Raw genomic sequence first — 57,671 nt, 5'->3', positions numbered from 1 at the left:
GTTGCAAGGCATTCACATCGCAGCCAGCCTTTCGTATGTCTGCTTCAGTGACACCATCAGGCAAGCCGCTTGCCTTGTTGATCTCGGCATCCGAAAATCCAGCTCCTTTTAACTCGCCATCGGAAAAACCGCCATCTTTCATTTGTTGCGCAGTAAATCCAGCATTTCTCAATTCGCAGGCATCGAAACCGCAAATGCGCAATTGCCCAGCTGAATAACCGTTGTCTTTTAACTGCCTGGCATTAAATCCTGCTGCTTTTAATTCCTGACAGGAACAGCTCTGCTGTAAATCTGCTAATTGATAACCATCTGCTTTTAACTGGACGCAGGAGCATGCTTGTTTGAGGAGGGAAATGTTTGCTCCTTCGCTAACGACTTTCTGCACTACGGACTTATTGCAATTCCCCTTTCTTAATTCATCCAGCCACAGGCTGCGTTGCGCCCCTGCTTCATCCTCCATGGCTAATGTCGAAAACCCGACGCCGCCCTGGCCGTTATCACCGGCCATGCCAACGCCGTCAACACCGCTTCCGATTTGTTGGGAACGGATCAATGTTGGAATAGCACTGCCTCCGGTTTTTAAGGCGTTCTGTGCCTGAGTAACATTCTGAGCTTCCTGTAGCTTGGCATATTGGGCAGTAGGATTTAGTGCGCCAGGAATGGATTGGATGGCTGGTGCGCCGGGAACATCTGCAGACGCGCCGGGACCGTCTGTTCCCGCACCCATAAATTTGATGACTCCAATCACTACGGCAATAACCAGCAGGATGGTTGTAAAAACAATGATGACCCGAGAACGGGTATTTGTAAAAAGTGCTTTAAGGTTTTCTTTTCTGCCTGCCATTTGCTATAACCCTTCTACCTTGAGCTGCATGACTTTGCCATGCCAGGAAACCAATAAAACAGGCGACTTCTGCATTTCATATGCATGCATTCCATCTGCACTGGTCATACTGCCGATCCATCCCGGCGACAGGATGGTAAGATTGGTTCGAACGTACATTTTATCGTTCAGCAACCAGGCTCTGGCGTCGCCGCCGCTTACTACGAGCCGTGTACTGCCATCCGGCGGGACACCATCTAAAACGTGCAATAAAATGTCACTGGCTGCCGGAGGTATGCCCTCTTCCATCGGCATGCTTTTGGCATTTGGGCCATAACCCTGAATGCGCAAATCAACTCGATAATCGACTGCTTTCTGCCCTGGGATCAAAGTCAGCATAACCGGTGTATTTAAGCCCCTTAATCTCACAGCCAGGTTGCCATAGTTGTACAATCTTAATGCCTGAATCATTAAGGTATTACTGGTTTTATCCCACTGAATATTGAAGGAAGCCGGATCACCTAAATCATAGGCACTGATAGGCCAGGGAGCTCCTGTGGAATCCAGGAACACCAGCGATGAAACAAAGCCTTGCGACAAACGAATAACGGGCGGGGTTGAGCCGGGAGACAAATTGACAAACTGGGAAGTCGCTGTCGGTTTAGGAGGTGTCCCAGCTGTAGATGTTTCAGCAAACTCATTTGATTGGTAGGCATGCCGCAAACGGATGATCTGTTCAGGCGTTAAAGGGAATTTTTGCCGCAATACGCCATCAAAAGCCTGTTTATCGATTAACTCATTATCATTTGGAGTTGGCGCCTGTTGTTGCTCAGGTCCGGCAGCTGTCTGCGGCGGGCCAGAAATCTGCTGTCCAGTTGTCGCATTTACCACAGTGGTATTCTGGACAGTTGTTGAACTTTGCTGCGTTTGCCCAGCCCCCTGGGCAGTTCCTAATGGAATATTGCCTAGCTGCGGATTGATGCTGGATGTGCCACCCTGCTGAGCAGATAATTTTTGCTGCAGCATACGTAACTGCTGTAGAGCCTGCTGCGCTGAGTCAGACTGCTCGGCAGCATAGGACACAGTAATGACTGAATGAAAAGCGACTACAGCAGTCAAACCATATTTAAATAATTTATGGGGTCTGGTTTTTTGCATCAGGTTACTCCACCACTAGCTGGTCCCACGACAAATTGAGAAATTCCTATTCCCCGAGGTGAATTCAAGGTAGACACTCGAGTAATTAACATTGTAACAATGTTATTCTGCTGTGAAAACTCACTAGCACTTTGATAAGTAACGAGAATCGGCATTTGGATGCGCCATGAAAACCGGCCATTGAGCAAGCCTTTCTGCAAAATGATTGGAGCTCGAGTTGCTACGGCTGAAACAATTAATTTTTTTGCCTTAACCGCATCCAGGTTATTCGATTGCTGTAAAGCAGTCAGGAACTGTTGCCAGCCCTCAGCTGTAAAGAACCCGGAGGATGCCTGTAACTCATCGCGATAGTTAACGAAATTATAGGTAAAAGCAGCAATCGCAGCCTGATTCGCCCATTGTAGAACGGCTGAATCCGATTGGTTTGGTTCGTTCAAGGGAAACAATGGCGTTATCCGCCCACTGATACTTGTTGCAAAATATTTTGGGGCAGGCGGATGGGTAAGCACATAGACAAGCAAACCTGCCATCATAAAGTTAACAATAAATGACAGTATCAATGCCACCATTAATTTTCTTTGTCCATCACGGTAAAACTCGTTTCGAAGTGTTACCACTGCTAAAGCATCGTCAGCCATTTTTTCCTCTTTCACTCTGGAATTGGTTTTTCATTATCATCATTTACGGGATCAGGCGGCAGCAAAGCCTCATTTGAATAATTAGGCGTATCCATTGAAGCCAGCTTAACCGGGGGTGTAATACCATTCGTTGCATAAAAATCCGGCGGCGGTTGATGAAATCGGCTGTATGTAACGGCAATAAAAAGTAATACGTTTACGCCTAGCATACACAAAATCCAGTTTCCGATCCGCCGATAGGTCGTGACGTAAAACGATTTGGATTCTTTAATTAAATTCCAAGCCTCGCGACTCATTTTAACCCCTGTTAAACGATAGCTTCTCTAAACGTAATTTCAATTCTGGAGTTAGGCGACTGGTCTCCACCCTGCGTGATTCCTACAATAGGTTTATCGCTCCCCGCCCCTTCAACAAATACAAAGCGGCTATCGATGCACTGTGACCATAAGTAATCAGCAACTGATCTTGCACGTGTTAATGTAAGCGCCTGCTCGCGTTTACAAGACAAATATTTATTACTGTAGGCGGTTACTGTCACTGAAACTTTTCTAAACAGCTTCATAAACCGGGCAACTTCATTGAGAACAGCATAAGATTGCCAGGTTAAACGAGGCGATTGATCAGCAAATAATGCTGCAGATGGAATACTAATCAGATAATCAGATCCGATAGTAACGACTTTAACTCCTATATTTTTAAATTTACTTTGCATGGTCATTACAGCGGAGTCAGAGCCATTCTGAACCTTTCCCGGTAATTTGATTCCCTCATCATCGATTGGATAGGAACCACCCTTATTGCAGCCCAGCAAAGCAACAGACGCCAGCAAACTGGCCGGAAGCGCTATTGATCTTATTAGGTCAGAAAACGTTCGTCTCACTTATACTCTCTTGTCAAAATTATTCACAGCTTATCAGGATGATAAACGCTGTTGTGACCTTCGGTAATTTCATTATCAAATAAAAACATACAAATCATTGCGTTACAAGCAGTTCATGAAAATTCAATCCAGAAATAAGCAGTGATGGGCAAGTAATATGCAAAATAGATTTTAAATTATCACAAACGAGAGGAAAGCTTATCGAGGAAATTTTTTCTGTAATTTTACAATTAGGAGGAATAGTTAGGCGGCTAATTTTTTGCGCTGGGCTTTATAGCCCAGCCTACGAGGGATACTAGCTTTCTTCTGATGCTTTTTCATTTGCCTTACGCCGCTCTTCCACGATTCTATCGGTGAGCGTTCTAACTATTTCTGTTAACTCATAAGGCTCTACTACATCCCTTTCCATCGGCGGATAGGTGGTGGCCATCTGGAAGTCTTTTATAAGCTCGTTGGCAACTGAGCCTGAATACTTATCCTTCGCGCCGCTATTTCTTTCAATAGAAGCCAGATAGTTCCTGGTTTCATTAATGGCAAGAATCGGTAAGGAGAATTGCTCCACATCCTTGACCAGTAATGGAAGTGCATTAAATGGAGTGCGTAGTTTACTGAATATAGTCAGAACCCCTTCTTCCTCTTCTTCAATAATTTCTTCGACAGGCTCAGGCTCATTATGCCCATGGTATGCCAGCAATGCAGCCACACCCCGCTCAATCGGTTCAACCACAGTCGATTCGCGCAACACTTTAGTAATTAGGCTGATCTCTTCACTTTCCACCAGCTTATCAATACTGAGGTCACCGCTTTCAAGCACTTTCTGGAAACCGGAAAGTTGTTTTTGCAGTTTTGACAGATAATCGTCCGGCGGTGCTTCGACTTTAAGGAACTGATTAAGCTTCAACTGTTTAACTGGTTTAGGGTTCGCATAAAACATGCGGGCACGAACGATTTTTGACTTGAAGAAAATATGAGCTTCACCTTCTGTCTGCTCTTTTAGGTCCAAGAGGTCAATACGGGATCTCTTTTCAAAAGATGAACTCTTGGTATCGAGATAGCTATTGGTCATGCTGCTATCTTTTGTCTGGAAAGAATCTACTTTGGTAACATAGGCTTCACCAGCCGTTTTGGTAAAGAAATCCCATGTCTCCGTAGGATCCTCAAGCTTCATACAGATTTTAATGTTTGTATTTGCACCAATTGACGCGGCTTCTTCTTTGGATGCTTTCTGGAATGCCGGTAAATCCTGCCCGGCAAAGATGGCTGAAAATCCTAATGAACGCGCCTGGGCTGGCACAACAGCAAAGCCTTGAACCGCATAATAACCATACTCGTCAAGGATACACATATAAGGTGTTGGTGAGTTGGTGGGTTTACGCTCAATCACATCACGGTAATCCCCTTCCACTTCCTCTCCCAGGCCAGCTGCCATCATCGCCTTGAGTGACGATACAATCACCTTTCCAAGGTTGGATAACTCGTCGGGTGATTTTTCCAGAGCGGGTAATAACACCACCAGAATGCGGCGATTAAGTACAACGTCCTTAAAATCAACTTCCGCAAGGTTAGTACGGATGATATGTCCATAGGTATCAGCTAATGACGAGAACACACGGACTAACTGCATGGTAATAAATCCATGTTGTTCCAGCACCTGGGAAACCTGTTTGCCTTTTTTCTCTTTATTATATCCAGGAAGATTGAATACATAGTTCCTTAAAGGGTCAGTCACCAGCTTTGGAACTGACTCTATATTAATACTTTCCTGTTCATCCCGCGGAAAAACCTTGTCAATAACAATTGCTTCCAGACGCTGTAAATCAAAATAATTCCGGATGGAATTGGCATCCAGCAATATGGCGCCCTCGTCACGCATATAAACCAATAGTTTCATTAGGGCTTCAACGAAGCTGATAGCTCTTCCCTTCCACATGTCGCCGTCTGAAGATTGTCCGGATGAGCCCATAAGACTGACGACAAGCTGCGTTAGCATACTTGACGAACCCTGACAAAACGGGTTTAACGTATTGGAAAGGCGCTTTTCCTGCGGGCCCACAATATCCCGGGCACCCGTCATGAAGTTGATTAAAAGTAAATCATCCTCCCGCCCCATGCTTCTGACCATTGAAAAGACTTTTGCATACAGGGAGTTATCCCCTTTTCCATCGACATAGATAAAACCGCTGCCCTGCACCAGGGCATTAAATGCCAGTGATACCAATGCTTCTGTTTTACCGCTACCGGTGGAACCAAATATTAATGCATGAGTCCGCAAATCCTCGTTTGCAAACCATAGTTCCTCGTTACTTTTGCGATCATTTCCAAAAAAAGCAATACCCCGCGCAGTATAGGGGGTCTTGATACCAGGCTTTAAATCATTATAGTCTTTAACCCGGGCGATTTTGGGCAAGCGAAAAGGCAGGACTTGTTTGCGGGTATAGGTATAAAGAAAAAAGAAAAAGCCTATGAGTAATAATAAGGTCGCTACTTCTGAAACATAGTAGGAAATACCTGCAAGTGAAACCAATATAATGGATACATTGGTAGGATCTGAAAAAAAATCACCCAAACGCTGGCCTACCGTTCGGGTATCCCTAAGTAACTGGGTTGGATCTATTTCATGACGTGAATCAATACCGCGCATCATGGCTGCAACTCCTGGACTTCACGAGGGGATAATTTCACTTCCTTGACAGCAATTTCCAAGGCTTTAATAGCTTCATCAATCATCGGCACCAGCGAACGTCTTTTCATAGCTCTTTCTGCTTTCCAGTGGGCAAAAGGCCCAGCTACTTCAGCGAAAGGCGTCTGTCTACCTATACAGTTAAGCATATACCATAATCGTCTATCCGTGGGCTTTAACCATAGAAATTCTGCACTGGCGACTACACCATCTTCTCGTGACGCCTGCAGCAAAGAAGCCATTACTGTAAGGAGGTAGGCATGCTGTGCCAAAATTTCCTGAACATTCTCAGCATCCTGATATTTTTTAATGACAGGCAGAGCTACCGAGTAGTCCGGCTTGCCTTCGCTGAAGGTTTTATCAAGCGTTTCCATTATCATGTTGGCCGAACCCCTATCTCTATTCATTCTGGCCATGAAGATCGCAGCCAGGGCACGGGCATGAGGGGGACAGCGATCAAAGTTGTCCCAATAAGGCCCTAACTGCAGGGTAAACACACGTTTGGCATCGCCGCGACGAATGCCGGCAGTCATCTCCATGCCTGGCACTGGATTATCCAGAATCGCATCGTCTTTTCTAAGCAAATGATATTTGCGTGCAAACTCCATGGGTGTCAGCGCCATTGCCCATGGACCCTTGTTAATATCCTGGCTAACCAGATCCTCTTTGACGACGGGCATTATAGCCGGCCAGTTGTATTGCTCCTGTGCCCTGAGGGTTTTCATATCATGGGCACGACGAAACTTGAGGACTACATTTGATTGGTAAAGATAAAAGGCCAAAGCAACGAGAATGACAATTACAGGATAGCGAATATAATCACCGACCGTACGGGTCAAGTCCAGAAACTGGTTCCAGCTGACAGTTGCAGGATCAATTGTTTGCATTAGATAAACATCATTTTCAAGCTTGGGGTTACTTATAAAAAGACTGACGAGCTTCGCTTGCAACACATTTAGTTTGAATACAAATGCAACAATATATTGATGTCCAGCGTACCAGATAAGCCAACCAATCAAAAACACCAGTACCATAATCCATACTGGGGCCATTGAATTATCGCCGCCGCCTTGCTGTTGAGATTGTTGAGCCATCCGGTCCGGTCAAATCAAAGAGTTATACCTAAGAGCAAGTATATACCTGCCCAACATAATTTTGCGAGATTACTTCGTTATTTTTTAAATTAAAAATGAAAACTGTACTTAAGCGGCGGCAGATTAAAGATTAGGAGCTTTCATTCGGTTGATTCTTGATCAGACGTCCTTTCATATATTTATAAGTACCGGAATAATGGACAAATCGATTAATATTCTCAAGATTGATGGCACGATCTTTCAGAGTTAGAAGAGGCTTGCCAAATTTATCCTGCGGGGTTTTATCGGCTGAGAGAAGTAAAATATCGCTCTGATTAATAAAAACACTAATATAAGCTTCATTCAGCTTATTTTCTTTCGACTTAATCATAAACTTTACATTTTCTTCATCCGTATATATCGGACGTGAAATGACCTGTCGGGGCAAATTGGCAAGAATTCTCTCCCAGCTTTGCAGATTATTCCCCTCTGAGGAATAAAGCGCTATAAATACTTCCTGTTGTCCGCTTCTTAGAGCGACTCTGTTTAATAATGTTGCATTAGAATTATTTTTAGCACTGGAACTGCTTAATGAACGTGAATAATTCTCACGGATTTCCCTCAAATTCTTTCCAATAACACGCAAAAAATTAGACTCTTCCCAGGGGCCTGATTCAATAGCCTCATCCAGAGCCTTCAAAATATCTTCAGCTTGTTTATCGCCTAAATTTTCTTTCATGCGTCAGAAATTTTCTCGAAATTAACAATGATAGAACGGAATTGTTCTATCATTTAGGGATATGTGGAGTATAACAGCATTCTAAAGCCAATGCAGACTATTGGGCGAAATTATTGAAATTAAAAGAACTTATATGCAGGCGTTTCAACTTCGGAAGAAGCAGCTTCCTCTGCGCGAACCGGTCGTGTGTGTTTCACTTCTTCAGCGTGGGCAGCCAAGACCCTCTCAATACATTTATCAAGGACACTAATCCCTCTTCCAATTTTCTCATCAGGTCGGGCACTGTTCAATTTTCTTGCTGTCGAAACAAGCTTTTTAACATCGGCCAGTACATCTTCCTGTGAGTAGGAAGAGCGAATTCTGGATAAGGGCGAAGCGTGGTTAGCAACGTCTGGGACTGATCTTTCAGGGTTTGTGGATGAACTGCGCCCAAAAGAACTTTGCATTAATTTAGTACTGTCTGGTATTTCTGCCATTCTTTACACCCCAACTCATTCAATTTACTACTTCAAGTTTAGCAGTCTTTTCTTAAGCTAAACTTAAGACATTTATCTTAAAGGTATTTTTTTTACACCAGGAAGAGAATAATTGACCCATCCTGAAATTTTGCTAAACAATATGCTTATATTCATTTAACCCTGAAGCGTTTAACTAATCAAGAGATTTAGCAAGTATTTTATGTTAGTCATACATTAACTCATCCAATGGCGTATAATCCCGGCTGGGACCGCCCTGGATCAATTCATTAATCACATCAGTCATACACAATAGGCGTAATGAGTTTGGCGTAACTTCATCAAACACGACCCGGATACCCAAGAGGGATCCCTCTGCTTCATCAAATGTAGCCCCCAGACCATACCCCAAACACAGTGAGCATAACTGATCCGCCCTTCTGGCAATTGCCGGCAGTAAGCCGGTATCAGAAAATACTTCATCAAAGCTTACAAAACGGTCATTTAAATAAAATTTGGCATTCATGCTTGCAGCAATTAAGGCCATGCTTTTTCGAATATCGACTTCCATTAGCGCCACCAGGGTTGAGATGATCTGATCCGCCCGGCCATAAAACCTCTGAGCCAGCGTAGAAAAACAGGAACAGTGAAACCATAATGCTCAATAATCCCGAAAAAAAAGGCCGAGACCAGAACTAACACGCCCGTCCATATTCGGATATGCATGAGAAAAAGGAAAATAGGAAATGCTGCTCTGGCATCTACCATAAAAAATCGCGCACTCCTGGCCGAGTCCCTCCAGTGAGTATTCTCGGAAAAAGTACCAGCCATTACAAACCTCGAATCATTTAACCATTATCAATTATATATAACATATTTAATTGTGCGAGATTTATTGTCAACTGTTTAAGAAGAAATTTTGAGAATATACAAGATGTGAAAATATAAAGTAATCAACTATAGGTAATCGATATACTATGGAGATGATGATCCTTTAGAATCCGCTTGGAGTATTCTGTGGTCCATCTTTCTTAATCATACAGTCCATAACCAACTGGCCCAGATCTTTAGTGTCAGCAGAATTTTGTACCCGTTGAGATTTCGCTTCAATTGAGATCGAGCTTGCTTTTTTAGCTGCTCCCAAGCTTCTTAAAATTGATGCAGTACTCTGTGATTGTTTGTTGGCCATAAAAACTCCAGCATTAAACCTATACCAATAATATCAACCGAAAATTAAGGTTTTATTAAGAAACTTTAATATTCAGTCTTTTCTTTTTTTCTTCAGCTGCTGGATCCTCCTAATTGGTAACTGATAATTCTGGGTACTTATTTATTTATATAGCTCTAAATTCAAATTAACACAATGATGCAAAGTCTTACAATAACTTAACAGTAGAATTTTTTAATTCGCGGTATGATTATTGAATAATTTTTAATCTTAATGAGATAATTATGCGTTCTTACAACCTGGAAGAAAAAAAATTATTCCTCTGGAAAGAGAAACTGCTGCACACTAAAACCAGAAAATATAAGGGCGTCAAAAAGAAGCTCCTGGATATACTGTCTTCAGAAGAAAGCTTATCCGTTAGAAAGCGTCTATTTACTGACTACCGTGATCAGTTAATCAGCAGCAGACATGGTCAAGGCTGGACCTGGACGGCTCATTTTACCTGGCTTTGGAAGTTTTTATCTTTATTTCTTATTGCCAATTATCCGCAAGGTTCCAGATTAAGAAAGGCATTACTTGATGATATCGATGTTTCTGAAACCACACTCACCCTGGAAGATTATCGACGAGCCGCAATAGGGCTTCTGGAGGAGCCTGATTTTGAAGAGGCAATTTTTATCCGTCCCCAAATGGCCTTGGGGGATTTAAAAACTCGTATTGAAAAATTAACAGCAGATAGTGATATTGAGGAAGTATTAAACCGCTTGGAGGCTATAAAATACGGTCTTGACTGTAATCTTTATCATTTGCTTCTGCAAAAAATTTATAAAGCATCGCCTGTACTGGTCTGCCACAGGCTTTATCAGCTTAGCCAGAAAGCGTTTGAATACCCAGATCCCCATCAATACATTGAAATCAATACACTGACAAAGGCATTATTGGAAACTTTTGTAACAGATAGTTCATACACTTCTATTCATTTGAATCTGGGAGCCGAATTACTGGTATTACTGAGTATGTCGGATGCTCAATACTGCCGGCAAATGAACATTACTGGAATTTCTCATTACCACCTGTCTTCAAAAACCAGTGCTGACCAGCCACAATCCCTATGCATCTACCTTGAATTAGCTGCTAACCATGAACTTCGATATCTTTCCAGCGATGGCCTGTTTGAAGGGAATATGTCAAAAACATTTTTGAAAAACTTTCTCTCCAACCATGCTGTAGATACATTGTTTGAATCCCTGGAAACAAATTCACCTATTTATCTTGGTCCATACCAGCGAAAAATCATGGACGCGATTGCAAAGCACAGCTCAATCAAATTGACTGATCCCTTGGAAGAACTCATAACAAGCATGACAAAGCCTCATGTCTCCATTTTTTCTGAAGACAGTCTGCGTCATGCCATGAAAAAAGAACTCGCAGATAAACTTTATGAAAGCCTCGATTCACAAGAACAGAAAAGCCGCGAGGCTCGCGCAATACTGACCGGTAAACCAGTCAACCGTGATACGCCTTTACAAATGTTAAAAGATATATTCATAAGCCATCGGGATAAATATCCGCCACCGCAGAACCCCCTGCTTTATTCCCTGGCAAAAAAGTTATGCGAGCAGCTCTTCATTGACTATCGTCAAAACAAAGAAGGAGGATACTGGAAAGAAAATGAGATTGGCTACGAAATGATTCAATTACTGCAGAGAGGCCTGATTAACCAAATACGGCCAAACACTTCATTCCAAACGCCAGCTGAACAGGAAAGCATTTTAAATCCACATAACTATCCCCCTATCATCCCCGTTTCTATCCGTGAAGCTGAATATGATGCCATTACCATTGTATTGAATAGCGGCTATTCAGACTCTGATTTACTGGATAGTATTAATACTGTTCGCCGTGAACGGAGGAAAGTAATGAGTCGATTTTCACAGGAGTGGATTCTTGCCCGTGTTAGTGAATCGTCCCCCTCACTGCTCCCAGCTGCCGAGCATCGATTAATCCATATTCATTTCTATGATCACGAAGATTGGCAAAAGCTGAAGGAAACATGCCCAAACACGAAAAATTCAGCCGAGTTATTAATGAAACAATTGAAAGAACTGCTTGAGATCTGCAGAATAAAAAGAGAGAGCATGGATTATGAAGAGGAAAATGCCAAGGTAAGAGAGGCACTCCTGCTTCTTTGCCAGCTATTGCAAGCTGATTCGCTTAATTCCGCCATCCTGGAGGAAGTCTATAATTATCAATTGGATAAATTGGCAAAATTCTATCTGACCCATTCACTGGGTGTTGAACTAAAAAATGAAATTAAAGAATGCCATTCCAGACGCTTAATTCGGGATGAAGGCTCTGTCAGTGCCATGGATGAGGAAAAAAATCCCGGTGTGACTTTTCTGGATAGAGCAGAACAACATCTGCTCGAAGCGGGACGCTTCCATCATTCAGGGGTTCTTTGTAACTTTGTTAATGAAGATAAAGAGTCGCAGCTGGCTATTTACTACTTTTCATTATATATGAAAGAAACTAAACCTGAGGATTGGGGAAGGGCCATTGAGACTCTTGATAAATTAAGGGTCTATCTTAGTGAGGATCAATATAAGCAATGGGCTATGCGATTATGCAAAACCGCTCCCAGCTCTGTGGTAAACGGGATGGGGATTTTCAGTCCGAAAAAAACCTCATCGCCATTAACCCGTCCTGATGTGAGTATAAAATTCTTGCCAGAATAAAAGACTGAATGCGCCAGTTAGCAGTCTGCTTCATCCACCTGTGCGAGCAGAGAAGACAATTGCAAAACAATGGGGTGCGCTGTATTTTTTTCAAGCCCATCAAACCGGGCAACGGGCTTGATTCGTTGAAGTACATTACTGGTAAACAGAGCCTCCGCTTCCACTATCATGCCGTGTGTAATCTGACTCTCCTGGCAGCTAATCTCATTGTTTTTACAAATTTGAAATAGACGCTCACGCAATACCCCCGGAATCAATCCATGTTCTTTGGCAGGTGTTTTTACTTGCCCATCGTGGATAATAAATACATTGGCAACGCTGGTTTCAGTGGCCAGATGGTCAGTGTTAAAAAACAATACATCGTCCGCCTGTTGGCTAAGAGCCCAGCGGCGCGCGATGATCTCTTCCAGATAACTGAGGGATTTAACCTGATAAATCGGGTTTCGGCTATCCCTAAACCATGGGCAACTTACCAGATTAACTGGACTCGAATCGTAAAGATAGCTAAACCCTTCCACAATAAGATGCGGGCTATTCCCCTTTTGCAGCAACCCCCTAGAAGCTGAGCCAGGCGTAAGAATAATTTTCAATCCGCCATCGCAAATACGCTGCTCTTTTATATATTGTTGAATTTCTTTTTGCCAATCATCCAAACTTAAATGGAAAGGAATATTTAATACAGAAGCTGTATTCTTTAAGCGTCCCCAGTGAAGGGCAGCATATAATGGCTTGAAGTGTTTAACCCTCAGTGTCTCAAATACCGCCTCACCAAGAAAGAGCCTGTCCGCCGAGGAAAGGCATAGGCTGGCCCCTGGCGGCTGGAATTGTATCTGGATTGAATGGCTCACTAATAATCCATGAAATCATCAAGTTCTTCGCGCAAGCGTTTTTCCTCCAGCATATTCTCCAAACGTCGACGCGCGTCAAGAATTGCAGATTCGCCCTCATCAATGTCAACTTCCTCATCGGTATTTACAAAACCCTCTTCGTCCAGCAACTCATCCTCATCAAACAGATCAGTCATTTTTGATTCACCTCTTTTTCAAATTTTATTGAATTTAGCAATAAAAAAAATGCTATATACCTTATTTTTCAAATTATGCATAGATTCCAGGAATAAATTTTTCTGAAGCAAAAACAGGAATAATTAAGATGTTGCTGCGTTGATTTGTGATAGATTTTCAGCGATTCTTATTCCACAATTATTTTATAAGCATTTTTCTTTAAATGAATGGAATTACCCATGAGCGATCACCTGAAACGAACACAAAGAGAAGTTTATCGAAATATTAGGGAACGCATTACTTATGAATACCGCAGAAACACATCGAGACGAATCTGTAATCGCATTAAGCAACTGGATATTTTCCGTAAAGCGAAACATATTGCCCTGTATCACGCAACGAACGGGGAAGTCGATTTGCATGATATCTGGCGCTCGGTTCCCCTGCACGGAAAATATTGTTATTTTCCGGTCATTCAAGCTGACAGGCAATTGCATTTTGTTCCTGCGACACCTGCAACGACTTTTACCAGAAACAAGTATAATATTGAAGAACCACAGGTTGATTTGAGCCATTCCATCGATCCCCAGCGCCTGGATATTATTCTAATGCCCCTAGTGGCTTTCGATGAATACGGAACTCGTCTGGGGATGGGAGGCGGCTACTATGATAAATCCCTGAGCACAGTTAATCATCCCGTTCTGATTGGTGTTGCCTACGAGTTCCAGCATACTGACTTTATTAATCCTGATACCTGGGATATAAAAATGTCTGCCGTTGTGACTGAACTTAAAACTTACTGGATAAAATAAGAATGAAATATTGGTTAATGAAATCTGAACCTTCCTGTTTTAGTATTGATGATTTACAAAAATCGCCCAATCAAACCAGTCATTGGGACGGTGTCCGCAATTATCAGGCAAGAAATTTTATAAAGGAAATGTCAGTAGGTGATCAAGTGCTATTTTACCACTCCAATTGCGCACCTCCAGGCATTATTGGCATTGCTGAAATAACCAGCGAAGCCTATCCTGATCACACCGCATTTGACCCGGACAGCGAACACCCTGATCCCAAAAGCACCCCGGAAAATCCCCGGTGGTTTATGGTAGATGTTCAGTTTAAAGAAAAATTTAATCACCTCATTTCGCTGGAAGAATTAAAAAATTACCCTCAGCTGGCAGGCATGCCATTACTACGCAAGGGCAATCGCCTGTCCGTAATGCCGGTGAGTTCAGAGGAGTGGCGTTTCATTAAGGAGTTGGCTATATAGCATCCTCACCCATTTCCCCGGTACGTATGCGAATAACCTGCTGCAAATCATAAACAAAAATCTTTCCGTCGCCGATTTTTCCGGTGTAGGCCGATTTACAGATAGCATCAATAGCAGCCTCAACCATATTATCGGGGAGAAGCAGTTCAATTTTGATTTTTGGAAGAAAATCAACAACATATTCGGCGCCGCGGTATAATTCAGTATGGCCCTTCTGACGTCCAACCCCCCGCATCTCGGAGATTGTAATCCCAGGAACATTTATCTCCATTAATGCTTCATGAACATCATCAAGTTTGAACGGTTTTATAATTGCTGTGACCATTTTCATTGTTTATCCCTGGAAGCTGTCTAGACGAATGATTATTCTAACTTATCAATTCATTAATCAAAGAACTTTTTTAATCCGGCTCTGATTAGGGTGTCTTTGACAATTGGTTCCCTGCTATTCGACATTCAGTTATAATCAGCAATTCGAGACTGATAAGGAGCTTCATAAATGTTTGACCCCAAGTATTTCGATGAACTAGCAAAAAAGCTATTTTCCAGCCTTCCCTCCAGCATCCAGAATCTTGAAAAGGATATTGAAGATAAATTTAAAGAAATTCTTCAGGTAGCTTTTAATCGCCTGGACTTAATCACCCGCGAGGAATTTGATGTGCAAACCAAAGTACTGGCCCGGACCAGAGAGAAACTGGAAGCGCTGGAGGCTCAGGTTAATTTAATGATTAAACTCCAAACCAACAATAAAGATCAGAACACGGAAATTTAAACTGGTTTTTTGAGTTGCCAAGTCTACCTAAAGGAATATAAATGAATCTCGCACTAAGCAAAACACGCAGTGCTATTGGTATTTATGCCAAGCCTGTTTCAGTAGAAGTCCATCTGGCCTATGGATTACCGAGTTTTACCATTGTGGGGCTGCCAGAAACAGCAGTAAAAGAAAGCAAGGATCGGGTAAGAAGCGCTATTGTTAACAGCCAGTTTGAATTTCCCTGCCGCAAAATTACAGTTAATTTAGCCCCTGCCGAACTACCCAAATCGGGCAGCGGCTTTGATCTGCCCATAGCCATTGGCATTCTGGCAGCATCCGGACAAATTCCGCTGGACAAACTGGGCGATCATGAGTTTATTGGCGAGTTAGCCCTGGATGGCGGGTTGCGAGGTGTAAATGCCATCATTCCCGTTATTTTATCCAGCCGCCGCGATAACCGGTTGATCATTATTCCTGAGGCAAATATCGAAGAAGCATCCCTATTAAGTTACGAAGGCGTTTTAGCCTCAAACAGTCTTAGGGAAATATGCAGCTACCTTTGCATGGACACATCGTTGAAAAGTCTTCCGCCCCCTCCTGTATCAACGGCTGCTGACTCAGTCATCGATTGGTCTGATATCAAAGGCCAGGATCATGCCAAACAGGCAATGTTCATCGCTGCAGCGGGCGGTCACAGCGTTTTGCTATGCGGTTCCCCCGGCAGTGGAAAAACCATGCTGGCAAAACGCTTTCAGACTCTAATCCCAGAACTTGATGATGAGCAGGCATTTGAATGCATCGCTATTCATTCCATCAGTAAAAAAACAATCAATTATGAGGCCTGGCGCTCCCCTCCTTTTCGCTCGCCCCATCATACAGCATCTAATGTGGCTCTGGTTGGCGGCAGCAACCCTCCCAAGCCAGGGGAGATTTCTCTGGCGCATAACGGCATATTATTTTTAGACGAGCTCCCAGAATTCAGCCGGCATGTTTTGGAAACCCTGCGTGAACCACTGGAATCGGGGGTAATTAATATTTCCAGAGCTGCTGTTCAGATGGAGTATCCGGCCAAGTTCCAACTGATTGCAGCAATGAATCCCTGCCCTTGTGGACAATGGGGAAACCCCAGGGCAAACTGCCTGTGCAGCCCGGAACGTATCCAGCGTTATATGGGCAAACTATCAGCGCCTTTTCTAGATCGCATTGACATGCAAATTACGGTACTTCCTCTTTCCAATGAGGAATTGCTCCGCCCTTTAAATACAAGTTCAGGGCAAAGCGAACGTCTCAGACAGGAAGTACAGGTATTTCGCGACATCCAATTTAAACGGCAAGGCTGTCTCAATGCCCACCTCAGTACGAAAGACTGCGAAACGCTCTGTGCGCTTGAGCAAGAGGAACACCAACTCTTAACAGAAGTACTATCCCGCCTGAATTTATCTGCCAGGGCCTATCATCGCTTATTAAAAGTAGCACGCAGTATTGCCGATATTCAGCGGAAGGATAGAGTAGACTGCAGCTCAATAAAGCAGGCTTTGTCATTCAGGCAGATGCTGCAGGCTCCAAGGTGAAACCATTCCGAATTCTCGCGGCTGACCGTGCCGAATTCCCCGGCTTGACCATTCCGAATTCCCGCGGCTTGACCGCGGGACCCATAATGGACCCTTTTTTTGCACAAAGCAAATCGGGTTTTGAGGGCTGCATGGCCCCGCGGTCAAGCCCTTGAGGGATAACTGAAAAACGCTACGTACCGCGCTTTATGCGCGGTATCCATGCAATGTTTGCTGATGAATAAAAAGTATTACAATACACCATCCTATTTATGGTTACCGCGCATAAAGCGCGGTACGTGGTACTGTTAAGATGATTAAATCTTGCGAGGATCTCTCAAGCTCAAGCCGCGGGAATTCGCAGCGATGGCTCCTAGCCGCGGGCAATTAATGACTCAATGATTGCCATACGCATGAAAACACCATTGCTCACCTGCTGCAGAATTACCGATTGTTTGCCATCTACAATCTCACTGTCAATTTCCACACCACGGTTTACCGGTCCTGGATGCATAACAATGGCATCCGGTTTAGCCCATTTTATGCTGTCTGGGGTCAGTGCAAAATAGCGGCGAAAAGTACTTAAATCCAGGCTTTCGTTGTCCAGCAATCTTTCACGCTGGACGCGGAGACAAATGACCACATCGGCATCGCTCAATCCATCCTGCAGGGATTCTGTCACCTGGCCAAAGTGCAGCTTTTGCGGCTGCCATAATTGCGGCGCTATCAGGCGAAGCTCTTTCACTCCCATCAGACTAAATAAAACCTGCAGGGAGTTGGCAACGCGTGAATGCCGCAAATTTCCAATCAGGGCGATTTTAAGCGATGACAAATCGGGCTTATGCTCAAGAATAGTCATCAGATCCAGCATTGCCTGACTGGGGTGCTGATTCGTGCCGTCACCGGCATTAATCAAATGAATATCATCCGCTAATACAGCAGCCAACTCCTGCGGCAGAAGATTCTGGGAATGACGGATAGTAAATAAATTAATTCCCATAGCCGCAAGATTGCGTATCGTATCTTCAATCACTTCCCCCTTGCTTTCAGAGGAGCGTCCGAGATCTAAATTAATAACCTGCATGGATAAATGGGCTGCGGCCATTTCAAAACTGACTCTGGTTCGGGTGCTGTTTTCATAAAACAGGTTTGCCATGCAATATTGCGAGTAAACCGGGTAGGAGGCTTTTCCCTGTTTAAATGCCTGGGCGCGTTCCAGTAACTGGTAAATTTGCGCCGCGCTTAATTGATTAATATCCAGAAAATGATTCATGTTATTTATCCAGGATGTTGCAGCCACTGCTCAAGAATTACACAAGCAGCAAAACTGTCGATGGGGCTACTCTTAAGTTTACGGTATCCGCCCTGAGCAAACAACTCTGCCCGGGCCTCTACCGTTGACAATCTTTCATCGACCAGATGAACAGGCAAAGCAACATGACGGATTAACTGCTCGGCAAATTCGCGAGCCAGGGGTGTAGTATATTGTTCGCTGCTGTCAATGCAGGTGGGCAATCCAACAATTAATGCGTCCGGTTTCCATTCTTTAACCAATTTATCGATCTGTCGCCAATCAGGAATGCCTGATTCAGCATGGAGGGTGGTTAGTGGACGGGCTGTCAGCGTAATTTTCTGCCCTACAGCCACTCCAATTCGTTTCAAACCAAAATCAAATCCCAAATAAATACCGCTGGGCATATAAAAAAATCCAAATTGTGCTGTTTACAGATTATAATCGAGATTTATCAGGCATGGCCAGCATCGGAAGTCAGTTGGCTCATATTGATTCCCAGGATTTTACCGGCATATTCCCAACGCTGGGCAAAAGGAACTTCATAAAGAATCTCAGATTTATAAGGGCAAACTAACCAGGTATTGGTCAAAACTTCCTCCTCCAGCTGATGCTCTCCCCAGCCCGTATATCCGAGAGTAATTAAGACGTCCTTTGGCCCCGTATCATCCGCAATCGCCCGTATAATATCGTTTGAAGTAGTCACTGTTACATCATCCCGCAGCGATAAACTGGAACGCCATCCGCCTGTCGGTCGATGAATCACAAATCCCCTCTCTGGTTGCACTGGACCGCCATATAATAAAGGCTGATAATTCTGCTCATTGCGAAGAGGCTGAATATTCATTTGCTCAAATACCAATCCCAGGGGATATTGCATTGGCCGATTAATAATCAACCCCACGGTACCATTTTCATTATGCTCGCAGACATAAATCACTGCCCGTTGAAAATTAGGATCGTTTAGCGAAGGCATGGCAATTAGTAGTTGATTAGCGAATGAAGTCTCTATTGCCATAAACCCTCTCCTGAAATTTAGTTCTTAACTTTCAGTATATACCATCTAGACAAAACTTTTTTGATTAGGGAATTTTGGATGTTTCCGGAGATCTTTGATTGTTATTTCTTTCAATTTGCTCTTGTAATCGGCTGATAAAAATAGCCAGCTCCTCCGGGTTATAGGGCTTGGGTGTAATTGAAGCTTGCCAGACGCTATGAGGCCAGGCATTGTCTGTTTTATAACGGGCAAGAATATGAATATGCAACTGGGAAACAATATTACCCAAGGCAGCTATATTTAATTTATCCGGTTGGCAACAGGATTGCAGAATCCGTGAAAAGAATGCGATTTCCCCCATCAGTTGGGTCTGCTGAGCCGAAGGCAATTGTATCATTTCCTCTACCCCATATACTCTGGGAATGAGTAAAAGCCAGGGGAATTGACTGTCATTTTTTACAAGAACAGTGGATAAATGGCTTTCATAAAGAAAAACACTAGTGCTTAAAATACGTGCGTCAATTGAAAACATGAAGCTCCCCTAAAGTCTGTTTCATAGGTATCTGCACTTCTCTGAAACACAGTCTGTCCCCTAGCTATCTACACAAGTGACTACAAGCCATATCATATAAGTGAGTCTGACGGAGAGGCCATCTGTCTTTGCGAACGAAGTGAAACAATCCAGTTTCGGTGCTTCATTTTAACTTCGTTCTGGATTGTTTCGCTATGATCGCAAAGACGGCTTGTAGAACTTGTGTAAATACCTATGCCTCGGTGTCGCGGGGATTCGATATTTCTAATGCATTGGTGTAGATTTACCTATGTATCTGTTTGTAGCGCGTGATTCTAAGCGATTCAAGCTGAAAAGTTAATTTTCTCAATTCCCATTATGATCATTTTTTTTAAATAGTTATTTTTTTTAACACATATTTTTATTTTTATCTGGAAAATGAATGAAAAACTTCAAAAAAATATTTGACAAGAATGATTTTTGAGTTATGTTGAAAAGTACCTGTATTATTTATGGGTTTTCACAATTGTCATTTAAGGACGAAGGCAATTGCGCTATTGGTTCTGTCGTATAAATCGATATGCAGCTGCCAGTTTGCATTAGCAAAAGGAGAGGATTTATGGCTAGAGGCGAAGTAAAGTGGTTTAATAATGCCAAAGGATGGGGATTTATTGTGCCTGCAGGCGGTGGCGAAGATATTTTTGTTCATTTTTCAGCCATTCATGGCTCAGGGTATAAAACTCTGGCGCCCGGACAACAAGTGACCTACGATCTTGAAAAAGGCGAGCGCGGTTTGCATGCGTCTAATGTTATTCCAATGGGTGAAGTTGAAGAAATGGCTTAAGCCATGTCTATAATTACCGTCTTTGCGAACAAAGTGAAACCTCTTCATTCCGGCTCGCAAAGACGATTATTCAGGATGTATAATCCCCCGCATTATGTCTACACTGGTTCCGCCTTATTTAATGTTCAATCTATTGCTCCATTGATTCTTTTTTGTCTCAAAGTAAAATATGTCTTTAAAATGCAATCAAAATAGGCAGTAATGATGACGGTTGAAGATGCGATATTGACGGATTATAGAAGACAGGCAGAAACAAATGATCCAGATATTGATTTGCTGTTTGATGTTACCTCCCGGTTTATAAAAGAAAAAAATTGGGTATATGAAGGTAATGCGGAATCAATAGATATTTACAAACGTCCTGAAAACAATCCAATCAAAGTGAACTGCTTTATGCTGTCTGCTTTATTTGTTCACCTGGCCCAAAAAATTGGTGTATCTCCGGATGACTGCTCTACGGTTAACATTCCTAACTTCTGTAACACCATAGATAACCCATTTGTTGAAGGTGATAATCAGCCCTTTTCGCCAACATGTACTGCAAACTCAGATGGATTTTTTGAATTTGATGTCCATTGCATATCAATGATACAAGGCTCCTATTTCGATTTGCTTTTACAGGTAAAATACCCTTTCGTTAATGATGGAGCCGATATTTACTCTTCTCTGATTACAGCTATGAACCAAAATAATATTAGTGATTTTGAGTATCTTCTGGATTTTTTTCTAAACAAAAATGAACAAAACCCTGAGACTGGCATGACATTATTGCATCAGGCCTTATGGGATGAAAAATTTGATTTTGCTCTTTTACTACTGAAACAGGGGGCGAAAGACAATATTCAAGATAACAATCTACTGACTCCACTGGATTGCTTAAACCTTAAATTATACGACCCTCATGTTTCTCTTGAAACGCTGGGCAAAGCTAAAGAGTATCAAGATATAAAGATGGAATTACTTATAAAAAATAGAAAAAAGCAATTAGTCATTGAAAACAAAGCCGCTACCACCATCCAGCGCTTCTGGCGGAATCATATTGCTCCTGCACCATCGGCTGAAGAACAATTAAGATTTGAACTGTAATGACAGCGTGAACCTACAGAAATCGCATTAATATCAATCAAAATTGAATTATTCGAAACGTGAGGGAAACATGCTTTCCCCGCGCCCAAGGGTTCCTGAAAAACAGCCTGTATTTGAACTTTAAATCAGTACCATTATAATGGAATTTTACCTTTCTTAATCAAAGGACTAGGAACTTGGATAAAAATGGAAGGACCAATGCTAACATGCCCTATAGTTATTAAAAAAATAAATAGACCGAGTACCGAGATTACCAATAAAGCACTTCCAGGGTTTCACTATTCCGATACTTTTTCAGGGGTACTTTCAGCTGACTCAAATCATTCAATTGAAAAAATAGCAAAACTTTTTTTTAATTCCTCGCCTCAATGGGCTCGCAAGCTGCTGTATCTTAGAAATAGACTGGTGGGCTGGCTCGGCTTAAAAACAAGCGATATTCCATCAGATAAAGAGTTTGACACTCAATTGATTATCGGAAAAAGAATTGGACTCTTCAGATTGTATGATTTTACAGACGATGAATTGTTATTTGGCGAAGATGATAAACATTTGGATGTTAGAATAGTCATTCTACGAACGACTCGTACTATCAAACTAACTACACTTATCCGATATAAAAATATCTGGGGAAAGCTCTACTTTATTATAATAAGGATTTTTCATCAGCAGATTATTAAATCCCAGCTAATAAATTTGATTACACAATTGAGTTGTGATGAGCCTTAAAGGGGTGAGGGAAGAATAATCTCCCTTCATTTGGTAAACTGACTCAACCTCTTTGTGTTGTCTGTTGATGCTTGAATCTTAGCTTTCCACTTACCTTAAATCCCCGCCGGGATTCGGTTTGATAAGCAGTTCGTCCAGAGGTTCAACCAGTAAAACCGTATTATCCTGTACGCCCAGGATCTTTACTCGCGTCCCAACAGGCAATTCAGGGCCGGTTACAAACCAATAGGCGTCATTTAAGTAAATTTTACCCCTGCCATTTTCAATCGCCTGACTTAACAGGGCCGTGCGGCCTATTAAGGCATCCAGTGGGCGATTCATTAAAGGCGGCGGCGAAACCCTTGTGCGGTATCGAAGTACTTTCCACCAGCCGATGGTAAATACAATACATAAAATCGAAAACCATATTAGTTGCCATTGCCAGTGCAAAAAGGCCATTAAGGTAATAAGACCTGTCAAGGTAGCTGCCATTCCCAAGGCAATCAATAAGCCTGCGGCGCCTAATGTCTCAGCTATCATCAGGATTAGGGCCAATGCCAACCAATGCCAATAAACCAACCCGCTCATTATTTTCTCGCTAATTTGACTTGTTTTTAACGTTATTTACCAATTCGGTAATGCCGCCAAGTGCCCCGATAATGCCTGTCGCTTCAATCGGTAATAACACCATTTTACTATTTTGGGCATTGCCGATTGATTTCAGTGCATCCACATATTTTTCAGCAACGAAATAATTAATGGCATTGATGTCACCTGAAGCAATGGCCTCTGAGACCATGCGTGTGGCAGTGGCATCTGCCTGGGCAGTCCGTTCGCGGGCTTCGGCCTCCAGAAACGCCTCCTGACGAGCCGCTTCGGCACGCAGGATCTGCCCTTGCTTGTCCCCTTCTGCCCTTAAAATCTCCGCCTGCCGGTCACCCTCAGCAGCTAGAATGGACGCTCTTTTTTCCCGCTCGGCTTTCATCTGGTTAGCCATAGCATCTACCAGATCCTGAGGCGGGCGAATATCCCGGATTTCAATACGGGTTACCTTCACACCCCATGGCGTAGTTGCCTGATCCACGACATGCATTAAACGGCTGTTAATTTCATCCCGGTGGCTTAACATACCATCCAATTCCAAAGATCCCAGTACGGTACGAATATTCGTCATGGTCAGATTACGGATAGCATGTTCAAGATTATCGACCTGGTAAGCAGATTTGGCGGTATCCACTACCTGGAAAAAACAAACCGCATCAATCGTCACCATCGCATTATCTGAGGAAATTACTTCCTGAGGAGGAATCTCAAGCACTCTTTCCCGCATGTTCACTTTGTAGGTTACGCGATCAATAAATGGAACAATAAGCCCCAGACCCGGATGCAGTGTGTGGGTGTATCTCCCAAAGCGTTCGACTGTCCATTCTTCCGATTGGGGTACAACTTTAACACCTGACAGGACAAAAGTGACGGCAAAAATGACAAGTAAGCCCAAAGTAATCAAGGATTCCACAATATGCTCCCCAGTGGTGTCGATTAAGTTTATTATTCCATTCACATTTTAATAATATACCAGATTATTGCAAAAGCGATTATTTATGCTATAGAAGAATCATAAGAATACTTTCGGAGTTGGTGATGAGCAATAAACGATTTGCTGAACGTCTGAATAAAGAACTGGACGGTATCGGTGTCCCTCTTCGAGAGGATGAACGGATTGAAGTATTCTCCAGACTCTTGAAAATTCCTAAATATCAGGCAGAAGCCTTTCTGAACGGGATTGCCACACCCGCCCCTAAAGTGCTATGTCAACTGGCTGATGAGCTGGAAGTCAATCCCGATTGGCTCATAGGGAAAAGTGAGAACAGAAAGAAAGAAACGCGGGCTTCTTAGGATATCCGCATTCTATTTGTAGGCTGGGCTGTAAGCCCAGCGATCATTGTTGGGCTTTACAGCCCAACCTACAATCTTAGCCCTGAAATCGTTGATTCAAACCTTTTGGTTTGGCATTTTTTTCGATGTATTGGATAATTTTTCCGGCAATGTTGATGTGAGTGGCTTTTTCAACACCCTCCAACCCCGGGGAAGAGTTGATTTCAAGAACTAAAGGGCCGTGGTTGGAGCGGATTAAATCTACGCCTGCTACCTTGAGACCCATTGCTTTCGCAGCGCCAACGGCTATTGCACGCTCCTGAGGCGATAAGGCCACCTTTTGCGCTTTACCACCCTGATGTACATTGGCACGGAACTCGCCTTCTTTTGCCTGTCTTTTAACTGCGGCAACGACTTTATCACCAATTACAAAACAGCGGATATCGGTTCCCTTGGATTCCTGAATAAACTCCTGCACCAGAATATTGGCTGACATTTCCTTGAATGCATTAATAATGCTGACAGCGGATTGATGGCTATCTGCCAGAATAACCCCTTTTCCCTGGGTTCCTTCCAGTAATTTAATTACCAAAGGGGCTCCACCGACCATACGAATCAAGTCCTCGGTATCATCCGGAGATTGTGCAAAACTGGTCAGCGGCATGGGAATCCCCTTTCTTGCCAGTATTTGCAAGGAGCGAAACTTATCGCGTGAACGTGAAATAGCTATGGATTCGTTGATGGTATACATGCCCATCGTTTCCATATGACGTAAAACAGCAGTGCCGTAATAGGTAATTGAAGCACCTATACGCGGAATCACTGCATCATACTTAGGCAGAGGCTCTCCGCCGCGATAATGAACTTTGGGGCTGGAAGCCGCCACATTCATATAGCAATACAACGGATTGATAATATTGACTTCATGTCCTGCAGCTTCACCGGCTTCCTTTAACCGTTTGTGAGAATATAAATGGGGATTGGTCGCCAAGATCGCAATTTTCATGAAGATAATTATCCCAATTGTTTTTATTGTTTCCAAAGCCTATTAATTTCCATCGGTCTGCTTTCGCAGACCTCATGAAAAGTATAGACGACAAGTAAAGAGCTTGTTGACTTGCTATTAACCCCGCTGAAGCAGGATTTTAGCCAACCAGAAGCTGATAGTCTTTTGCCAGCAGCTCAGCTCGATGAGGTGTGGTGAAAAAAGCACTCAGTTCCCCTTGGGGATTGAAAAGCATGACGGCGCCACTATGCTGAACGTCATAATTGTCTGGGTTACCTGATATTTTTTTCTCATAGGCAATGCCCATTTCCATCGCCATTTTCTTAACAGCCTGCTGCTCTCCCCTTGCACCGTAAAAATGAGGGTTGAAGGCTAGTACATAATTTTTCAATGTATTCAGATCATCTCGTTCCGGATCAACGCTTACCATCACAACACGGGGTAAAGGTTTAGTATGTTGCTGCTCTAAAATGCCGTACATCTTTGCCAACTCAGCCATGGTTGTAGGGCATACATAACCGCAATTGGTAAAACCAAAAAATATCATCGTCCATTGCCCTTGCAGGCTATGATTATCGAAAGATTGCTGGTCGATTCCAGTCAAACTGAACTGCTCGATATCACGCGGCTTCTGCAGGAAAGTGCCATGGAACTGCGAAGGATCAATCTCTTTTTTCCAGTGAATATGCTGTGAAACAAATAAACCGGCAAACATTGCTGCGATAGCCACCAGCAAAGTGACTGTCAGGGTAATTCTTTTATTTTGACTTGCCATTTTTTTCCTCTTACACGTAATGGTCAACTAATAAAAAAACGAATAGTAACATCAAATACACAATTGAAAATCGAAAGGTACCAAGGGCGACAGCCGGCGTATCACTTCGATACAAACGCCACGTCCAATGTAAAAAACGAAAGCCCAGTATCATCGCACCCGCCAGATAAACCAGTCCACTCATTCCTACAATAACAGGCAGCATGGTAACCACGAGCAACAGAACGGTATAAAGAACAATATTAAGCTTGGTGAAAGCAATACCATGGGTTACCGGCAGCATGGGAATTTCTGCATGGCGGTAATCTTCGAAACGGTAAATTGCCAATGCCCAGAAATGAGGGGGAGTCCATGTAAAAATAATTAATACCAGTAAAAGTGCATTGGGATCAAGCTGGTTGGTAATGGCCGTCCATCCCAATAAGGGGGGTGACGCCCCAGCCAGGCCGCCAATCACGATATTTTGAGGCGTTGCACGTTTCAGATAGCCGGTATAAATCCCCGCATAACCAATCAGGGTTACAAAAGTGAGTACGGCAGTCAGTGTATTCACCAGGAGCGCCAACAGAGACAAGCCTGTCGCGCCAAGAATCAAAGCAAAACTTAAGGCCTGCTTAATGGAAATGCGGCCATGGGCAACTGGACGTTTTTTTGTTCTTGCCATCAGCGCATCTATACGTTTATCAACCAAATGGTTAATGGCCGCCGCACTGCTGGCCGCACAGCCGATTCCAACAAGCGTGATGCACAAAGTTGGCAAAGGGATCCAGCCAGGCGCCGCCAGATACATGCCGACTAACACGGTTAACAGCATCAATAAAACAACACGCGGTTTGCAAAGCTCCAGATAATCTCGCCAGGATGCTGACATTAAGCAGGCTTCATTTTGCATCAAGACGACCTCCCTGAGAGAAATAAAACATCATGAATAAACTGGCTAACAACATTGCGGCCACGCCATTATGAGCAACAGCCGACCATAATGGCAGTAAATAAAGAACATTGATAATTCCCAGACTTAACTGTAATCCCAGAAGAATCAGCACCAAAATCGCCACGCGCCGCAATGGCTGGTTACCTGATTTCAACAGTATTAATCCGGAAAGGCCGAGTAAATAGAGAGTGGTTATTAAGGCACCCAGACGATGGATGCTCTGAATCGCTGCCCTGGCTTCACTATCCAGGAGGCCGCCCTGATAATTTGCCCCTACCGGAGAAAATAAATTAAACCCCTGGGAAAGTTTTAAGGCGGGCAGCCATTCCCCATTACATTGGGGAAAGCCAATGCAGGCAATTCCTGCATAATTAGCGCTCACCCAACCGCCCAAAGCAATTTGAAGAAACACAATGAATGCAGCGAGTGCAATCCACGGAGACCAGGAGGACTGATTTACCTTTTCCGGCTTGGCCATTTGCAGACGAAGACGCAGAAGGCAGGAAAAAATTAGAATGCCACCCAGTAAATGGGCCATTACAACGACTGGAAGCAATTTAAGCGTTACCGTCCACATGCCCAGGGCTGCCTGGAATATGACCAGCAGCATCAATACAAGCGGCAAACCCAAGAAAGGGGCTTGCCTTTTGAAAGCCCGGGAAAGAGTTGTTCCACCAATGATAAAAATTAATAAGGCCAATGTACCAGCCGCATAGCGGTGCAGCATTTCAGTCCATGCTTTCCGAGATTCGATGGGGCTATTCGGGTAAACAGTCTGTGCTTTATTCAAGGTTTCAGTATCAGAAGGGAGAACCATGTGCCCATAACAGCCTGGCCAGTCCGGACAGCCCAGACCCGCATTGGTTAAGCGGGTATAACCACCCAGCATAACAACCAGTAATGACAATATCACCGCAAGGCTTGCCGCCCATCGCATCCAGTTTGTATAAATTGTATTAGCCACTCTGTTTACCCGCATTTAATAAGTGTTTTAAGTCCTGATAAATATCTGCCGGCTTGGCGGCAAGTGAATAGGAAAGAATCAGGTAATTGTCCGGATTGGCAATATAGACCTTTGCGCTGGATGGCATCTGCAGTGCAGTTAAATTCTGATAACGCATATCCTGATCCTGGAGTATGCGGGCTGTTTTTTCAGGCAATTTCACGCCAGAGGGAAGAACCAGGCGTTCTTCTACTTCGTACAAATGCCTGCCAAGGGCCAGACGAATACGGCCTAACTTATCCAATTGAGCCAAACAGGCTTGTTCACAATCACCAGGTTGCCAGAGGATAAGCTGCCATTTGCCTTTCGGATTGGACAAATCGACGCGAAGTGCAGGCGCCAGCATATTACCCTTGTTGGTTGCCTGAGCACTAAGCCATTGAGGATGAGTAAAAAAAAGATAGGCGGCAATACCTGGCGCAAAAAACAAAAGCGCCAGAATGTACAAAACCAGATTTTTAGACTTTAAAATATTTCTCATTAATTTTTTTTCAGATTCGAGCCAATAAAAGCAGCCAATGCGATAAAAGCCAAGGCAAACCATTGCAACGCATAGGCATAATGACGTTGCGGCGACATCGTCACAACAGGCCACTCGCGGATAAAACCATTGGCTTCTTCTTTGTTGAGGCGAATAATAAACGGATAGACAGATTTATGCAAAAGATTACTGATTAATTTCGTATCAATGCGTTCAACTATGGTGATGCCATCCGATTTTATTTCAAAATCCTGCCCTAAAACCCAGGTTTTACTGGAAGGAAAATACGCTTGCCCGCTTATGCTCGGTACAGAATGCAATTCAGGCAATGCGGGAAGATGGCTGCGATCAGCAGCAAGCCATCCCCTGTCAACTAGCAGCACTTCGCCATTAGCAAGCTGATAGGGAGATAACACATTGTACCCTGTCTGATGTTGATAAAATTGATTGTCCAGCAGAAAAACAGGGGCTAAATACTGGCCTGCGACTCGAATTGACTGATATTGTTTAGGGTAAGGTATGCCGCCCTGCCATGCGGCTGGAGGCAATTGCTGCTCTCTGGCTTCTGCAGTAAGCATCAGTTGTTTTTCCTTTGCGCGGTTTAATTGCCAGAATCCTAAGGACAAAAGCAAGGCAACTACTGACAAGGCAAAAAACACGACACGCCAGGCAAGCGTGAAACGATGATTAAAACAAGTTACACTCAGCATTTTTTTAAATTATGAGAAAAGCATTGAGGAGATTATAACAAATGTTCACCAAAGCAATCATCCTAATTGTGATGCTGGTTATTTTATTCGCATTAGGAAGCGGATTGATTTTTCTTATCAAAGACAAAGGCTCTTCTAACCGCACGGTAAAAGCCTTGAGTTGGCGGATTGGCTTGTCGCTGCTGCTGTTTTTATTTCTGTTGCTTGCCTTTAGTATGGGCTGGATTCAGCCGCATTCAGTGTGATACATTGCAAAGGAATAGCCGACAGGGAGTGTCAAAGTGCTTTGGAATCAGGATGAGGCATCGATTATCACACAGTATCAGCTAGATGGTGCTGTTTGTATTCGGCAGGTGCTTGGCCCGCAAGAAATTTCCACCTTGACGCGGGGTATAGAAAAAAATTTGCGGGACTTGAGCCCCCGCTCCAAAGTGGCCAGCCGTCCTGATGACCCCGGCTATTTTGTTGAAGATTTTTGTACCTGGCAAACAAACCCTTTCTATCAGGATTTAATTTTTAACTCTCAATTGGGGGAAGTAGCCGCTAAATTAACCAATAGCCGTTGCATTCGACTTTACCATGATCACTTATTGGTTAAGGAAGCAGGCACCCTTCAGGCTACCCCCTGGCATCAGGATCAGCCTTATTACAATATTGACGGCTTTCAGAATTGCAGCATCTGGATCCCTGTCGATCCAATCAGCCCCAAGGCCGCTTTACGGTTTATTAGCGGCTCTCACCTTGGTCCCTGGCTGATGCCTCGCTCTTTTATGGATCAGCAGGCAAAATGGTTTCCCGAAGGCTCTCTGGCCGAGCTTCCAGATATTGAACGAAATCCACAGGACTATGAAATTAAATCCTGGGCCATGCAGCCCGGGGATATCCTCTGTTTCCATATGCTTAGTCTCCATTCTTCCCAAGGAGCAGAGAGTACACAGGGAAGAAGGGCTTTTTCGCTCCGCTTTCTGGGAGATGATATTATTCATGCGCCGCGTGCATGGACCACCTCACCTGACTTTCCCGGGCTTGCAAACGAGTTAGCAGCCGGAGCTTCCATGAGGCATCCTTTATTTCCAGTCGTGTGGGGAGCTGACTGACAGACACATTTTGCTGAATCACCTAATGAGAAAGGAAATCATCATGTATATTTTATATTCTGCACGTACCCCTAACGGTATAAAACCAACCATTATGCTCGAAGAACTGCAGCTACCCTACTCTATTACCAAAATCGATATCATGAGCGGCGAGCAGTTTAAGCCCGAGTTTCTGGCCATTTCACCCAATAACAAAATTCCGGTTCTTTTCGACAGCGAACAAAACTTTTATCTTCCTGAAAGTGTAGCCATCCTCCAATATTTAGCCGAAAAGCACGGAAAGTTTTTACCGGAACATCTTAGAGCCAAATTTGAGGTAATGCAGTGGTGTTATTTTCAAGCCGCCCACATCGGCCCTATGTTTGGCCAGTACGGACATTTTCACCGCTATGCACCAGAACAGGTTATTTATGCCCAGGATCGTTACGCCAATGAAGTACTGCGTCTGATGGGGGTAATGGATAAGCAGCTGCAAAGCAATGCTTTTATCAGCGGCAAGGAGTATACCATTGCAGATATGGCCATCTGGCCCTGGCTATATTGCTATGAAGCCTTTTATCAGGCCCATATTGATGAGGATCAATTCCCTAGCCTGATTCAATGGTATCGTAAAATAGGAGAGCGGCCCGCGGTGAAGAAGGCACTTGATTGTTATGAATAACGAAATCCCCGCGGCAACGCCATCCGAATCCCCGCGGCAACGCCATCCGAATCCCCGCGGCAGCGCCATCCGAATCCCCGCGGCTGCGACCGCGGGGCCCACATGAAACCTATTGAGAATATTGGTTTTGCTAATTTAAGGTTAATGTTTGAAAGATTTGTTCCTAACTGCTATTAATTGCTATTTTCAGCAACATAGGATTCCCCTGAAGATCATGTTCGGAACCAGGCATGGGCCCCGCGGTCGCAGCCGCGGGGATTCGGACGGTCAATTGTACGCGGGGATTCGATGTGAATATCTCTGGGTAACTGCGCATATTCGCGAGAGGTGCAAACAGAATTCCAACAAATGAGTATACTTTAATTAAGTCATTCAACTCCAAGGAAAAGCAACATGCATTGGATATATATTATTGTTGCTCTAATAGTCGCCTTGTCCATGGTCTTTCTCTGTATTTTTGCCATAAGGAAATCCTTAAACAGCCTTTCTTTATGGCTCATGATTATTGTTTTTGCACTCCTGATAGCCTTTCTTTTTCTTTATGGGGTTCCCTACTACCGCGCGTCGGAATTTGAAACACATATGAGGCAGAATTATCCGGTAATGAACCTTATTGCCCAGCAATCCCCAGAGGAATTTCAAAGTTATATGGATCAGACTCGAACAGCTATACAGCATTCCAAAGGACAGCAGGTCGTTGCCGTTTATACGGGCGAATTTATTAATGCCCAATTATCCAAATACATTGCTAATGCAAGCAATCAATCTATCTATGACTACACAGTAACCACCCTGAATTGCTATCAGAAACTGTACAATTCAGATCCCTCGCTGGTTATTGATATGGAGTTTGCCAGCTTTTTCCCCAATCATATTAATTTTGATAATCTTGAAAAAGGGGTTGAAGCCTGCGGTGATACGATTACCGTTGCCAAATTAAATATAATAGAATCAGCAATTAGAAGCCCTTCTTCCGGACTTAATTCGGAGGAGGTTGTTTCCGCACAACAAAGCCTTCATGAAATTTTTCAGGAATTGGCCGCTAAATACGGGGACTCAGCAATTGAGGAAACATTCACCAGACCTTATGACAGCCCCCAGAATAAGACCCTGACTGCCCAGATCATTGTTGAGTTTTATGAAAAACTAATCATCAAGGGCCCAGTTAATACTGGAATCATTCTGAAGTATTTATTAACACAGAAACCTGGTAATGGGTTATGAAAAATAGCCAGAAAGTTGCTGGGCTTTAAAGCCCAGCCTACGACTTTTTTTGTTTCCTTAAAATCTCTCGCAATCGTTTAGCGTCTTTGGGGGCACAAGCTTTTTCATCATTATCAAAATAACAATAAACTGGCTTTTTTTCTTTTTGCCACTCGAGTATTTTTCGAGCGCATTCCTGTAATTTTTCCTCTGAATAAGAACCGGAATAAGCGACTGCCTCAGGTCCATGCATACGAATATAAATGAAATCCGCTGTTACCACCAAGGGCGTCTGATACTGTTTAAAATCATAGAAATAAAGCGCCTCACAAAACCAGCTTTTTGAACGAAACTCAAAGGTATAGCGTAAATCCTTAGGCAGATAATCAATGAATTTTTTAAGACGTGCTATATCAATATGCCAATAAGGGGGAAATTGAAAAAGTATTGCGCCCAGTTTATCTTCGAAATAACGAAAAGCAGTTATTAATTTATCGACACTTTCCTCGACATCCTCCAGTTTTTTCATATGGGTTATATAGCGGTTGGCTTTACAGGAAAAAACAAATTCAGGTGGAGTTTGCTCAAGCCATTTTTTTATGTTTTTTTCTTTTGGAAGCTGGTAAAAGCTGTTATTTAGCTCGACCGAATCGAAGGTCTGTGTATAACAGGGCAAAACCTCTGGAGATTTTATTTTCTCGGGGTAAAAATTTCCGATCCAGCCTTCATAACTCCAGCCTGAGGTACCAATGTAGTAGCCATTTTGCTTATCCATAGCAGCCTAAAATTAGGGATCCTTATAAATTATGGCAAAAATATGCTGTCTCTGCATTGACCAATACTTGCTTACAGAAATCCTGCCTACCGCGGCCTGTTATGGATATCCAAGGTTACTCAAACCATTTCTGGATACTGCGGACATGCCGCAGTAAGTAGGATAAGTCCATGCGCCTTGGCCATAGGTTAAGAGGCCTAATTAAATACCCGATAAGCCGGGAGTCAAAATCTCAGGCGTACTGCTCTCGACTGAGGCGGCATTAGACATTCTTTTCTCAATCAATTCACGGAGAGCATCTACACTCGCCATTATCTTCTCATCGTTAATAAATGCCAGAATAGTACAAAATTGTTTAATTTCTTTTTGCGAGGGCGAGAACATCTGAGGGCTCATGCGTGAAAGCTGGCCATTCTCTTTTTGACAGTATTCCCGAATAGCCATAACACAAGCTTCAGGATCAGAACCTTTTTCATCAAGGATCGTTTTAACCCCTTTTATTGCTTCCGGCAATGGATTGATACTATCGCATACCCTTTTAACCAGGCTCAATAATTCTGACTGCGCCTGCATAAGGATGCGTTCCTCCTCCTTTACTACCGGGATATTCCTGAGAAGGCCTAATAAAACATGAACATAATTCAGGCTGTCTTCGGCTCCAGCATTTTCGCTTTTAATCCCATAGCGGATTAAAGCGCGCAATGTATAAAAGGCCGTTTTCGCTTCTTTGTCTGACAGTTCAAAGGTCTCATCTGGATGCTTGGCCTTAAGGGCTGCCCTACGCTCGTGAATAAGAGTCAATTGCTGGATAACAAACGGGGAATAACGTTCACCGTCGAATTGTAGCACATCGTTTTCTTTATCAATCATCACGGCTAAAAATGCTAATAAATGATAAAGCAAAGCAGGGTTGCTTTTGCCGTTCAGTGCCGCCTCAACGATCATGCTATGGTAAACCGTCCTTCCAAAACAGAAATCCTTCATATCTGCAATTGAGGCATAGGCTTCGAAATGCTTAAATATTTCCAGATTCGATTTATGGACGGCATTTCTTAAAATATCATAGTCACGAACACGAACGAGTTCCTTCTTTTGCGCATCCGTCAAGTGGGTTTCAAAATGCCTGATAAAATCTATTTTGACTGCATAAGCGAGTCTGCGGATCACGAAATACTCATTCGCCCTTAAGGCAACATTCATTTCTTTTTCTAACCATCTTTCAAAGCGTTTAATCATTTCCATATGATCATTTTCCGCTGCCAATATGAAAGGCATAAACATTCTCTCCTGCAAGGCAGGCTTTGTGTAATTCTTGGTTTCAGCTATTAAAGCATTTTCGAGCTGCTCAAGAATCGCCATATTACCCGTTTGAGCAACCCAACGAATGGCGCTATAAGATGTCTCTTTCATATCCCTTGGCCCAGGTTTCAAGGCTTCAAGATGCTTCTCTTTTCCACCAATAACACATACATCAACAAGGGTAAACGCTTCGTCATTGAGCTTATAAGATTTTGATAGATCCCTACTGATCAACCTTGTATTTGGTGGTTCACTATCCAGGTAAGCTTTTAACTCAGGGTATTTGTTTAAGAGATCGTTAAATAATTGATTTAAATCTATCATGCTGCTCACTTAAGATGCGGATTGGGAATTAATTGTATTTTTCTAATACTTAATAGTCAATGCTGGAAGTTTCTCAATGCTGGGTAAGCCCCTTAATACTCCCAAAATGCACAGGTTCAGCAATTTTCAAGATGTCCAGATTAATTACTGTTAATTGATAGAGGGCTTGTAGGTAGACTTCACAGTTTTCCAATTCATCGGCAGAGAATGCACCCACTTGCTCCACTATTTTATGCATAGCTAATGTTAACTCAGCCTGTGTTTCTGAGACTTTAGAGATATTTGCTTCTTCATAAAGACCGCCCACCGCCTCTGCAAGTTGGTTCAGATCAAGGTTTAATTGACTGGCAGTAGCAATCGCCTGCTGTTGGTTTACTGTTTCCTGAATGTGACTCAAAGTAGCCTGCATCATCACTAATTTATCGTATTCATCATGAATAGCCTGCAGCTGAGCCAGTTTTTTTTCATTGGTCTGACCTTCAACCTCCAGGGTTTCTAGCGCCCCTCTGGTTAACCAGAACTGATTAACCAAATCAAAAGGGCGAGTCATCTTATATTCAGACCTCAGCATTTGTTTGCAATTATGAATCAAGTGGCGCTTCAATTTGGCGATTTGCCTGAGCAGAATATGCCAGAGATCAGTCCGCCAAAGCACATTAGCGACCAGAAAACTGGCAGCAATACCGATAAAAATTCCCCCCAGACGCTCCAAAGGAGGCGTTAAACTGGTCGGCGCTCCGCCTTCCTGAGCGACTGTGATAACCAATGCCAGATTAGCCTGTAAACCGATATACGCATCGGCAGGCCGCTTAAAGGAAAAATAGCTAAATGCCCATACACCAATCAGGATTAACAGCATAAAATCATAAAGATTAAACGCGAAATACGCTAATGATCCTAATGCTAACCCTCCGCCTAACAAACAGCCCAATATCCGATGCAAGCTAACACTTTTCATCTCAAACAAGCTCTTTCGCACGGAAATAACAATGCTGCTTATAATTCCGTTTAAACCGCCAGGCCAGTTGCTGATGAGCCAGAACACAAGCGCGAGAGTCGCCGATAAACCGGCTTTAATAGCATGTAGAATCACATCAGGATCATTTCTCAGCTGTTCCTGGTGTGAAATTAATCTTTGCCGGATTTCCACAGGCTTTTCCCTCCCTGCGAACACCGTATTCATATTTTCCAGCATGCTGTTTAACTGCCTCAAAAAATGGGCAATTGCGAGCATATTTTGATATTGGCCGGGATGGGCAGACATTAATTGGTTAATCCTTCGCCGGAAATTGTCAATCAGCAGCGGGCTTTGCAAATTGCCTTCTGGTTTCTGCTCGTCCATAAATGCAGACTTTATATAATTCAGATCGCTTTGAATTGCGGCAAAAATGCTTTGCAAATCGAATTGCTCAATCAATGCCTTGTTTTCCTTTACCATGAAGAAATTGTTTCTTACATAATAACTATTCATGCGGATAAAGGATTGGAAGGACTCAAGCACTAAGCGGTACTGATCCAGCTTAACCCGTTCAAAGCCGATCTCGCGGCGCATAAAACCCAGCATTTCAATGCCCTGCCGCAGTTTCTTTTTAACATTCAGGTTATCTTTCTGGATTGCGGACAGCATTTCCAGATTCTGTTCCTGCAGGGCCGATGCAATTTTGGCAAGCAGATTATCAATACTGATAAAAACAGTGTTAGTGCTTTTATTCATCGCATCCTGAATGGTGTTGGGGAAAAGAAACAAAGCAGAAATCGCAGAGACAATGACGCCAAGGCCAATTTCTGCAGGACGCCATATCGCCACCTGAAATGCCTCTCCCGGTGAAAAGGCGAGTTCAGATATCACGATAAAGGCACTGATTGCCAGTAACAGATAGGCATAGGCATAACGGCTCAGATTATAGTAATACACAGCAATCGTAATGAGAGAAAAACCGCCTAATAAATAGAGAAAAAAACTGTTCGCAATAAAACCGGCTAAAAAATAACCCAGCCAGGCGCCTATAATTGTCCCGGTGATACGCATAATTGCTTTATCAATAATATTTCCGGTGTAAATATTGGCTAAAATTACAACAGTCATGCCGGCCCAGTAAGGCTTATCAAGATGGAGTGCGAAGGCAATAAGAATGGCAGTAAGTGTTGAAATGGCTGTTCTAATTGCAGCACGATTTTCCAGAGACTGGGGAATGAAAGGACAGCTCACTTTTTCACCGGATAGGTAATCGTCGTCGCACTCGCACCAATTCTCAGGGGGTACTCCTCACTGATGTCATCGATAGCGATACGCACAGGAAAACGCTGCGCTATTTTTATCCAGTCTTCGGTCGCCTCAAGGTACGCCAGCGTAGAAGGCGCAACCTGCCCGGCCTGTACCCGGTTAATTCCCCAGCCAATGCTCTCTACATGCCCGTGGAAAGTTTTACCGGGATACATATCAAGATAAATTTTTGCCTTATCTCCAGGTTTGATTAAACGGATGGATGTTTCACGATAACGCGTTACAATCCACCAGTAGCTGGTATCTACCAAAGCGAATAACCCCTCCCCTGTTCGAATATATTGCCCTTTACGCAGATTAAAATTGGTAATATAACCGTCTGTGGGCGCTACCACTGTTGTATGATCATATAAATACTGGGCTTTGTTGACCTCCGCTAAAGCAGCCTTAATCGCGTTATCATCAAAATTCTGCTGTGCAATTCTGAGTTTCTGCATAGCGGCCAGCACTATAGCCTGTTGCTCGCTTATTTTGGCTTCGGTATTAATCAACTGAATTTCTGCCAGATCGCCGTGCTGCTGTAATTTTTGATAACGGCGTAAATGATCCTGGCTTAAGGCAAGCATTGATTTGCTCTGGCGCAATTCCTCTTCTGCGACCTGTATCCCCAGTTTTTCATTGGCATAGGTAATTTTTGCCATCTTGTATTGCGCTTTGGCTTTATTCAAAGCATATAAATAAGGCCTGGGATCGATGGTAATCAACTTATCGCCTTTCTTTACGCGCTGATTTTCAACAACATAAATCTCGCTGATTGGACCGGAAACCAGGGACGCCATATTGATAATATTGGCAGAGACATAGGCATCGTTGGAGCGCGTATCATAATAGGCAAAATAACGATAGCCGGCAACAGCCAGCACAATAATGCTAACCGTGATGACATGAGGCCAATATTGAAATGCCGACAATCGATCACGAAGTGCCAAAACCATTTTCCCTAATAGACAAACTTACAATATACTGAAATTTAGTGGATTTGTTAACGCTTGGCCGGAGATATATCAGGCGTTTCTTCTGCCTCTGGTGCTGCCTCTCTCCTGGCGGCCAAGGGGGAATCATGGTAGACAGGGGCAAATAATTTGTAAGTACTTCTCATGGAGGCTTCATCACGGCTGGCTTTATTATTGGTATTAAAACAGGAAGAGCAAAACCAATGGTTATCTATTTTAAAATAGGTACTCGGGTCGGAAAACAATCCCCAGCCCTCGGTATGATCTTTTGAGATCAGAGTTTTTAAATCACTTACCAGGTAGCAGGCTTGCAGTTTTGGATCGCAAATAACACTATTGTCAAGTTGCACAATAAAATGATCGCGAAGGGAAAGCAATTCCAAAGGCATGACATTATCCGGGTTTGCAATTCGTTTTTCGATTAATGTGCTTAGAATAAACTGAAACGCTGCAAGCGCCTGATGTTTGCTGTTACAGGCACCATTCTTTTTCATGGCATTGTAAGCCTTTTTTATCTTTTCCAGAGTGGAATCGTCCCCGTTTAGAATATCTTCTACTATTTTTATACTCTCTTTTTCCTTTTTACTTCCAGGAGAGGGCAGGGTTTTCAGATGATCAATAGCTGCCATTGCCAATTTTTTGGGGTAGGAATCAGGTACAGGACTCATTTCGTCAGAGCTTTTTATAAGCTTTGATATTGACATTATAGAAGGCATGGCATTTTCAACTCAGTCCTTTGTTAATTTTAATATAGCTCAAATCCGGGAATAAAATTTTGGATGGGGAAATATATTTTAGGGTATCCTATAGGTATCTACACAAAATGCAGTCGAATCCCCGCGGTCAAATGCCGCGGGGATTCGAATAAGAAGCACCGCCGGCATTCAAGAGATTACCTGATTCTTAACCATTCCGTATTGAATACAGCGGAAAAACCAGGATAACAAACTCGGTACCATTAAACAGGAAATCACCTATGACTTCCATTCCCAATTTGATATGTGCATTAACCGAGCGGGGATTTGCTTTGGAAACCAACACCGTCAATAGTTCAATTTCAGGGTGTTTCTCAATAATATATCGGCTCATATGTTGAAATAGACCGGACATAATGTTTTTTCCCCGGTGTGTTCTGGCAATACAGACAGGCCCGTAAACGCAGCTGTGATAGTGTGAAAGCGCTTTCCCCTGGTAATTCAGGTGCTTGAATTGATCAATCATTGCCTGAACCAAAGGGACATTTTTATTGTAGCCCAGGGTGCTTGTGCATTGATAGGCACAGAGCTCATCGCCCTCAACGCCGACTGTAATGCCCAGATCTGCGTCCATTGCCTTTAACTGTTCGGCAGTAAACCCGGCTGACAAAAATCCATCGCCCAGGTCGCTCGCCAGATTAACAGCCAAATTTTCGTTCTGTAAATCAACCATTTTCGCAAAATCAGATTCTTCAGGTTTGCGGTATTCCATAAGGGTGATCCAATTAACCAGATACTAATTAGCTTAGCAGAAATTGCTGCCTGCTTAGCTGCGATCTTATTTTTGATTAAGGTTCTTTTGCAGCAGATCTCTTATTTCTGTTAATAGTATTTCTTCCTTGCTGGTTTTTTCCGGTTCAGCGTCTTTTTTTTGCTGCAGCAGATTAATGAATTTGACTGCTACAAAAATGGCAAAGGCGATGATAGTAAAATCAATGATAGTTTGTAAAAAGGCGCCCCATTTCACTACAGCAGCACCAATTTTCAATGATTTGCCAGCGATATTAACCCCCCCGAGGAGCAAGCCAATCAAAGGCATGACAATACCATCCACCAGCGAAGAAACAATCTTGCTGAAAGCAGCTCCAACAATAACTGCCACTGCGAGGTCAACCACATTGCCACGCATGGCAAATTGCTTGAATTCACTTAAAAAGCTCATCTTGTTAGTCCATTATTCCATAGCCTTGATGAACTGGCGCCTGAGTTCCTCACAAACTTCTCAATCCGTTCGAAAGCAAATTTGCGAAGGATCTCTCAGAACTGGAGCACATCAAGGCTATACTTCCACTAGGGGTTTCGGTCAGTTACCCTCGATTTTCCCCAATCCTGCAGCAGCATTGCCAGCTCTGCCAAACGGCTGTCCAAATCATCAGGGCATGGTCCGCCGCCCTGCGCCATATCTTCACGTCCGCCACCCTTGCCGCAGAGCAGTTTTACCAGGGAAGCAGCAGAAGGCGCCTGGCCGACCAGGGATTTGGTGATGCCGGCAATGACATTTATTTTGCCGCTATCAATGGTATACAGCACGATAATAGCACGCTCATTGGTCGACTTTAGCTGATCCAGTGTGGTTCTCATTGCCTGATTATCGGCACCCTCCAATTGCTTCACCAGAACAGCAGCATCCGCAATAATTTGCATTTCCTTTTGCAAGTCGCCTCCTGATTTTGCCGCCAGCTTTGCCTGCATACGGCTTAATTCTTTTTCCTGCTGTTTATAATCAGCCATAAGCTGGCTTAATTTTTCATTGGCTGTGCCTGGGCTGGTCTTTAATTTACCAGCAATATCGTCCAATAGACCAAGTTGCTGGTTAACCCAATCCAGGGCATGGGCACCGGTGACCATTTCAATACGCCGCACGCCGCTGGCAATACCATACTCGGCAACTATTTTAAACAAACCAATATCGCCGGTACGCCCTGCATGTGTTCCCCCGCAGAGTTCCATCGAAAAATCACCTACAGACAATACCCGCACTTCATCGCTATATTTTTCACCAAATAATGCAACCGCCCCGCTTTTCTTAGCTTCTTCCAGGCTCATTACCTGCGTTAGCACTTCTTCGTTTTCTCTTATCTGCTCATTCACCAGTCGCTCCAGTGCTTGCAGTTGCTCCTGGCTCAATGCTTCAAAGTGAGAGAAATCAAAACGTGCGCGCTCCGCATCAACCAGGGAACCTTTTTGCTGCACATGGGAACCAATAATCTGTTTCAATGCGGCATGCAGCAAATGGGTCGCCGTATGATTAAGCCGAATGGCAGCCCGCCGATCTGCATCGATTTGCGCGTTCGCTGTTTGCCCGAGCTTCATTTCACCTTCCAGCACTTCACCATAATGGACAATTGCCTGGCCGACACGCTGGGTATTCTCAACCTGAAAGACGCCATGGTCGGTAATTATCTGCCCTTTATCACCAACCTGCCCGCCGCTTTCTGCGTAAAAAGGAGTGTGTTCAAGGATAATGGCGCCTTTTTCACCGCTCGCCAATACATTTACCCGCTTATTATCCATTAACAGGACAGTAATAGGGCTGGACATACTTTCCATGCTATAACCATGGAAATGGCTGGATTCCTCAATCTGGCAAGTGGAAGAATAGTCAGCAGAGAATTGGCTGGCGGATTGCGAAAGCTCCCGCTGCTGCTGCATGCATTGATTAAAACCGTCAATATCAACCTGTAAATTCTGCTCGCGGGCAATATCCTGGGTTAAATCGAGAGGAAATCCATAAGTATCATATAGTTTGAAAACGACTTCGCCTGGAATGCTATCGGATTTTAAAGCCTGAATTTGTTCCTGTAAAAGCCTCAGGCCCTGCTCCAGGGTACGGCTAAACTGATTTTCTTCCTGAAGCAGGATTCGCTCAATCTGTAATCTTGCTTCCAAAAGCTCCGGATAGGCATCTCCCATCACATTTCCCAGAGGCTCTACCAGCTTATTGAAGAAAGGGGATGGCAGGTTAAGCTTGTTGCCATGACGGACTGCCCGGCGAATGATACGCCTTAAGACATAGCCGCGCCCTTCATTGCTGGGCGACACGCCGTCAGCAATCAGGAAAGCACAGGCCCGGATATGATCAGCAATTACGCGCAGGGAAGGATGTTCGGGATCAATACCGGAGGTCATTTCCAGAATGGAGCGGATGAGCAACTGAAAACTGTCAATGTCATAATTATTATGGACTCCCTGCACCACTGCCGCAATTCGCTCTAATCCCATACCCGTATCCACGGAGGGTTGCGGTAAGGGATGCAATTTGCCTTCCTTGTCGCGGTTATACTGCATAAACACGAGGTTCCAGATTTCAATGTAACGATCGCCGTCCGCATCCGGGCTTCCGGGGGGGCCGCCAGCGATTTCTGGACCATGATCATAGAATATTTCGGTGCATGGGCCGCAAGGGCCGGTATCCCCCATCGACCAGAAATTATCTTTTTCACCACAGCGTGAGAAACGCTCGGCAGAGACCTTCATTTCTTTTAACCAGATATCAGCTGCCTCATCATCATGCTCATAGACAGTAACCCATAGTTTTTCTGTGGGTAAATGCAGGACTTCAGTTAAAAACTCCCAGGCGAAGCGAATCGCTTCCCGCTTGAAATAATCGCCAAAACTGAAATTGCCGAGCATTTCGAAAAAGGTATGGTGTCTGGCTGTGTAGCCTACATTTTCCAAATCATTATGCTTTCCCCCTGCGCGCACACAACGCTGGGCACTGACTGCCCGGGTATAAGCACGCGGCTCTAATCCTAAAAATGTTTCCTTAAATTGAACCATACCGGCATTGGTAAATAATAAGGTAGGATCATTGCCTGGAATCAGAGGGCTTGATTCCACAAATTGATGGCCATTGGCGATAAAGTAATCAAAAAATGCTTGTCTAATTTCCGAACTTTTCATAATTCACAACTTCTTGTTAAGATTATCAGAACTCATCTTTAAATAATTTATTAATTATTTCAAAAGAAAAGCCGCGACTCTGCAAAAACCGCTGCTGTTTTTGCAGGGCTTTAAAATCCTGCCCCTCTATTTGCCTGAATTTTTTTTGCATCACTTCCCTGGCAAGAGTATCCCAGGATACCTCCTGCCCGTTCAGGATTTCCATAATAAGGTCTTTGTCCAGCCTTTTAAGCTGCAGTTCCTGGATAATTCGCTGCGGGCCATATCCTTGCCCGATACGCTGTCGACAAAATGCAGCAATGAAACGCTCATCACTTTGGTAATTGAGCTGCTGACACTTGTCAACAGCATTTTCAATATCCTGCCTGGCAAATCCTTTATGAGCCAATTTCTCAGCCAGTTCATTTGCTCCATGCTCTCGCCTGGCCAGCAGGCGCAGAGCACAGTCAAATGCTTTACTCATCCATCATCTCGATATCTTCTTCTTTTACAACCATTGCTGTTTTATTAGCTAATAGCTCTGCACGAATCTGCTGCTCCAGCTCGGCAGCAACCGCAGGATGCTCTTTGAGATATACGCGGACATTATCTTTACCCTGACCGATTTTTTCCTGTTTGTAGCTGTACCAGGCGCCTGCTTTCTCAATCAGTCCGAGTTGAGTCCCCAGATTAATGATTTCACTCTCACGTGAGATCCCTTCATTATAGAGGATATCAAAATCGGTGGTTCTGAATGGCGGCGCGACTTTATTTTTGACAACCTTAACGCGTGTTTCGCTGCCTAATACTTCCTCACCCTTTTTGATAGAGCCGGTACGGCGGATATCCAAACGAACAGAAGCGTAGAACTTCAGCGCATTACCACCTGTTGTCGTTTCAGGATTACCAAACATAACGCCAATTTTCATACGGATCTGGTTGATAAAAATAACCAAGGTATTGGAGCGCTTGATATTAGCCGTTAATTTGCGTAATGCCTGAGACATCAGCCTGGCCTGCAGACCCACATGGGTATCCCCCATCTCGCCTTCAATTTCTGCTTTGGGAGTCAGGGCCGCAACCGAATCCACAACAATAACGTCTACAGCAGCAGAGCGAACGAGCATATCGGTAATTTCCAGCGCCTGCTCTCCCGTATCAGGCTGAGAAACCAGAAGATCGTCCACATTCACACCTAATTTGGCAGCATAGCCTGGATCCAGCGCATGTTCCGCGTCAACAAATGCAGCAGTCCCACCCATCTTCTGGCATTCAGCAATTACCTGTAAGGTCAGTGTTGTTTTACCGGAAGACTCAGGTCCGTAAATTTCGACAACCCGTCCTTTAGGTAAACCGCCGATACCCAAGGCAATATCCAGTCCTAATGAACCAGTTGAAATCGCTTCAATATCACGCTCGGCGGGGTTATCGCCCATACGCATTACTGAACCTTTACCAAATTGTCTTTCTATTTGTGCCAGAGCAGCACTGAGTGCTTTTTGCTTGTTGTTATCCATCGTCGTATCCAAAAGTATGCAAGCGCAAATTATCACATAGATATGGATGGGCAGCAAAATTTTTATGAAGGCAGGAGATAAAATGGGTAAATCATTTAGCGAATCCCCGCGGCAACGACCCATATCTATCTACACAAATGTTTTTCCCACTCCGAATCCCCGCGGCTGCGACCGCGGGGCCCACACGAAACCTATTTAGAATATTGGTTTTGCTAATTTAGGATAATGTTTGGAAGACTTGTTCCTAACTGCTTTTGCTATTCACGGCAACATTGGATTCCTCTGAAGAGCATGTTAGGCACCAGACATGGGCCCCGCGGTCGAAGCCGCGGGGATTCGACTGATAGCTATGGATCGATACCGCGGGGGTCGTATGGTTATGTGCCACTACTGAACAGAAAGCAGCGTAAGGATTCCAACCAGTGCTTTTCTGCTGGCGCGCGCCCTGACCTGATGGCGGGAACAGTTGCTAAAAAGGCAATGCTCTGTGCGGACAATGTTTCGAGCCTTTGACGCGAATCCGAGCCAGACAGTGCCGACAGGTTTATCGATACTGCCTCCGTCCGGCCCGGCAATGCCCGTAATGGAGAGTGAAAGACTGGCCTTGCTAAATTGCAAAGCGCCTAATGCCATCGCTTCCGCAACCTGCTGGCTTACAGCACCATATTGCTCGATAAGCACAGGATCCACACCCAGCATTTCCTGCTTGGCGAGATTACTATAGCAAACGAAGCCACGATCAAACCACTGAGAACTCCCTGGCACCTCCGTTAGCAAACTGGCAACCAGCCCGCCTGTGCAGGATTCGGCAGTAGCAATGCAGTGTCCCTTTGCGATGAATAATTCTTTTAATTGATAGAGTAAAGCGTCCATATAGCCACAAATAAAAAGCCCCTTGCAGGGGCTTTAAGCTTATTGATTATCGTTAGATTTAGTTGTTTCAGTAGTCGTTGTAGTAGTAGCTGAGCCTTGATCAGCTTTGCCATCATTGTTCTGATCAGTACCTTGCTGCTCAACAGTAGTAGTGGACTCTACTTTTTTCTCAGCATTGTCGCCGCATGCAGATAATACTAATGCAGTGCAAGCAGCCAAAACTAAAAGAACCATTCTTCTCATATTATTCTCCCTGGTTTTAAATTCAAGATGACTCCCAACTCTAGTCTAACAAAAAATTATCTTAAGAGAAGGAGTTAACTCAATTCCATGTTAACTTTAGACCAAAATCGAAAAATCATCAATGTATTGATTAATTGGAATTATTATTTGGATATTTTCTATCCACTGCCTGCAGATCAATTTCAAGAAAATGCGTAATCCGAATGGTAGCAGGACTGGCCGCAGGGGTAAATTTAACTTCAATATTGCGCTCTGCCCCACCTACTAGCTCGGAACTGCGGGTAACAGTCATCACTTCAGTCAGCTCGAGCGGATTTTTTTCTGCGTCAGTTTTTTCCGATGTTAGGAAATAAATCATGGCTTGCAAGCTCTTTTGAGATGAGAGGCTTTCAAACATCCGTAAATAAAGATAAATCCCCTGTAAAAAACCATCCGCATGATGCCCGATATGTCCATGCGAGAAAATAGCCGGACTGGTCAGGTTGATGGGGAAATTCATAGTTATCTTTTTAATGGTTTTTCCTGCTACCACGGAGGTTGTTGTCGTCTCCGCAAACATTCGCTGGTAAAAATAAAACAGCTTACCGTTCGCCGCATAAATGGATTTCCACACCCCCAAATCCTCAGGCAAAGCTTCTTTGACTAAACTATTGTCACTCAGTAAATTAATTAAATGCCGCAGGTTTTCAAATTTAACCGCTTTACAATATTTAATGGAAACCAGGCCATCATTGATACTGAGGATACTGTTGCCATTGATTCGGTGTGCCTGCAGGGCAGCCTTATTAATCAGATTCGCTTCCGGTAGCCTGAGTTCGAAAAAATCACCTGCCGTTGCATCAGAAAACTCCAATGGGATAAATTGTACGTTTTTATTGATGACTGGATCGCGAATAGGGATTTTACTGCTTTCAACATAAATGCCTTTGATGCTTTCTTTCAGTCCAAAATTGGAACGTGTCCGCGGTAACTCATCCACGGCCTGTCCGGTGGCCGGATCTTTCACCTGCTTCCAGATATCAAATGGGGCGTTTACAAATTCAATCCCAATTGCACGGCTATTCGTAATTTCACCATGAGGTACATTAGCGGCAATATCTGCCATTTGATAAATTGTGCCCTTATTATCCTTTATGTTAGCGATACAAAAATGGGCGGGCACCTTAAAAACAGCACTGCTATCCATTTCCATTCCCGCTGTTTCATGAAGCAAAATCTGCGAGGGCCTGCCAACTCCTCGGGAAGAGATCGATTGCAAGCTCGCCGCCTTCCAGTTTTTAAAATTAATATCATTGTTTGAAATCGCGTACTCCTCTGTAAATGCAACCAAGCGATTTTCATTATCGGGAATATGGGAAGCATACTTTCTCTGCGTTACCCCATTAGTACGGCTGTCCCAGACTAAAGCAGATTCACTTTGGATGGAAATAACTGAATCCGGATCGGTTTTCATACGCCGGTCATTATCAATAGGAAAATTGCTGACATTGGGAAGGTTTCTATGCCACTCGATATAACTGCGTGCAATAGTGCCATGGCACTCAAATACCTCGGCTTTTCCTGTGGCATCGAAGTTTTTTTTATTAAAAAAGAAAACGACATAATGAATATCGACAGGAGTATATTCATAGATATCCACTTTAAAATAGCCATTAGCAGACACCAGGCTGATTACCTCATCCTTGCGATAAGGCTTTCCTGAAGCAAAAAATGCATCCTCCGCTTTTTTAAAGGCATCCTGTACATCACTGCCATAATTATCCATTTGCCGAACTGCCGGCCTTATAACCCTACACATTCTTTCATCCTCAATGATCCATTAAGCGGGCGGTTCCTGTCTGCCGGTCAAGGGATTATAGGTTACCTCAACAGGTACCACCTGATCGGTAGGTAAAATTTCCACCCATTGATCAAATACCTGAAAGTTTCTATCCGGATTGTTGGGATCAGGGTTAGCGGGATCATAGCGAAAACTGCCTTGCAAAGGATAAAATCCATACTCATACACTTTATCAATCGGCGTTGCAGATACCTTGTCGTCGTCATGAATTTCCGCGCCCTTGGGATAATGATCGGTTTTATTGGATTCAGCGTGTTTTTGTGATACCTGTGTACACAAAAAACGAATGGCGTCATTTATGGTGACTTGCGGATGGCTACCAACCTCATCCGAAGGATCAAGGGCCAGGAGCTTTGCTTTTATCTCATCCAGCTCTGTTTGCGGCGCCATATAGGCAGCATCCAGCCCCTCCGACCCTTCGACATTAACATTCTTTAACCAGTTAATAGCCGCCCTCTCTTTTCCTGGGCGAATGGGAATAACCGCCTTAACCCAGGGAGCGTTTAAGAAAGCATTACGCATATTGTCGCCATCCAGCTGCAAAAGCCAGCCTAGCGAACTGCCCATGGGAGCAGGCTGACTTTTATCAGTAATTAAATAATTATCTTCCCGGGCGACATTATCTGACCAATTGACGGCATCCGCATTAATACTTTGAAAATCGCCAACCCCTAAAAACTGGCTGGATTTTTTTCGCGGTTTCCACCATTCCGGCGCTACAAAATACAGCATTTTATTGACATCAAAAATTGAATTAATCAGCTCTGACAGCACATGCAGAGTACGCGGTTCTGTATCCACTTTATAATGCATATTGGTCATAAGGGAGCGAATCAAACGCCGATAGACAATAATGCGCTCTTCTTCCCTTAATTCCTCGTACTTCCGCTTCTGGATATTGCTGGCGAGTTCAATGCGCTCTTTGGCCGCATTTAAAAAAGCCTGGCGTGTTGCTTCTGCATTCTGCTGCTCAATCTGAGTCACAACAGCCTTCTTGGCATCATTGCCGGCCTTGATTTCGGCAAGTTTTGCGGCAGCAACCGTATAATGCAAAGTACCGCCCACTACAAAATCAATACGCTCATCCCATTCTAACCCATCTGGCGCGGTAATAACCCCGATTTCAATCTGTGAAAAATCAGCTGTAAATTTCCCATGAAAAGCATAAATCTGATTTTCCGAATCTTCACCGCTATGGGAAATATATTTGATAGTAATGTAACCGTCCTGATAATTCGCTTTAAGTAACTCATAACCATCGGGAGCCGGCGGCACCTGAAAAGTAGTCAGGGGGACAAAGCCTAATCCAGGAACATTCCATTTGCGATTATCGCCAAAATCCCAGACTGCAGGCACAGTGAAATTCACCGAAGTATCTGGCGGCGGCATAGTCTCTGATATCAGGGGTTTTGGGATCAGATCAGCTGGCTTGGCAATGTGAACCAGATTGGCGAGCCCCAAGGCTTCACCGGGTTCGTCCACAAAGGTTTCCCAGCAAAGGAAACTGCCAATATCCTGTACCTGCACGCCCACTTGCCTCATCTTTCGGCGTAATTCATAATTAATCAGATCCGGTGTATTATTAGACAATACATAACGCTTGCTGGATGTATTGGATTCTTCTGTAATTGTTTTAAACGTGGATTTAAAATTCTCGCGGATTTCTGAAGATAATTTCTGCGTTTGTTCGCGCATTTTTTTATGTGTATTTTCCCGGGCGGTCTGCTGTGTCCTATCCATATTTAAACTGGCTGTCGCGGAAGCATTCCCGGTGCCCCAGGATTGATTGACAGTCGTTGTAAAGCCCAGTTTTAAATCGCTTTTATTGTCCTCCTTTACTGCAGTACTTATTTCGTCCTGTTCAGTTGTTGATTTCTCTGACTTGGTAATCGACTCATAGCCCGTTTCATAATATTTTTCAGTAATGGTTTTTCGAGTGCTTATTTCTATCAGCTCAACGGTTGATCCTGGAGCCAGCCAGACATGACCCGTTGGACTTCCGAGGAAGGTATCAAACTCAAAAAAATACTGCCTGAATAAATGTACAATACCTAAGGGAGATAAACTGACATTATCCACATCTTTCTTGGGATCAAATGTCAGATAGGGATCTTTATAATCATCGGTGAAATTTTTCACTAGCTCCCAGAATGCTTTTTTACTTTGATAGTTAATATCGGTGTAAAAAATCTGATTAAGCGGCTTAACCGCACGATTAGCCGCCAGTTCAGTAATAACGCGGGCAATTGCCGATTCATTCTGCATAGTATTAAGCAGATTATTGTATAACTCCTGCTTAAGTAAACTGATTCTCTCTAGCATTGACTCACTGTGTTCACCGCGAAGCGCCCTGGCTTCACTGTATTGCCGGCATTGGCGTTTGAAATCCTCCTTGTATGCAGGATAAACTGTGTCATGCAGTAATTTTTTTAAATCATAATTACTGATAAAATCCTGCCATTCATCTTCCGTTTTTGCGGGTTTGCTCTGAAGAATTTTTTTAATTTCCTGTAAGATTCCGGATGATTGGAATCCTAATTTTGCCGAAGGCAGGAAATCACCCAGATCAACCACTACATCGCCAAGCTCGCAACCCTGCAGACTATAATCTCTGATCAAAGTCTGATTTGAAAAATGCCTGACTAATTGCAGAACCAGATAAGAGTTTTGTTTTTGAATATCCTGTTCAATCCGCTTTAATTGCCGCTTGGATTTCCATCCCAATAATGGCTGATAAACCCCAAACATCTCGCTGGAATAAGGGAGAATATTTTTGAATTGCTCATAATCCTTGATGGTTTTCATGCTATTTTTTCCTCCGTGAATAGCATCTTATTAGTATATCACTTTTTGGGAGGGGTAATTGATTTAGCGTCTGCTGACTGGATGCCGCGGCACGTAGGAAGCCCTACGCATAGTGAGAACTGCCACTCACAGCAGGGACTGCCACAGACAGCCGGAACTGCCTACTTGCCGCGGCGCCGCGGACATGCCGCGGCATCCATACTACCCAGCCAGAAAATAAATTACTGACGCAGACCTCCCTCTTTGCTAAAATCAGCTGCTTTACTCCGCCTTGGTTTTGTTCATGTCTGTAACACATACTCCAATGATGCAGCAGTATTTACGCATCAAAGCCGATTATCCTGACATGCTGTTGTTTTACCGCATGGGTGATTTCTATGAATTATTTTATGACGATGCCAAACGGGCAGCGCATTTGCTTGATCTCACCCTGACCCATCGCGGTCAATCAGCGGATAAACCCATTCCAATGGCAGGCGTTCCCTATCATGCAGTGGAAAACTATCTGGCGCGCCTGGTAAAAAAAGGCGAGTCTGTTGCCATATGTGAACAAATTGGCGACCCAGCCACCAGCAAAGGACCTGTGGAGCGGCAAGTTACGCGAATTATTACGCCCGGTACCCTTACCGATGAAGCACTCCTGGACGCAAAATCGGATAATCTTTTATTAGCCGTTTACCAGAAAGCCAAACGCTATGGCCTGGCCTGGGTTGATTTAAGCGGCGGACGCTTTTATCTGCTCGAAGTTGAGGATGAGGAACAGCTGTATGCAACAATCAATCGTTTGCAGGCTGCAGAACATTTATTGCAGGAATCCTCCCCAATTTCTCTGCCCGCCAGCTTCTGCATCAAGCCACGCCCGCACTGGGAGTTCGATCTGAATAAGGCCAAAGAATTGCTGAGTGAGCAATTTGAAGTAAGCAGCCTTCACGCATTTGGCGAAAAAAACTATCAGTTAGCCCTGGTGGCAGCGGGTTGCCTGCTCAGTTATCTTAAAACCACGCAACGCCAGGCGCTGCCTCATTTAAAACAGATCACTCTGGAAAATAATGAGGATTACCTGCACATGGATGCTGCGACCCAAAAACATCTCGAGCTCTTTGAAAATTATCAGGGAGGCCGTGAAAATAGCTTATTGGCCGTCCTGGATCATACGGTCAATCCCATGGGTAGCCGCCTTCTGAAACGATGGCTGGGGCGCCCTTTAAGAAATGTCCAGGCGATTAATCAAAGACAGCAGGCAATCCGGGAGTTATGCGAACAGCAGCAGATTGCCCCCCTGCAAAATCTGCTCAAACAGGTTTGCGATGTCGAGCGCATTTTATCGCGGATTGCCCTTGGATCCGCCAGACCCCGCGACTTGGTGCAATTAAGGCAGAGCCTCAACCTTCTGCCTGAACTAAATGCTTGTTTACAGTCCCACTCCTCTCCTCTTCTAAAACAGATTCGTCTGGGCTTAACCCCCCAGCCCGAATTACTAACCCTGCTGACCGAGGCAGTCATTGATAACCCGCCGGTGCTTATCCGCGATGGCGGCGTTATTGCACCCGGTTTTGACGAAGAACTGGATGAGTTAAGAGCCTTAAGCGAAAATGCCAATGGCAAACTCAACGAATTTGAAATAGCGGAAAAGCAACGCACTGGCTTATCCACTCTCAAATTCGGCTATAACCGCGTTCAGGGTTATTACATTGAGCTGTCCAGAAATCAATCTGAAAAAGCGCCTGACTACTATCAGAGAAAGCAAACGCTCAAAGCCGTAGAGCGCTATATCACCCCCGAATTAAAAGCCTTTGAAGAAAGAGTGTTATCCGCACAGGTTAAAGCCCTGGCCAGAGAAAAATGGCTTTATGAAAATCTCCTGAGTTTGCTGCTTGAGCATATCAAGGCCTTAGGCCAACTGGCTGACTCTATCAGCCAACTGGATGTTTTGGTTAATCTGGCTGAGCGCGCCATAAGCTATCACTGGACTTGTCCACAATTTATGGAGCAACAGGCTATTCATATTACGGCTGGACGCCATCCGGTGATTGAACTCATTCGCCAGGACCAATTTATCGCCAATGATTTAACACTCGAGCCGCAAAGAAATATGCTGCTGATTACCGGCCCTAATATGGGAGGTAAATCGACGTACATGCGGCAGACGGCCCTGATCGTTCTATTGGCTCATATCGGCAGTTACGTCCCTGCCCAGCGGGCAAACCTGAGTATAATTGATAAGATTTTTACCCGTATCGGCGCCAGTGACGATCTGGCCTCGGGACGTTCAACCTTCATGGTCGAAATGACGGAAACGGCGCATATTCTCAGACAGGCAACTTCCAATAGTCTTGTCCTGATTGATGAAATCGGCCGCGGTACCAGTACCTATGACGGGATGGCGCTTGCTTATGCGGTCTGCGTTTATCTCGCCAATACCGTTAAGGCATTTACCCTTTTCTCAACCCATTATTTCGAACTAACCAGCCTTCCAGATCAATATCCCTGTATTATCAATAAGCATTTGCAGGTCAAATTGATCGAAGGAAAAATTGTTTTTCTCTATCACATTGAAGAAGGCTGCACTGATCGGAGTTATGGGCTTGAGGTCGCTCAGCTGGCTGGTTTACCTGCAGAGGTGCTAAAGCTTGCAAAAATGCATTTGCACGAAATCCAGCAGACAGCAACACCGCCAATGCCTGCTCCAGGCAATATCAACAGACCAGTACCAGCATTTGTCAACTCAATTCTGGAGAAGCTGTCGAAATTGGAGCCCGATAATCTGACTGCCAAACAAGCGCTGGAATTGATTTATGAATTAAAGGAAGATTGTGCGCTTGCAGAAGAACATTAATGACCTCCGGCTTACCTATTTAATGGGCTTATAACGGGAAATGATTAAACGATTCAGACCTTTTTTGCTATTTTTATCACTGCCATTGCTAATGGCAGCTGAAACGACTGGGCACTTCGTTATTTCCGGTGTTAAGGGCAAAGTATTGGCTAATGTTCAATCCCGACTTCAGGAAATCGCTGAAAACAAGCCGTTGGAATCCCAGACGGACGAAGAATTAAAGGCGCAGGTCGCCCAGGCCTTGTCCCCCTATGGCTATTTTAACTCACAGGCTTCAATTACCCGCGGTAGAAACAATATACAGATTAAAATCACTCCTGGGCCAAGGCTGCTAATTGCCCAGGTCTCAATCAGTATCGTAGGTGAAGGTAATGATAATTATTTAATCAAGAGAGCCTTGAACAAACTGACTCTGAAACCAGGGAAACCTTTTATTAGCCAGGACTATGAACAAGCCAAACAAACATTGATGAACGCAGCCGAAAACCAGGGTTATCTGCATGCCTCTTTCGATAAGGCAGAAGTACTTGTCGACAGTGGGCACAACAGCGCGAGTATTCAGTTAGTTTTTAATACAGGCCCCCAGTTCTTTTTTGGCCAGGTACAATTCAGTCCCAGCTATATTTCTCCCGAACTATTGAGACGCTACATTCCTTTTGCCGAAGGTCAGTCTTATTCAACAGAGCAAATTCTTGCTTTTAATAATGCGCTTTCCAGCAGCGGCTATTTTAGCAACGTCATTGTTAAACCCGTTTTAAATGAAGAAGGCCAGATGATTCCGGTCAATGTTCATCTCCAGCCAGCCCCAAGAACCAATTATTCAATAGGACTGGGATTTGGTACAGACACGGGTGTGCGGGGGCGGCTGGGTTATCACGTAGTTCCAGTGAACTCTGCCGGTCACAAATTCAATGCCATAGCACTTGGCTCGATGAATGAGAACCGCCTGCAGGCACAGTACATCATCCCCGGTCAGAATCCACTGACTGATCAATATGATATTTTCGGCAGTCTGGCCAATCTGAATTACAGCGCCGGCTATAGTAACTCAGCCCAGGTTTCCCTTGCCCAGAGACATACCCTTAACCATTACCAAAGGGTTCTCTCATTAAATGGGCTGTATGAACGGTACAGCTACGATGAGACGCCCAAATTTGAAAAACTGATTTTATATCCCAAGGCCAGCTTGAGCTGGATGAATAAAAAGGACCAACTCTTTTCACCAACGGGTTATAATGTGACGGTAAATGCCCTGGGTGCCAGTAAACTGGCTCTCTCAGAAGTCAATTTTGCCCAGGCCTCTGTTGATGCTAAAGCCGCAGTGACGCTTGAAAAAATGCGCACCCGCCTATACCTTCATACCATTCAGGGAGTTACCTTGATTGATGATATTAATCAATTGCCCTTATCGCTCTCCATGCTGCTTGGCGGTGCAGATAACCTGAAAGCATATACCTACAACTCAATTGGCCCGGGAAAAATCATGTCTTACGGCGGCATTGAGATTCAGAAAGAAACGCTGGACAATTGGTATGTCACTGCTTTTTTTGATACGGGTGATGTATATAAACCGAGTCTTAAAGATTGGCAGAATGATTTGGGAATCGGCTTAATGTGGGTCTCCCCTATTGGCCCCATTAAGGTAGGCGTGGCACAGGCCATTGACAGCGGATTTAACCGTAAAGACAAAAAGCCGCGTCTGGTAATCAATATGGGGCCAGACTTATGATATTAAAGCTACTATTCAGAAAACTGTTTTATAAAACCCTTTGGTTGCTGGTGATTTTAAGCAGCATTTTGTTTTTTTTACTAACCACCACCCCAGGCCTTTATATCCTGATTAAAACAGGAAGCCAGTTTATTCCCGGCCAGCTTCATTTCGAAGGGTTAAAAGGCGAGGCCGCTGGCCGCATTTATTTTGACAAGCTCCAATATATCGATCAAAGCCAGCAGATTGATCTGAAAAATCTGCGATTACATTGGCGGCTTAAGGACTTACTGCATTACCGTATTAATATTCGTTCGCTGGAAATCAGCCAGCTGGATTATCAGCAAAGGAATGTTTGTGCAGAAGCTCTGGATGCTTGTAAACCCCCTGTTTCATCCGGGGATACCGCATTCGCTATCCCTTCATTGCCGGTGGAATTACTGATTAACCAATTGGCAATCCAGTCAGTAACGGTCAATCTTGATAGCGAAAAACAGCAGATTGACGGATTAAAACTGCGGGTTTACCTTAGAAAAAATCAATGGCAGCTTGATTATCTGCAACTTGCCTATCAGCAGCAACAGCTTGATGTTCAGGCATGGATGCAAACGAAGTCTCCTTACCAGGCTGCAGCCCATCTAAACATTGACTCCAATGCGCCACAAGGACTCAAAGGTCAGATTCAATTGGCAGGCGATCAATCATTATATGCCTGGCGTGGAGAGTTGAGCAAACCGGCTGCGATCAGCCTGCAGGGCAACCTTCAGGGTTTTTCCGAGCTAAACACCCTCCTCCAATGGCCAAATTTAAATTGGCCGCTCGATAAGCCGGAGTTGGAAGTTGCCAAAGGGCAATTAAGGATAAGCGGAACATTACCCAACTTAAATGTGCAAATGCAAACTGAATTAATTCAGCCGATTAATGGTCAGTTGACACTTAAGGCAAGCGGCAACCAGGATAAGATAAACAGCACTGCGGATTTCAACTCCCCACAGGGGGCTGTGCATTTGCAGACTAGCTTTGACCAACGACAGGGGCCCGTCTTTCAAGGGCAGTTACAGGCCAGTTTTTCAGAACAATTTTTACCCTCCTCCCCTCTTAAGAAAATGGAGGCACAGCTTAAATTTTCGGGCGACAATTTGCAAAATATTCTGCTTAACGGTCAAATCAATGGCATTTATTACCAGCGGGCACTCAAGGTAATTATTAATTCACAGGGTCAAACCCAATCAGCGAAAATCAGTTTGGGAGAAAACCAGATTTCAATTAGCCATTTAGCGAATAAGCCCTGGAAAATGGATGCAAAACTGCCAGAGCCGGCCCTGCTGCACCCTTCGCTTGCGGGCTTAAAAACACAGTTGAATGCCCAGGGAAATTTTGAAAATGAGAATAAGGGCAGCTTATCCATTAATATTGCCCCGGGCAGCTTTCAAATTCCCGATAAAGAATTGCTCACTTTTAAAGGGGGACAATTTGAAATGAATCTGGCTAGGAAGGGTTTAGGCCTAACAGGTCATTTTAATATTGATCAGGATAAATCCATTCGTCTGGCCCTTGATTTACCACAGTTTAATTTTAACCAGGCCGACTTCAGACAGCAGCCAGTGAAAGGAACTGCTCATCTTGCTATCAACTCCCTTGATTTTATCGCCAGTATGAGCCCCGAAATAACTAAATCGAGCGGCCAGTTATTGGCTAATCTTGATATTAAAGGCCGCATTGGCAAACCGGATCTGAATGGGGTAATTGAAGTAAAAAATGGCAGTCTGTCCGCCAGAAGGAGTGGATTCACCTTAAGCCCCATTAATATCAATTTAAAAAGCCAGGACAACCGTTGGTCAGTTAAAGGCAGTTTATATGCGGGTGAAAAGCCGCTTATCCTCTCTGGCGAGGGCGATTTTTTTCCACAGGTAAAGGGACAATTGTCTCTGGAAGGAGACAATCTGCTGGTGATGAACAGCTCGGAATATACCATTTATATCTCCCCCCATTTAAAATTTGAATTTAGCCCCTCATCCCTGGTTTTGAATGGCAAACTGTTAATTCCAAAAGCCTCTCTGAAACCACAGTCATTCAATAATACAGTCACTTTAAGCAGCGATGTCGTTTTTACAGATGCCAAACCGGCTGACAATCCCCTGCATATTGATGCCAATGTCAATGTAGAAATGGGCGATGAGGTTGAGCTGGCGGTAAAAGGGTTAAATGGTTTTTTACGCGGCTCCATTAATCTTCGTCAATTGCCGGAGGGCCCATTAAATGCCGGCGGCGAATTAACCATTCACGATGGCAAATATCAGGCCTATGGTCAGGACCTAACCATTGAACAGGGCGAGTTGTTATTTACCGGCGGATTAATCGACAATCCCGGTTTGAATATCAGGGCGGTAAGGAAATTTTCCAATACGACCGCAAGCTTTGCCGGCTCTGATCAATTGTTTGATTTTAATCCCAGTAATATACAGACACTGGATTTTGGCAACAAGCTGACTGTAGGGATTGAAGTCAGTGGGCGACTACTCTCGCCTCAGGTTAAATTATTTTCCAACCCGGCAACGCTTTCGCAGGCCGATATTTTATCAATGCTTTTACTGGGCCGCCCAGCGAGCCAGGCCAATAAATCAGGCGGCCAGTTATTGCTGACAGCGATTTCTTCAATGAATCTGAATTCAGGAAGCAACGGTTTACAGCTGGTTAATCAATTAAAACAAAAGCTAGGCGTCGATTTTAATATCGCTAATAATAGTACCTACAATAAGCAAACCAACCAGGTCAATGATACGACTTCACTGGTTGTGGGTAAATCCCTTTCCAAGCGGCTCTACCTTAGCTATAACGTAGGTCTTTCTCAGGCCGACAGTAATGTATTGACCCTGAAATATTTATTAAATAAATTCTTTAGTATTCAGATTGATGCAAGCCCAACCGGCAGCGGCATTGATCTCCTGTATACCCACCAAAAGAGGTAATAATATGAGCGCTTATCCTTTACCATTGCGATTAAGACGGATGCGGCAAACTGCGGCCAGCCGGGCCCTTTTGAGAGAAACCCGTTTGAACATCGAGCAGTTCATTTATCCCTTGTTTATCAGTGAAACCCTCTCGGCACCCCGTGAAATACCGAGCATGCCTTGCCAATTCCAATTACCATTGAATGCGCTGGCCGGCGAAATTGAAGAACTTAGCGCCTTGGGAATTCCAGCAGTCCTGTTGTTTGGTTTGCCAGCCCATAAAGATGCACAAGGCAGTTCATCTTGGCAGCCTGAGGGCATTATTCAGAAAGCAATCCGCAGGATTCGTGAAGTGAATCCAGATATTCTCATTATCACCGACTTGTGCTTTTGTGAATACACAGATCATGGCCATTGCGGCGTATTACAGGGACACACAGTCGATAATGACAAAACCCTTGAATTATTAGGCCAGCAGGCAGTTAGCCATGCGCAAGCCGGGGCGGACTGGATAGCC

At 44.0% G+C, this 57,671-nt stretch carries 58 protein-coding genes (2 of these 58 cut by a window edge); 17 read left to right on the top strand and 41 right to left on the bottom strand.

The genetic code is table 11. The features are described from left to right. From dotG to DYH42_RS04620, 12 genes are all read right to left on the bottom strand, one after another. Window positions 1-844: the beginning of a type IVB secretion system protein DotG/IcmE gene (gene dotG / locus DYH42_RS04675; RefSeq protein WP_058524708.1), read on the bottom strand. It extends 2,831 nt beyond the left edge of the window; only the first 844 of its 3,675 coding nucleotides appear in the window; it begins with the start codon at window positions 842-844; its stop codon lies off the left edge, out of view. Window positions 845-847: 3 nt separating this feature from the next. Further along, a complete protein-coding gene (locus tag DYH42_RS04670) occupies window positions 848-1,942 on the bottom strand; it encodes a DotH/IcmK family type IV secretion protein (RefSeq protein ID WP_420324131.1) in 1,095 nt (364 codons plus the stop codon). Window positions 1,943-1,980: 38 nt separating this feature from the next. Beyond that, window positions 1,981-2,619 carry a type IVB secretion system apparatus protein IcmL/DotI gene (locus tag DYH42_RS04665; RefSeq protein WP_058524710.1) on the bottom strand — a complete coding sequence of 213 codons (639 nt, stop codon included), beginning with the start codon at window positions 2,617-2,619 and terminating at the stop codon, window positions 1,981-1,983. Window positions 2,620-2,630: 11 nt separating this feature from the next. Next, a complete protein-coding gene (gene icmM, locus DYH42_RS04660; protein ID WP_058524711.1) occupies window positions 2,631-2,915 on the bottom strand; it encodes a type IVB secretion system protein IcmM/DotJ in 285 nt (94 codons plus the stop codon). An 11-nt stretch (window positions 2,916-2,926) separates the two neighbouring features. Beyond that, window positions 2,927-3,499 carry a type IVB secretion system protein IcmN/DotK gene (gene icmN, locus DYH42_RS04655; protein WP_058524712.1) on the bottom strand — a complete coding sequence of 191 codons (573 nt, stop codon included), beginning with the start codon at window positions 3,497-3,499 and terminating at the stop codon, window positions 2,927-2,929. A gap of 295 nt (window positions 3,500-3,794) precedes the next feature. After that, complete coding sequence (locus tag DYH42_RS04650) at window positions 3,795-6,143, bottom strand: TraM recognition domain-containing protein (protein WP_058524713.1); 2,349 nt, start codon at window positions 6,141-6,143, stop codon at window positions 3,795-3,797. Further along, entirely contained in the window at window positions 6,140-7,273 is a 1,134-nt protein-coding gene (gene icmP, locus DYH42_RS04645; RefSeq protein ID WP_058524714.1) for a type IVB secretion system coupling complex protein DotM/IcmP, read from the bottom strand. The genes DYH42_RS04650 and icmP overlap by 4 nt, the downstream gene beginning before the upstream one ends. 130 nt (window positions 7,274-7,403) lie before the next feature. Then, window positions 7,404-7,991, bottom strand: coding sequence for a Dot/Icm secretion system protein IcmQ (gene icmQ, locus DYH42_RS04640; protein ID WP_058524715.1), 588 nt, complete (start codon window positions 7,989-7,991; stop codon window positions 7,404-7,406). Between the two features lie 119 nt (window positions 7,992-8,110). Further along, the gene (locus DYH42_RS04635; protein ID WP_058524716.1) at window positions 8,111-8,467 is read right to left on the bottom strand and encodes a hypothetical protein; all 357 of its coding nucleotides are present in this window, start codon (window positions 8,465-8,467) and stop codon (window positions 8,111-8,113) included. A 205-nt stretch (window positions 8,468-8,672) separates the two neighbouring features. Beyond that, a complete protein-coding gene (locus tag DYH42_RS04630; protein ID WP_058524717.1) occupies window positions 8,673-9,017 on the bottom strand; it encodes a type IV secretion IcmS family protein in 345 nt (114 codons plus the stop codon). Next, window positions 9,017-9,277 (bottom strand): IcmT/TraK family protein, encoded by a 261-nt coding sequence (gene icmT, locus DYH42_RS16725; RefSeq protein ID WP_058524718.1) that lies wholly within the window; start codon window positions 9,275-9,277, stop codon window positions 9,017-9,019. Before icmT ends, DYH42_RS04630 begins: the two co-directional genes overlap by 1 nt. A gap of 163 nt (window positions 9,278-9,440) precedes the next feature. After that, the gene (locus DYH42_RS04620) at window positions 9,441-9,635 is read right to left on the bottom strand and encodes a hypothetical protein (RefSeq protein WP_058524719.1); all 195 of its coding nucleotides are present in this window, start codon (window positions 9,633-9,635) and stop codon (window positions 9,441-9,443) included. 263 nt (window positions 9,636-9,898) lie between these two features. On the opposite strand from DYH42_RS04620, the gene DYH42_RS04615 reads away from it, so the two are divergent. Continuing rightward, window positions 9,899-12,349, top strand: coding sequence for a hypothetical protein (locus DYH42_RS04615; protein WP_058524720.1), 2,451 nt, complete (start codon window positions 9,899-9,901; stop codon window positions 12,347-12,349). 17 nt (window positions 12,350-12,366) lie between these two features. On the opposite strand, the gene DYH42_RS04610 is transcribed toward DYH42_RS04615, so the two are convergent. Both DYH42_RS04610 and DYH42_RS16540 read right to left on the bottom strand, forming a co-directional pair. Further along, entirely contained in the window at window positions 12,367-13,197 is an 831-nt protein-coding gene (locus tag DYH42_RS04610; RefSeq protein WP_058524721.1) for an aminotransferase class IV, read from the bottom strand. Beyond that, window positions 13,197-13,373, bottom strand: a complete 177-nt coding sequence (locus DYH42_RS16540) for a PA3496 family putative envelope integrity protein (protein WP_165483343.1) — start codon at window positions 13,371-13,373, stop codon at window positions 13,197-13,199. The genes DYH42_RS04610 and DYH42_RS16540 overlap by 1 nt, the downstream gene beginning before the upstream one ends. 219 nt (window positions 13,374-13,592) lie before the next feature. Between DYH42_RS16540 and DYH42_RS04605 the strand changes: the two genes are divergently transcribed. Both DYH42_RS04605 and DYH42_RS04600 read left to right on the top strand, forming a co-directional pair. Beyond that, a complete protein-coding gene (locus DYH42_RS04605; RefSeq protein ID WP_058524722.1) occupies window positions 13,593-14,165 on the top strand; it encodes a 5-formyltetrahydrofolate cyclo-ligase in 573 nt (190 codons plus the stop codon). A 2-nt stretch (window positions 14,166-14,167) separates the two neighbouring features. Further along, complete coding sequence (locus DYH42_RS04600) at window positions 14,168-14,626, top strand: EVE domain-containing protein (protein WP_058524723.1); 459 nt, start codon at window positions 14,168-14,170, stop codon at window positions 14,624-14,626. Here the strand turns inward: DYH42_RS04600 and DYH42_RS04595 are convergent. Next, complete coding sequence (locus DYH42_RS04595; RefSeq protein WP_058524724.1) at window positions 14,619-14,957, bottom strand: P-II family nitrogen regulator; 339 nt, start codon at window positions 14,955-14,957, stop codon at window positions 14,619-14,621. The two genes, DYH42_RS04600 and DYH42_RS04595, sit on opposite strands and share 8 nt — an antisense overlap. A gap of 168 nt (window positions 14,958-15,125) precedes the next feature. Here DYH42_RS04595 and ubiK point away from each other — a divergent pair, with 168 nt between their 5' ends. Both ubiK and DYH42_RS04585 read left to right on the top strand, forming a co-directional pair. Beyond that, complete coding sequence (gene ubiK, locus DYH42_RS04590; protein WP_058524725.1) at window positions 15,126-15,398, top strand: ubiquinone biosynthesis accessory factor UbiK; 273 nt, start codon at window positions 15,126-15,128, stop codon at window positions 15,396-15,398. 41 nt (window positions 15,399-15,439) lie between these two features. After that, window positions 15,440-16,951, top strand: coding sequence for a YifB family Mg chelatase-like AAA ATPase (locus DYH42_RS04585; RefSeq protein WP_058524726.1), 1,512 nt, complete (start codon window positions 15,440-15,442; stop codon window positions 16,949-16,951). Between the two features lie 352 nt (window positions 16,952-17,303). Here DYH42_RS04585 and DYH42_RS04580 read toward each other — a convergent pair whose 3' ends face one another. The 4 genes from DYH42_RS04580 to DYH42_RS04565 all read right to left on the bottom strand — a co-directional run bounded on the left by DYH42_RS04580 (window position 17,304) and on the right by DYH42_RS04565 (window position 19,750). Then, a complete protein-coding gene (locus DYH42_RS04580; protein WP_058524727.1) occupies window positions 17,304-18,203 on the bottom strand; it encodes an aspartate carbamoyltransferase catalytic subunit in 900 nt (299 codons plus the stop codon). Between the two features lie 5 nt (window positions 18,204-18,208). Beyond that, window positions 18,209-18,628, bottom strand: coding sequence for a Holliday junction resolvase RuvX (ruvX, locus tag DYH42_RS04575; protein WP_058524728.1), 420 nt, complete (start codon window positions 18,626-18,628; stop codon window positions 18,209-18,211). Window positions 18,629-18,675: 47 nt separating this feature from the next. Beyond that, on the bottom strand, window positions 18,676-19,239 hold the full coding sequence (locus DYH42_RS04570; RefSeq protein WP_058524729.1) for a YqgE/AlgH family protein: 564 nt from the start codon (window positions 19,237-19,239) through the stop codon (window positions 18,676-18,678). 64 nt (window positions 19,240-19,303) lie between these two features. Beyond that, a complete protein-coding gene (locus DYH42_RS04565; protein ID WP_065232855.1) occupies window positions 19,304-19,750 on the bottom strand; it encodes an HIT domain-containing protein in 447 nt (148 codons plus the stop codon). 598 nt (window positions 19,751-20,348) lie between these two features. Between DYH42_RS04565 and DYH42_RS04560 the strand changes: the two genes are divergently transcribed. The 3 genes from DYH42_RS04560 to DYH42_RS04550 all read left to right on the top strand — a co-directional run bounded on the left by DYH42_RS04560 (window position 20,349) and on the right by DYH42_RS04550 (window position 22,385). Then, complete coding sequence (locus DYH42_RS04560) at window positions 20,349-20,573, top strand: cold-shock protein (protein ID WP_058524730.1); 225 nt, start codon at window positions 20,349-20,351, stop codon at window positions 20,571-20,573. A gap of 201 nt (window positions 20,574-20,774) precedes the next feature. After that, on the top strand, window positions 20,775-21,659 hold the full coding sequence (locus DYH42_RS04555) for an ankyrin repeat domain-containing protein (protein WP_131792981.1): 885 nt from the start codon (window positions 20,775-20,777) through the stop codon (window positions 21,657-21,659). Window positions 21,660-21,845: 186 nt separating this feature from the next. Continuing rightward, the gene (locus DYH42_RS04550) at window positions 21,846-22,385 is read left to right on the top strand and encodes a DUF2867 domain-containing protein (protein ID WP_237759059.1); all 540 of its coding nucleotides are present in this window, start codon (window positions 21,846-21,848) and stop codon (window positions 22,383-22,385) included. A gap of 90 nt (window positions 22,386-22,475) precedes the next feature. Here the strand turns inward: DYH42_RS04550 and DYH42_RS04545 are convergent, their stop codons facing one another. Continuing rightward, window positions 22,476-22,952: an NfeD family protein gene (locus tag DYH42_RS04545; protein ID WP_058524733.1), complete on the bottom strand. Its 477-nt coding sequence runs from the start codon at window positions 22,950-22,952 to the stop codon at window positions 22,476-22,478. A gap of 10 nt (window positions 22,953-22,962) precedes the next feature. Continuing rightward, window positions 22,963-23,880, bottom strand: coding sequence for an SPFH domain-containing protein (locus DYH42_RS04540; protein ID WP_083503188.1), 918 nt, complete (start codon window positions 23,878-23,880; stop codon window positions 22,963-22,965). Window positions 23,881-24,005: 125 nt separating this feature from the next. On the opposite strand from DYH42_RS04540, the gene DYH42_RS04535 reads away from it, so the two are divergent. Beyond that, a complete protein-coding gene (locus DYH42_RS04535; protein ID WP_058524734.1) occupies window positions 24,006-24,260 on the top strand; it encodes a hypothetical protein in 255 nt (84 codons plus the stop codon). A gap of 76 nt (window positions 24,261-24,336) precedes the next feature. Here DYH42_RS04535 and rimK read toward each other — a convergent pair whose 3' ends face one another. The 6 genes from rimK to DYH42_RS04505 form a co-directional block, all read right to left on the bottom strand. Further along, entirely contained in the window at window positions 24,337-25,245 is a 909-nt protein-coding gene (rimK, locus tag DYH42_RS04530) for a 30S ribosomal protein S6--L-glutamate ligase (RefSeq protein WP_058524735.1), read from the bottom strand. Window positions 25,246-25,384: 139 nt separating this feature from the next. Further along, window positions 25,385-26,020 carry an SCO family protein gene (locus DYH42_RS04525; RefSeq protein WP_058524736.1) on the bottom strand — a complete coding sequence of 212 codons (636 nt, stop codon included), beginning with the start codon at window positions 26,018-26,020 and terminating at the stop codon, window positions 25,385-25,387. A 10-nt stretch (window positions 26,021-26,030) separates the two neighbouring features. Beyond that, complete coding sequence (gene cyoE / locus DYH42_RS04520; protein WP_058524737.1) at window positions 26,031-26,912, bottom strand: heme o synthase; 882 nt, start codon at window positions 26,910-26,912, stop codon at window positions 26,031-26,033. Continuing rightward, window positions 26,902-27,906, bottom strand: coding sequence for a COX15/CtaA family protein (locus tag DYH42_RS04515; protein WP_172465000.1), 1,005 nt, complete (start codon window positions 27,904-27,906; stop codon window positions 26,902-26,904). Before DYH42_RS04515 ends, cyoE begins: the two co-directional genes overlap by 11 nt. A gap of 4 nt (window positions 27,907-27,910) precedes the next feature. After that, complete coding sequence (locus tag DYH42_RS04510; protein WP_058524739.1) at window positions 27,911-28,438, bottom strand: hypothetical protein; 528 nt, start codon at window positions 28,436-28,438, stop codon at window positions 27,911-27,913. Continuing rightward, entirely contained in the window at window positions 28,438-29,148 is a 711-nt protein-coding gene (locus DYH42_RS04505; protein WP_058524740.1) for an SURF1 family protein, read from the bottom strand. The genes DYH42_RS04510 and DYH42_RS04505 overlap by 1 nt, the downstream gene beginning before the upstream one ends. 41 nt (window positions 29,149-29,189) lie before the next feature. Here DYH42_RS04505 and DYH42_RS04500 point away from each other — a divergent pair, with 41 nt between their 5' ends. From DYH42_RS04500 to DYH42_RS04485, 4 genes are all read left to right on the top strand, one after another. Beyond that, entirely contained in the window at window positions 29,190-29,393 is a 204-nt protein-coding gene (locus tag DYH42_RS04500; RefSeq protein WP_058524741.1) for a twin transmembrane helix small protein, read from the top strand. A 36-nt stretch (window positions 29,394-29,429) separates the two neighbouring features. Further along, entirely contained in the window at window positions 29,430-30,245 is an 816-nt protein-coding gene (locus tag DYH42_RS04495) for a phytanoyl-CoA dioxygenase family protein (protein ID WP_058524742.1), read from the top strand. Between the two features lie 43 nt (window positions 30,246-30,288). Then, the gene (locus tag DYH42_RS04490; RefSeq protein WP_058524743.1) at window positions 30,289-30,906 is read left to right on the top strand and encodes a glutathione S-transferase N-terminal domain-containing protein; all 618 of its coding nucleotides are present in this window, start codon (window positions 30,289-30,291) and stop codon (window positions 30,904-30,906) included. Between the two features lie 393 nt (window positions 30,907-31,299). After that, window positions 31,300-32,130 (top strand): hypothetical protein, encoded by an 831-nt coding sequence (locus DYH42_RS04485; protein WP_131792982.1) that lies wholly within the window; start codon window positions 31,300-31,302, stop codon window positions 32,128-32,130. 37 nt (window positions 32,131-32,167) lie between these two features. Here the strand turns inward: DYH42_RS04485 and DYH42_RS04480 are convergent, their stop codons facing one another. The 14 genes from DYH42_RS04480 to DYH42_RS04415 form a co-directional block, all read right to left on the bottom strand. Continuing rightward, window positions 32,168-32,884 (bottom strand): DUF72 domain-containing protein, encoded by a 717-nt coding sequence (locus DYH42_RS04480; RefSeq protein ID WP_058524745.1) that lies wholly within the window; start codon window positions 32,882-32,884, stop codon window positions 32,168-32,170. A 201-nt stretch (window positions 32,885-33,085) separates the two neighbouring features. Continuing rightward, on the bottom strand, window positions 33,086-34,507 hold the full coding sequence (locus tag DYH42_RS04475; RefSeq protein ID WP_058524746.1) for a hypothetical protein: 1,422 nt from the start codon (window positions 34,505-34,507) through the stop codon (window positions 33,086-33,088). 73 nt (window positions 34,508-34,580) lie between these two features. Then, on the bottom strand, window positions 34,581-36,716 hold the full coding sequence (locus DYH42_RS04470; RefSeq protein ID WP_058524747.1) for an FUSC family protein: 2,136 nt from the start codon (window positions 36,714-36,716) through the stop codon (window positions 34,581-34,583). Further along, window positions 36,713-37,720 (bottom strand): HlyD family secretion protein, encoded by a 1,008-nt coding sequence (locus DYH42_RS04465; RefSeq protein WP_237759060.1) that lies wholly within the window; start codon window positions 37,718-37,720, stop codon window positions 36,713-36,715. The genes DYH42_RS04470 and DYH42_RS04465 overlap by 4 nt, the downstream gene beginning before the upstream one ends. 53 nt (window positions 37,721-37,773) lie before the next feature. Then, window positions 37,774-38,412 carry a hypothetical protein gene (locus DYH42_RS04460; RefSeq protein WP_131792983.1) on the bottom strand — a complete coding sequence of 213 codons (639 nt, stop codon included), beginning with the start codon at window positions 38,410-38,412 and terminating at the stop codon, window positions 37,774-37,776. Between the two features lie 235 nt (window positions 38,413-38,647). Next, entirely contained in the window at window positions 38,648-39,211 is a 564-nt protein-coding gene (locus tag DYH42_RS04455) for a GNAT family protein (protein ID WP_058524750.1), read from the bottom strand. A 66-nt stretch (window positions 39,212-39,277) separates the two neighbouring features. Further along, the gene (gene mscL, locus DYH42_RS04450) at window positions 39,278-39,661 is read right to left on the bottom strand and encodes a large-conductance mechanosensitive channel protein MscL (protein ID WP_058524751.1); all 384 of its coding nucleotides are present in this window, start codon (window positions 39,659-39,661) and stop codon (window positions 39,278-39,280) included. A gap of 128 nt (window positions 39,662-39,789) precedes the next feature. Beyond that, window positions 39,790-42,402: an alanine--tRNA ligase gene (gene alaS / locus DYH42_RS04445; protein WP_058524752.1), complete on the bottom strand. Its 2,613-nt coding sequence runs from the start codon at window positions 42,400-42,402 to the stop codon at window positions 39,790-39,792. Window positions 42,403-42,427: 25 nt separating this feature from the next. Continuing rightward, on the bottom strand, window positions 42,428-42,865 hold the full coding sequence (gene recX, locus DYH42_RS04440; protein WP_058524753.1) for a recombination regulator RecX: 438 nt from the start codon (window positions 42,863-42,865) through the stop codon (window positions 42,428-42,430). Next, window positions 42,858-43,898, bottom strand: coding sequence for a recombinase RecA (gene recA / locus DYH42_RS04435; RefSeq protein WP_058524976.1), 1,041 nt, complete (start codon window positions 43,896-43,898; stop codon window positions 42,858-42,860). Before recA ends, recX begins: the two co-directional genes overlap by 8 nt. Before the next feature lie 387 nt (window positions 43,899-44,285). Continuing rightward, window positions 44,286-44,771 carry a CinA family protein gene (locus DYH42_RS04430; protein ID WP_058524754.1) on the bottom strand — a complete coding sequence of 162 codons (486 nt, stop codon included), beginning with the start codon at window positions 44,769-44,771 and terminating at the stop codon, window positions 44,286-44,288. Window positions 44,772-44,810: 39 nt separating this feature from the next. Next, a complete protein-coding gene (locus DYH42_RS04425; protein ID WP_058524755.1) occupies window positions 44,811-45,014 on the bottom strand; it encodes a hypothetical protein in 204 nt (67 codons plus the stop codon). Window positions 45,015-45,144: 130 nt separating this feature from the next. Further along, complete coding sequence (locus DYH42_RS04420; RefSeq protein WP_058524756.1) at window positions 45,145-46,812, bottom strand: peptidoglycan recognition protein family protein; 1,668 nt, start codon at window positions 46,810-46,812, stop codon at window positions 45,145-45,147. A gap of 21 nt (window positions 46,813-46,833) precedes the next feature. Further along, a complete protein-coding gene (locus tag DYH42_RS04415; protein ID WP_058524757.1) occupies window positions 46,834-49,659 on the bottom strand; it encodes a hypothetical protein in 2,826 nt (941 codons plus the stop codon). Window positions 49,660-49,942: 283 nt separating this feature from the next. On the opposite strand from DYH42_RS04415, the gene mutS reads away from it, so the two are divergent. The 4 genes in view from mutS to hemB are tightly spaced (at most 40 nt apart) and all read left to right on the top strand, a layout consistent with a single transcriptional unit that may run on beyond the window. Continuing rightward, window positions 49,943-52,495, top strand: a complete 2,553-nt coding sequence (mutS, locus tag DYH42_RS04405) for a DNA mismatch repair protein MutS (protein ID WP_058524758.1) — start codon at window positions 49,943-49,945, stop codon at window positions 52,493-52,495. Between the two features lie 40 nt (window positions 52,496-52,535). Further along, window positions 52,536-54,224, top strand: a complete 1,689-nt coding sequence (locus DYH42_RS04400; RefSeq protein WP_242604327.1) for an autotransporter assembly complex protein TamA — start codon at window positions 52,536-52,538, stop codon at window positions 54,222-54,224. Further along, a complete protein-coding gene (locus tag DYH42_RS04395) occupies window positions 54,221-57,172 on the top strand; it encodes a translocation/assembly module TamB domain-containing protein (protein WP_058524759.1) in 2,952 nt (983 codons plus the stop codon). The genes DYH42_RS04400 and DYH42_RS04395 overlap by 4 nt, the downstream gene beginning before the upstream one ends. A gap of 4 nt (window positions 57,173-57,176) precedes the next feature. Next, a protein-coding gene (gene hemB, locus DYH42_RS04390; protein ID WP_058524760.1) for a porphobilinogen synthase crosses the window boundary here: on the top strand, window positions 57,177-57,671 show its 5' portion. The gene runs 486 nt beyond the window's last position; 495 of the gene's 981 nt are visible here — the first part of the coding sequence; the start codon lies at window positions 57,177-57,179; the stop codon falls past the right edge of the window.

The organism is Legionella birminghamensis (assembly GCF_900452515.1).
GTDB classification, from domain to species: domain Bacteria; phylum Pseudomonadota; class Gammaproteobacteria; order Legionellales; family Legionellaceae; genus Legionella_C; species Legionella_C birminghamensis.
The sequence above is the reverse complement of the archived record's forward strand: the minus strand, read 5'-3'. Positions and strand labels throughout refer to the sequence as shown.

Excerpts from the sequence above, each read along its gene's own strand:
- DYH42_RS04665 (WP_058524710.1), bottom strand. The coding sequence starts at position 2,619 with ATGGCTGACGATGCTTTAGCAGTGGTAACACTTCGAAACGAGTTTTAC.
- icmM (WP_058524711.1), bottom strand. The coding sequence starts at position 2,915 with ATGAGTCGCGAGGCTTGGAATTTAATTAAAGAATCCAAATCGTTTTAC.
- DYH42_RS04650 (WP_058524713.1), bottom strand. The coding sequence starts at position 6,143 with ATGATGCGCGGTATTGATTCACGTCATGAAATAGATCCAACCCAGTTA.
- icmP (WP_058524714.1), bottom strand. The coding sequence starts at position 7,273 with ATGGCTCAACAATCTCAACAGCAAGGCGGCGGCGATAATTCAATGGCC.
- icmQ (WP_058524715.1), bottom strand. The coding sequence starts at position 7,991 with ATGAAAGAAAATTTAGGCGATAAACAAGCTGAAGATATTTTGAAGGCT.
- DYH42_RS04635 (WP_058524716.1), bottom strand. The coding sequence starts at position 8,467 with ATGGCAGAAATACCAGACAGTACTAAATTAATGCAAAGTTCTTTTGGG.
- DYH42_RS04630 (WP_058524717.1), bottom strand. The coding sequence starts at position 9,017 with ATGGAAGTCGATATTCGAAAAAGCATGGCCTTAATTGCTGCAAGCATG.
- icmT (WP_058524718.1), bottom strand. The coding sequence starts at position 9,277 with ATGGCTGGTACTTTTTCCGAGAATACTCACTGGAGGGACTCGGCCAGG.
- DYH42_RS04620 (WP_058524719.1), bottom strand. The coding sequence starts at position 9,635 with ATGGCCAACAAACAATCACAGAGTACTGCATCAATTTTAAGAAGCTTG.
- DYH42_RS04615 (WP_058524720.1), top strand. The coding sequence starts at position 9,899 with ATGCGTTCTTACAACCTGGAAGAAAAAAAATTATTCCTCTGGAAAGAG.
- DYH42_RS16540 (WP_165483343.1), bottom strand. The coding sequence starts at position 13,373 with ATGACTGATCTGTTTGATGAGGATGAGTTGCTGGACGAAGAGGGTTTT.
- DYH42_RS04605 (WP_058524722.1), top strand. The coding sequence starts at position 13,593 with ATGAGCGATCACCTGAAACGAACACAAAGAGAAGTTTATCGAAATATT.
- DYH42_RS04600 (WP_058524723.1), top strand. The coding sequence starts at position 14,168 with ATGAAATATTGGTTAATGAAATCTGAACCTTCCTGTTTTAGTATTGAT.
- DYH42_RS04595 (WP_058524724.1), bottom strand. The coding sequence starts at position 14,957 with ATGAAAATGGTCACAGCAATTATAAAACCGTTCAAACTTGATGATGTT.
- ubiK (WP_058524725.1), top strand. The coding sequence starts at position 15,126 with ATGTTTGACCCCAAGTATTTCGATGAACTAGCAAAAAAGCTATTTTCC.
- DYH42_RS04585 (WP_058524726.1), top strand. The coding sequence starts at position 15,440 with ATGAATCTCGCACTAAGCAAAACACGCAGTGCTATTGGTATTTATGCC.
- DYH42_RS04580 (WP_058524727.1), bottom strand. The coding sequence starts at position 18,203 with ATGAATCATTTTCTGGATATTAATCAATTAAGCGCGGCGCAAATTTAC.
- ruvX (WP_058524728.1), bottom strand. The coding sequence starts at position 18,628 with ATGCCCAGCGGTATTTATTTGGGATTTGATTTTGGTTTGAAACGAATT.
- DYH42_RS04570 (WP_058524729.1), bottom strand. The coding sequence starts at position 19,239 with ATGGCAATAGAGACTTCATTCGCTAATCAACTACTAATTGCCATGCCT.
- DYH42_RS04565 (WP_065232855.1), bottom strand. The coding sequence starts at position 19,750 with ATGTTTTCAATTGACGCACGTATTTTAAGCACTAGTGTTTTTCTTTAT.
- DYH42_RS04560 (WP_058524730.1), top strand. The coding sequence starts at position 20,349 with ATGGCTAGAGGCGAAGTAAAGTGGTTTAATAATGCCAAAGGATGGGGA.
- DYH42_RS04555 (WP_131792981.1), top strand. The coding sequence starts at position 20,775 with ATGATGACGGTTGAAGATGCGATATTGACGGATTATAGAAGACAGGCA.
- DYH42_RS04550 (WP_237759059.1), top strand. The coding sequence starts at position 21,846 with ATGGAAGGACCAATGCTAACATGCCCTATAGTTATTAAAAAAATAAAT.
- DYH42_RS04545 (WP_058524733.1), bottom strand. The coding sequence starts at position 22,952 with ATGAGCGGGTTGGTTTATTGGCATTGGTTGGCATTGGCCCTAATCCTG.
- DYH42_RS04535 (WP_058524734.1), top strand. The coding sequence starts at position 24,006 with ATGAGCAATAAACGATTTGCTGAACGTCTGAATAAAGAACTGGACGGT.
- rimK (WP_058524735.1), bottom strand. The coding sequence starts at position 25,245 with ATGAAAATTGCGATCTTGGCGACCAATCCCCATTTATATTCTCACAAA.
- DYH42_RS04525 (WP_058524736.1), bottom strand. The coding sequence starts at position 26,020 with ATGGCAAGTCAAAATAAAAGAATTACCCTGACAGTCACTTTGCTGGTG.
- cyoE (WP_058524737.1), bottom strand. The coding sequence starts at position 26,912 with ATGCAAAATGAAGCCTGCTTAATGTCAGCATCCTGGCGAGATTATCTG.
- DYH42_RS04510 (WP_058524739.1), bottom strand. The coding sequence starts at position 28,438 with ATGAGAAATATTTTAAAGTCTAAAAATCTGGTTTTGTACATTCTGGCG.
- DYH42_RS04505 (WP_058524740.1), bottom strand. The coding sequence starts at position 29,148 with ATGCTGAGTGTAACTTGTTTTAATCATCGTTTCACGCTTGCCTGGCGT.
- DYH42_RS04500 (WP_058524741.1), top strand. The coding sequence starts at position 29,190 with ATGTTCACCAAAGCAATCATCCTAATTGTGATGCTGGTTATTTTATTC.
- DYH42_RS04490 (WP_058524743.1), top strand. The coding sequence starts at position 30,289 with ATGTATATTTTATATTCTGCACGTACCCCTAACGGTATAAAACCAACC.
- DYH42_RS04485 (WP_131792982.1), top strand. The coding sequence starts at position 31,300 with ATGCATTGGATATATATTATTGTTGCTCTAATAGTCGCCTTGTCCATG.
- DYH42_RS04480 (WP_058524745.1), bottom strand. The coding sequence starts at position 32,884 with ATGGATAAGCAAAATGGCTACTACATTGGTACCTCAGGCTGGAGTTAT.
- DYH42_RS04475 (WP_058524746.1), bottom strand. The coding sequence starts at position 34,507 with ATGATAGATTTAAATCAATTATTTAACGATCTCTTAAACAAATACCCT.
- DYH42_RS04460 (WP_131792983.1), bottom strand. The coding sequence starts at position 38,412 with ATGAGTCCTGTACCTGATTCCTACCCCAAAAAATTGGCAATGGCAGCT.
- DYH42_RS04455 (WP_058524750.1), bottom strand. The coding sequence starts at position 39,211 with ATGGAATACCGCAAACCTGAAGAATCTGATTTTGCGAAAATGGTTGAT.
- mscL (WP_058524751.1), bottom strand. The coding sequence starts at position 39,661 with ATGAGCTTTTTAAGTGAATTCAAGCAATTTGCCATGCGTGGCAATGTG.
- alaS (WP_058524752.1), bottom strand. The coding sequence starts at position 42,402 with ATGAAAAGTTCGGAAATTAGACAAGCATTTTTTGATTACTTTATCGCC.
- recX (WP_058524753.1), bottom strand. The coding sequence starts at position 42,865 with ATGAGTAAAGCATTTGACTGTGCTCTGCGCCTGCTGGCCAGGCGAGAG.
- recA (WP_058524976.1), bottom strand. The coding sequence starts at position 43,898 with ATGGATAACAACAAGCAAAAAGCACTCAGTGCTGCTCTGGCACAAATA.
- DYH42_RS04430 (WP_058524754.1), bottom strand. The coding sequence starts at position 44,771 with ATGGACGCTTTACTCTATCAATTAAAAGAATTATTCATCGCAAAGGGA.
- DYH42_RS04425 (WP_058524755.1), bottom strand. The coding sequence starts at position 45,014 with ATGAGAAGAATGGTTCTTTTAGTTTTGGCTGCTTGCACTGCATTAGTA.
- DYH42_RS04420 (WP_058524756.1), bottom strand. The coding sequence starts at position 46,812 with ATGTGTAGGGTTATAAGGCCGGCAGTTCGGCAAATGGATAATTATGGC.
- DYH42_RS04415 (WP_058524757.1), bottom strand. The coding sequence starts at position 49,659 with ATGAAAACCATCAAGGATTATGAGCAATTCAAAAATATTCTCCCTTAT.
- mutS (WP_058524758.1), top strand. The coding sequence starts at position 49,943 with ATGTCTGTAACACATACTCCAATGATGCAGCAGTATTTACGCATCAAA.
- DYH42_RS04400 (WP_242604327.1), top strand. The coding sequence starts at position 52,536 with ATGATTAAACGATTCAGACCTTTTTTGCTATTTTTATCACTGCCATTG.
- DYH42_RS04395 (WP_058524759.1), top strand. The coding sequence starts at position 54,221 with ATGATATTAAAGCTACTATTCAGAAAACTGTTTTATAAAACCCTTTGG.